This window comes from Sphingobium sp. 15-1 (assembly GCF_013375535.1).
In the GTDB taxonomy this organism is placed as follows: domain Bacteria; phylum Pseudomonadota; class Alphaproteobacteria; order Sphingomonadales; family Sphingomonadaceae; genus Sphingobium; species Sphingobium aromaticivastans.
The window spans coordinates 1,415,001-1,472,671 of the sequence record NZ_JABXJG010000002.1; the positions used below are offsets into that span (position 1 = coordinate 1,415,001).

47 protein-coding genes and 2 rRNA genes (2 of these 49 cut by a window edge) are annotated in these 57,671 nt (G+C 63.9%); 27 read left to right on the plus strand and 22 right to left on the minus strand.

Annotated elements, in window-relative coordinates; translation table 11 throughout:
• From HUK72_RS22390 to HUK72_RS22400, 3 genes are all read left to right on the plus strand, one after another.
• Positions 1-864 (plus strand): 23S ribosomal RNA (locus HUK72_RS22390); it begins 1,947 nt to the left of the window's first position.
• A 165-nt stretch (positions 865-1,029) separates the two neighbouring features.
• Positions 1,030-1,144: ribosomal RNA gene (rrf, locus tag HUK72_RS22395) — 5S ribosomal RNA — on the plus strand.
• Between the two features lie 638 nt (positions 1,145-1,782).
• Complete coding sequence (locus HUK72_RS22400; RefSeq protein WP_218036208.1) at positions 1,783-3,678, plus strand: potassium transporter Kup; 1,896 nt, start codon at positions 1,783-1,785, stop codon at positions 3,676-3,678.
• A gap of 106 nt (positions 3,679-3,784) precedes the next feature.
• Here the strand turns inward: HUK72_RS22400 and HUK72_RS22405 are convergent, their stop codons facing one another.
• The 8 genes from HUK72_RS22405 to HUK72_RS22440 form a co-directional block, all read right to left on the minus strand.
• Entirely contained in the window at positions 3,785-4,483 is a 699-nt protein-coding gene (locus HUK72_RS22405; RefSeq protein WP_176598719.1) for a response regulator, read from the minus strand.
• Positions 4,480-7,146, minus strand: coding sequence for a sensor histidine kinase KdpD (locus HUK72_RS22410; RefSeq protein ID WP_176598720.1), 2,667 nt, complete (start codon positions 7,144-7,146; stop codon positions 4,480-4,482). Before HUK72_RS22410 ends, HUK72_RS22405 begins: the two co-directional genes overlap by 4 nt.
• Positions 7,143-7,727 (minus strand): potassium-transporting ATPase subunit KdpC, encoded by a 585-nt coding sequence (gene kdpC, locus HUK72_RS22415; RefSeq protein ID WP_176598721.1) that lies wholly within the window; start codon positions 7,725-7,727, stop codon positions 7,143-7,145. Before kdpC ends, HUK72_RS22410 begins: the two co-directional genes overlap by 4 nt.
• Positions 7,728-7,745: 18 nt before the next feature.
• Positions 7,746-9,776, minus strand: a complete 2,031-nt coding sequence (gene kdpB, locus HUK72_RS22420) for a potassium-transporting ATPase subunit KdpB (protein ID WP_176598722.1) — start codon at positions 9,774-9,776, stop codon at positions 7,746-7,748.
• Positions 9,777-9,789: 13 nt separating this feature from the next.
• A complete protein-coding gene (kdpA, locus tag HUK72_RS22425; protein ID WP_176598723.1) occupies positions 9,790-11,493 on the minus strand; it encodes a potassium-transporting ATPase subunit KdpA in 1,704 nt (567 codons plus the stop codon).
• A 12-nt stretch (positions 11,494-11,505) separates the two neighbouring features.
• Positions 11,506-11,595, minus strand: coding sequence for a potassium-transporting ATPase subunit F (locus tag HUK72_RS22430; protein WP_046765260.1), 90 nt, complete (start codon positions 11,593-11,595; stop codon positions 11,506-11,508).
• A gap of 13 nt (positions 11,596-11,608) precedes the next feature.
• Entirely contained in the window at positions 11,609-11,755 is a 147-nt protein-coding gene (locus tag HUK72_RS22435; RefSeq protein ID WP_176598724.1) for a hypothetical protein, read from the minus strand.
• A gap of 160 nt (positions 11,756-11,915) precedes the next feature.
• Positions 11,916-13,139: an IS256 family transposase gene (locus tag HUK72_RS22440; protein ID WP_176598725.1), complete on the minus strand. Its 1,224-nt coding sequence runs from the start codon at positions 13,137-13,139 to the stop codon at positions 11,916-11,918.
• A 392-nt stretch (positions 13,140-13,531) separates the two neighbouring features.
• Between HUK72_RS22440 and HUK72_RS22445 the strand changes: the two genes are divergently transcribed.
• Positions 13,532-14,596 (plus strand): type III polyketide synthase, encoded by a 1,065-nt coding sequence (locus HUK72_RS22445; RefSeq protein ID WP_176598726.1) that lies wholly within the window; start codon positions 13,532-13,534, stop codon positions 14,594-14,596.
• A complete protein-coding gene (locus HUK72_RS22450; RefSeq protein ID WP_176598727.1) occupies positions 14,596-15,738 on the plus strand; it encodes an NAD(P)/FAD-dependent oxidoreductase in 1,143 nt (380 codons plus the stop codon). Before HUK72_RS22445 ends, HUK72_RS22450 begins: the two co-directional genes overlap by 1 nt.
• Here HUK72_RS22450 and HUK72_RS22455 read toward each other — a convergent pair.
• From HUK72_RS22455 to HUK72_RS22475, 5 genes are all read right to left on the minus strand, one after another.
• Positions 15,668-16,366, minus strand: a complete 699-nt coding sequence (locus HUK72_RS22455) for a methyltransferase domain-containing protein (protein ID WP_176598728.1) — start codon at positions 16,364-16,366, stop codon at positions 15,668-15,670. The two genes, HUK72_RS22450 and HUK72_RS22455, sit on opposite strands and share 71 nt — an antisense overlap.
• Before the next feature lie 65 nt (positions 16,367-16,431).
• Positions 16,432-17,715, minus strand: a complete 1,284-nt coding sequence (locus HUK72_RS22460; RefSeq protein ID WP_176598729.1) for an HD-GYP domain-containing protein — start codon at positions 17,713-17,715, stop codon at positions 16,432-16,434.
• Positions 17,716-17,791: 76 nt separating this feature from the next.
• On the minus strand, positions 17,792-19,216 hold the full coding sequence (locus HUK72_RS22465) for an efflux transporter outer membrane subunit (RefSeq protein ID WP_176598730.1): 1,425 nt from the start codon (positions 19,214-19,216) through the stop codon (positions 17,792-17,794).
• 10 nt (positions 19,217-19,226) lie between these two features.
• A complete protein-coding gene (locus tag HUK72_RS22470; protein ID WP_176598731.1) occupies positions 19,227-20,783 on the minus strand; it encodes a DHA2 family efflux MFS transporter permease subunit in 1,557 nt (518 codons plus the stop codon).
• Entirely contained in the window at positions 20,780-21,946 is a 1,167-nt protein-coding gene (locus HUK72_RS22475; RefSeq protein WP_176598732.1) for an HlyD family secretion protein, read from the minus strand. Before HUK72_RS22475 ends, HUK72_RS22470 begins: the two co-directional genes overlap by 4 nt.
• Before the next feature lie 77 nt (positions 21,947-22,023).
• On the opposite strand from HUK72_RS22475, the gene HUK72_RS22480 reads away from it, so the two are divergent.
• The gene (locus tag HUK72_RS22480) at positions 22,024-22,455 is read left to right on the plus strand and encodes a MarR family winged helix-turn-helix transcriptional regulator (RefSeq protein ID WP_176598733.1); all 432 of its coding nucleotides are present in this window, start codon (positions 22,024-22,026) and stop codon (positions 22,453-22,455) included.
• Positions 22,456-22,707: 252 nt separating this feature from the next.
• On the opposite strand, the gene ilvD is transcribed toward HUK72_RS22480, so the two are convergent.
• Entirely contained in the window at positions 22,708-24,561 is a 1,854-nt protein-coding gene (gene ilvD / locus HUK72_RS22490) for a dihydroxy-acid dehydratase (RefSeq protein WP_176598735.1), read from the minus strand.
• Positions 24,562-24,814: 253 nt separating this feature from the next.
• Between ilvD and HUK72_RS22495 the strand changes: the two genes are divergently transcribed.
• Positions 24,815-25,717: a LysR family transcriptional regulator gene (locus HUK72_RS22495; protein WP_176598736.1), complete on the plus strand. Its 903-nt coding sequence runs from the start codon at positions 24,815-24,817 to the stop codon at positions 25,715-25,717.
• 98 nt (positions 25,718-25,815) lie between these two features.
• On the opposite strand, the gene HUK72_RS22500 is transcribed toward HUK72_RS22495, so the two are convergent.
• Positions 25,816-26,610 (minus strand): DUF2189 domain-containing protein, encoded by a 795-nt coding sequence (locus HUK72_RS22500; protein ID WP_176598737.1) that lies wholly within the window; start codon positions 26,608-26,610, stop codon positions 25,816-25,818.
• A gap of 572 nt (positions 26,611-27,182) precedes the next feature.
• On the opposite strand from HUK72_RS22500, the gene HUK72_RS22505 reads away from it, so the two are divergent.
• On the plus strand, positions 27,183-28,622 hold the full coding sequence (locus HUK72_RS22505; RefSeq protein WP_176598738.1) for an MFS transporter: 1,440 nt from the start codon (positions 27,183-27,185) through the stop codon (positions 28,620-28,622).
• Positions 28,623-28,643: 21 nt separating this feature from the next.
• Here HUK72_RS22505 and HUK72_RS22510 read toward each other — a convergent pair whose 3' ends face one another.
• Together HUK72_RS22510 and HUK72_RS22515 are read right to left on the minus strand one after the other, a co-directional pair.
• Positions 28,644-29,378, minus strand: a complete 735-nt coding sequence (locus tag HUK72_RS22510; RefSeq protein ID WP_176598739.1) for a cyclase family protein — start codon at positions 29,376-29,378, stop codon at positions 28,644-28,646.
• A gap of 21 nt (positions 29,379-29,399) precedes the next feature.
• Positions 29,400-30,890 carry an aldehyde dehydrogenase gene (locus HUK72_RS22515; RefSeq protein ID WP_176598740.1) on the minus strand — a complete coding sequence of 497 codons (1,491 nt, stop codon included), beginning with the start codon at positions 30,888-30,890 and terminating at the stop codon, positions 29,400-29,402.
• A gap of 248 nt (positions 30,891-31,138) precedes the next feature.
• On the opposite strand from HUK72_RS22515, the gene HUK72_RS27690 reads away from it, so the two are divergent.
• Together HUK72_RS27690 and HUK72_RS22525 are read left to right on the plus strand one after the other, a co-directional pair.
• Entirely contained in the window at positions 31,139-32,794 is a 1,656-nt protein-coding gene (locus tag HUK72_RS27690) for a GMC family oxidoreductase N-terminal domain-containing protein (protein ID WP_176598741.1), read from the plus strand.
• Positions 32,791-33,969, plus strand: a complete 1,179-nt coding sequence (locus HUK72_RS22525) for a mandelate racemase/muconate lactonizing enzyme family protein (RefSeq protein WP_176598742.1) — start codon at positions 32,791-32,793, stop codon at positions 33,967-33,969. Before HUK72_RS27690 ends, HUK72_RS22525 begins: the two co-directional genes overlap by 4 nt.
• A gap of 172 nt (positions 33,970-34,141) precedes the next feature.
• Here HUK72_RS22525 and HUK72_RS22530 read toward each other — a convergent pair whose 3' ends face one another.
• The gene (locus HUK72_RS22530; protein WP_176598743.1) at positions 34,142-35,080 is read right to left on the minus strand and encodes a LysR substrate-binding domain-containing protein; all 939 of its coding nucleotides are present in this window, start codon (positions 35,078-35,080) and stop codon (positions 34,142-34,144) included.
• A 207-nt stretch (positions 35,081-35,287) separates the two neighbouring features.
• Here HUK72_RS22530 and tcuA point away from each other — a divergent pair, with 207 nt between their 5' ends.
• From tcuA to HUK72_RS22555, 5 genes are all read left to right on the plus strand, one after another.
• Positions 35,288-36,817 carry an FAD-dependent tricarballylate dehydrogenase TcuA gene (gene tcuA / locus HUK72_RS22535; protein WP_176598744.1) on the plus strand — a complete coding sequence of 510 codons (1,530 nt, stop codon included), beginning with the start codon at positions 35,288-35,290 and terminating at the stop codon, positions 36,815-36,817.
• A gap of 24 nt (positions 36,818-36,841) precedes the next feature.
• The gene (locus HUK72_RS22540; RefSeq protein ID WP_176598745.1) at positions 36,842-38,248 is read left to right on the plus strand and encodes an MmgE/PrpD family protein; all 1,407 of its coding nucleotides are present in this window, start codon (positions 36,842-36,844) and stop codon (positions 38,246-38,248) included.
• A 1-nt stretch (position 38,249) separates the two neighbouring features.
• On the plus strand, positions 38,250-39,671 hold the full coding sequence (locus tag HUK72_RS22545) for an MmgE/PrpD family protein (RefSeq protein ID WP_176598746.1): 1,422 nt from the start codon (positions 38,250-38,252) through the stop codon (positions 39,669-39,671).
• Positions 39,668-41,140, plus strand: coding sequence for an aldehyde dehydrogenase family protein (locus HUK72_RS22550; protein WP_176598747.1), 1,473 nt, complete (start codon positions 39,668-39,670; stop codon positions 41,138-41,140). Before HUK72_RS22545 ends, HUK72_RS22550 begins: the two co-directional genes overlap by 4 nt.
• 187 nt (positions 41,141-41,327) lie before the next feature.
• A complete protein-coding gene (locus HUK72_RS22555) occupies positions 41,328-42,242 on the plus strand; it encodes an NAD(P)/FAD-dependent oxidoreductase (RefSeq protein ID WP_176598748.1) in 915 nt (304 codons plus the stop codon).
• A 51-nt stretch (positions 42,243-42,293) separates the two neighbouring features.
• On the opposite strand, the gene HUK72_RS22560 is transcribed toward HUK72_RS22555, so the two are convergent.
• The gene (locus tag HUK72_RS22560; protein ID WP_176598749.1) at positions 42,294-42,746 is read right to left on the minus strand and encodes a 3'-5' exoribonuclease; all 453 of its coding nucleotides are present in this window, start codon (positions 42,744-42,746) and stop codon (positions 42,294-42,296) included.
• Positions 42,747-42,826: 80 nt separating this feature from the next.
• Here HUK72_RS22560 and HUK72_RS22565 point away from each other — a divergent pair, with 80 nt between their 5' ends.
• Positions 42,827-43,501, plus strand: coding sequence for a spermidine synthase (locus HUK72_RS22565; RefSeq protein WP_176598750.1), 675 nt, complete (start codon positions 42,827-42,829; stop codon positions 43,499-43,501).
• A gap of 151 nt (positions 43,502-43,652) precedes the next feature.
• Here HUK72_RS22565 and HUK72_RS22570 read toward each other — a convergent pair whose 3' ends face one another.
• Positions 43,653-44,201: a pseudouridine synthase gene (locus HUK72_RS22570; protein WP_176598751.1), complete on the minus strand. Its 549-nt coding sequence runs from the start codon at positions 44,199-44,201 to the stop codon at positions 43,653-43,655.
• A 6-nt stretch (positions 44,202-44,207) separates the two neighbouring features.
• Entirely contained in the window at positions 44,208-45,359 is a 1,152-nt protein-coding gene (locus HUK72_RS22575; RefSeq protein ID WP_176598752.1) for a cupin domain-containing protein, read from the minus strand.
• A 133-nt stretch (positions 45,360-45,492) separates the two neighbouring features.
• On the opposite strand from HUK72_RS22575, the gene HUK72_RS22580 reads away from it, so the two are divergent.
• The 7 genes from HUK72_RS22580 to HUK72_RS22610 all read left to right on the plus strand — a co-directional run bounded on the left by HUK72_RS22580 (position 45,493) and on the right by HUK72_RS22610 (position 54,428).
• On the plus strand, positions 45,493-46,152 hold the full coding sequence (locus HUK72_RS22580) for a TetR/AcrR family transcriptional regulator (protein WP_176598753.1): 660 nt from the start codon (positions 45,493-45,495) through the stop codon (positions 46,150-46,152).
• 224 nt (positions 46,153-46,376) lie between these two features.
• Positions 46,377-47,378 carry an MBL fold metallo-hydrolase gene (locus tag HUK72_RS22585; protein WP_176598754.1) on the plus strand — a complete coding sequence of 334 codons (1,002 nt, stop codon included), beginning with the start codon at positions 46,377-46,379 and terminating at the stop codon, positions 47,376-47,378.
• Positions 47,379-47,647: 269 nt separating this feature from the next.
• A complete protein-coding gene (locus HUK72_RS22590; RefSeq protein WP_176598755.1) occupies positions 47,648-49,918 on the plus strand; it encodes a TonB-dependent receptor in 2,271 nt (756 codons plus the stop codon).
• Positions 49,919-49,955: 37 nt separating this feature from the next.
• On the plus strand, positions 49,956-50,846 hold the full coding sequence (locus HUK72_RS22595) for a fumarylacetoacetate hydrolase family protein (protein WP_176598756.1): 891 nt from the start codon (positions 49,956-49,958) through the stop codon (positions 50,844-50,846).
• 85 nt (positions 50,847-50,931) lie between these two features.
• The gene (locus HUK72_RS22600; RefSeq protein ID WP_176598757.1) at positions 50,932-51,858 is read left to right on the plus strand and encodes a 3-keto-5-aminohexanoate cleavage protein; all 927 of its coding nucleotides are present in this window, start codon (positions 50,932-50,934) and stop codon (positions 51,856-51,858) included.
• Between the two features lie 57 nt (positions 51,859-51,915).
• Positions 51,916-52,920 carry an NADP-dependent oxidoreductase gene (locus HUK72_RS22605; protein WP_176598758.1) on the plus strand — a complete coding sequence of 335 codons (1,005 nt, stop codon included), beginning with the start codon at positions 51,916-51,918 and terminating at the stop codon, positions 52,918-52,920.
• Positions 52,921-52,961: 41 nt separating this feature from the next.
• Positions 52,962-54,428: an amidohydrolase family protein gene (locus tag HUK72_RS22610; RefSeq protein WP_176598759.1), complete on the plus strand. Its 1,467-nt coding sequence runs from the start codon at positions 52,962-52,964 to the stop codon at positions 54,426-54,428.
• A gap of 70 nt (positions 54,429-54,498) precedes the next feature.
• On the opposite strand, the gene HUK72_RS27695 is transcribed toward HUK72_RS22610, so the two are convergent.
• Positions 54,499-55,056 carry a helix-turn-helix transcriptional regulator gene (locus HUK72_RS27695; RefSeq protein ID WP_176598760.1) on the minus strand — a complete coding sequence of 186 codons (558 nt, stop codon included), beginning with the start codon at positions 55,054-55,056 and terminating at the stop codon, positions 54,499-54,501.
• A gap of 447 nt (positions 55,057-55,503) precedes the next feature.
• Here HUK72_RS27695 and HUK72_RS22620 point away from each other — a divergent pair, with 447 nt between their 5' ends.
• From HUK72_RS22620 to HUK72_RS22635, 4 genes are all read left to right on the plus strand, one after another.
• Positions 55,504-56,049: a spore coat protein U domain-containing protein gene (locus HUK72_RS22620; RefSeq protein ID WP_176598761.1), complete on the plus strand. Its 546-nt coding sequence runs from the start codon at positions 55,504-55,506 to the stop codon at positions 56,047-56,049.
• Between the two features lie 85 nt (positions 56,050-56,134).
• On the plus strand, positions 56,135-56,707 hold the full coding sequence (locus HUK72_RS22625) for a spore coat protein U domain-containing protein (RefSeq protein ID WP_176598762.1): 573 nt from the start codon (positions 56,135-56,137) through the stop codon (positions 56,705-56,707).
• A gap of 83 nt (positions 56,708-56,790) precedes the next feature.
• Positions 56,791-57,582 carry a molecular chaperone gene (locus HUK72_RS22630; RefSeq protein WP_176598763.1) on the plus strand — a complete coding sequence of 264 codons (792 nt, stop codon included), beginning with the start codon at positions 56,791-56,793 and terminating at the stop codon, positions 57,580-57,582.
• Between the two features lie 28 nt (positions 57,583-57,610).
• Positions 57,611-57,671 carry the beginning of a hypothetical protein gene (locus HUK72_RS22635; protein WP_176598764.1) on the plus strand. The gene runs 2,417 nt beyond the window's last position, so 61 of the gene's 2,478 nt are visible here — the first part of the coding sequence; it begins with the start codon at positions 57,611-57,613; its stop codon lies beyond the right edge, outside the window.

The window sequence follows — 57,671 nt, forward strand, 5'->3', positions numbered from 1 at the left end:
ATTCTCCGTGAAGATGCGGAGTACCCGCGGTTAGACGGAAAGACCCCGTGCACCTTTACTGCAGCTTCAGAGTGGCATTAGGAAAGAACTGTGTAGCATAGGTGGGAGGCTTTGAAGCGATGACGCCAGTTGTCGTGGAGCCATAGGTGAAATACCACCCTGTTGTTTTCTGATGTCTAACCTCGCACCGTTATCCGGTGCAGGGACCCTCTGTGGCGGGTAGTTTGACTGGGGCGGTCGCCTCCTAAAGAGTAACGGAGGCGCGCGATGGTGGGCTCAGGACGGTTGGAAACCGTCTGTTAGAGTGCAATGGCATAAGCCCGCCTGACTGCGAGACTGACAAGTCGAGCAGAGACGAAAGTCGGTCATAGTGATCCGGTGGTCCCTCGTGGAAGGGCCATCGCTCAACGGATAAAAGGTACGCCGGGGATAACAGGCTGATGATTCCCAAGAGCTCATATCGACGGAATCGTTTGGCACCTCGATGTCGGCTCATCACATCCTGGGGCTGGAGCAGGTCCCAAGGGTTTGGCTGTTCGCCAATTAAAGTGGTACGTGAGCTGGGTTCAGAACGTCGCGAGACAGTTTGGTCCCTATCTGCCGTGGGCGTCGAAATTTGAGAGGAGTTGACCCTAGTACGAGAGGACCGGGTTGAACATACCTCTGGTGTACCTGTCGTCCTGCCAAGGGCGCAGCAGGGTAGCTATGTATGGACGGGATAACCGCTGAAAGCATCTAAGCGGGAAGCCTCCCTCAAGATAAGATTTCTTCGAGCGGTCGTAGACCACGACCTTGATAGGCCGGATGTAGAAGTGTGGTAACATATGGAGCTAACCGGTCCTAATTGCTCTGATCGCGCCTGAGAGTCCCACCATCAATGACAACACTGGATAAACCCAGCGTCAGCCATTGAACGTGGTGATCAACCTCATGCCAGATAACAAACCAACTCATTTGTTGACGCGTTTCTCAAGTGAAACGCTCATATGTGCACGGCACCGATTAAAAAACAAAGCGCAAGCTCTATTGCTTGGTGACCATAGCGTCTGTGACCCACCCGATCCCATCCCGAACTCGGCCGTGAAACCAGTCTGCGCCGATGGTACTGTGGCTCAAGCCCCGGAAGAGTAGGGCGTCGCCAGGCATTATAGCTTACGCTTTGTTCAATACACACAAAACCCATTCGCAGTTCTGCGCATGCACGCCATGCGCCAAGCCCGCCTCCCCGGCGGGCTTTTTTGTGTCCTCACCACACACGCAAAACCAAGCAGCGCAAAACGGATCAAGAGCCTCTGCAACCGCGACGGGGCTCATCCCCACCATGACCCCGCCAGCGCGCCGAAACCTCCACAGGCTCCCACAAGCGCGAACCCATCGCCACAAGCCCAGCCCCAAAACTCGCGCTCAAAAACAACAGCAACCCAAGCAAAAAATCACATGCGCTTATCTCCGGCCTCGCCAACACCAACCGCCGCAAAAGCAGGCTCTCAGGCCATGCGGAAATAAGCAGAAAAATGCCCGCGATCCTCAGCCCGATCTTGGCCGCCAGATGGTCATACCAGCATATCATATCGCCCTCCTCCATTGGGAGGAGTTCCAATTACGCATTCCGGCATAGCTTCTCGAGAGGGAGAAGCGCTTGTTCCCGTTGAAAATGCATAGGATTTGGCGGAATTTTCCGGCATTCCTATGCGAATCCTATGCCGATCGCATAAAGCTCCACTGGAAATACTATGTGGCTCTGTGCAATGGGCGGCCCGGTAACAGCGAGTAACGGCACGGATGACGGATCGAGCGGTCGACGGGGTGGATCATGGCCATCCGCAGGGAAAGACGCCGCTGCTGGCGCTGGGTGCGCTGGGCGTGGTGTTCGGGGATATTGGCACCTCACCGCTCTACGCTCTTAAGGAAAGCTTTGTCGGCCATCATCCGCTGGCGGTCGATCCCGCGCATATCTATGGGGTGCTGTCGCTGGTCTTCTGGACGATGACGCTGATCGTCACGGTCAAATATGTGTTCATCATCATGCGGGCCGACAACCATGGCGAGGGCGGCAGCATGGCGCTTCTGGCGCTGATTTCCCGCAAATTGGGGGAGAGCCGCTGGACGCCGACCATCGCCATATTGGGCGTATTGGCCGCGGCTCTTTTCTACGGCGACGCCATCATCACTCCGGCCGTTTCCGTCCTTTCGGCGGTAGAGGGGCTGGAGACGGTGAATGACGGTTTGGCGCCCTTCGTCCTGCCCATCGCCATTATCATCCTGATCGGCCTGTTCCTGATCCAGAAACATGGCACGGCGCGCGTGGGCGCGCTGTTCGGGCCGATCATGGTGGTCTATTTCCTGGTGCTGGCGGCGCTGGGCATCCTCAACATCGTGCGGCATCCGGGGATCGTCGCCATCGTCAATCCGATGTGGGCGGTGCATTTCTTCGCGCTGGACGCCAAGCTCGCCTTCCTGGCCCTGGGGTCCGTCGTGCTGGCGGTGACGGGGGCGGAGGCGCTTTATGCCGATATGGGCCATTTCGGGCGCAAGGCGATCAGCATCGCCTGGCTCTATGCCGCCTTTCCCTGCCTGCTGCTCAATTATATGGGGCAGGGCGCGCTGCTGCTGGACCTTCCCGAAGCGGCGGAAAACCCCTTCTTCCTGCTGGCGCCGGACTGGGCGCGTCTGCCGCTGGTGATCCTGGCGACGGTGGCGACGGTCATCGCCAGTCAAGCGGTGATTTCCGGCGCCTTCTCGGTGACGCAGCAGGCGGTGCAGCTCGGCTTCCTGCCCCGGCTCAAGATCGCGCATACCAGCGCTTCGGCAGCCGGGCAGATCTATGTGCCGCTGGTCAATTGGGCGCTGCTTTTCCTGGTCGTGCTTCTGGTGCTGGGCTTCCAGTCTTCCAGCAATCTGGCGGCCGCCTATGGCATCGCCGTCACCGGCACGATGTTCATCACCACCTGCATGATGGCAGTGCTGACCTTCAGCGTATGGCGCTGGAACCGGTTGCTGGCCGCAATGGCAACGGGGTTGTTCCTGTTGGTCGACGGCACCTATTTCCTGTCCAACGCCACGAAGATTCCCGATGGCGGCTGGTTCCCGCTCTTGGTGGCGGCGGTGGTGTTCATCGTGCTGACCACCTGGTCGACGGGCCGGAAGATCATGAATTTCTATTTGATGGAAGGCGCGATGGAGGTGGAACTGTTCATCCAGTCCGTCTCCGGTTCCCTGAAGCGCGTGCCGGGAACGGCGATCTTCCTGAACTCCCGCGTCGAGGGGGTGCCGCCGGCGTTGCTCCATAATGTGAAGCATAACAAGGTGCTGCATGAACGCGTGATCATCCTGACCGTGCGGACGGAGGGCGTGCCGCATCTCCCGCTGCACGGGCGGTCCGAGGTGAGCGATCTGGGCGCGGGATTCTACCGCGTGGTGCTTCGCCACGGCTTCATGGAGGAGGTGGACATCCCGGCGGCGATGAAGGCGGTGGACGGCTGCGGTGGGCCGATCAACGTCAGCCAGACCAGCTATTTCCTCAGCCGCCAGACGCTGATCCCGTCCGAAAAGCCCGGCATGGCGATCTGGCGTGAGAAGCTGTTCGCCTGGATGATGCGCAATGCGGTGACGCCGATGGATTTCTTCAAGCTGCCGACGAACCGGGTGGTGGAGCTGGGATCGCAGGTGGAGATTTAATTCAGCTTCTTCATTCCCGTGGAGGCGGGAATATATCTCCTGAACGTGCCGCTTGGCGCTTCTGATGGGAGATAGATTCCCGCCTTCGCGGGAATGACGGTTGAGGTTAAGTTCCATCCCCCTCCTTCAGCCGATAGCCGATCCCCAATTCATTCGCGATGATCCGGGGCCTTTGCGGATCATCCTCCAGCTTCTGCCGCAGCGTCCGCACCAGCACGCGCAGATATTCGACATGATGCTCATGCTCCTTCGGCCAGACTTGCGCCATGATCTGCTGGTGCGTGATCACCCGCCCTGGATATTTCGCCAGTTGCGCCAGCACGCCATATTCCTTGGGAGTCAAGTGCACCTCTTGCCCGCCTTTCGTCACGATCCGCGCCATCAGGTCGATCGCCACGTCGCCCGCGCGCACCGCCGACATGCCGCCATCCTTGGTCATGCGATTGCGCAGCGCCACGCGCACCCGGGCGAGCAGTTCGTCGGTATCGAAGGGCTTGGTCAGATAATCGTCGGCGCCCAGGTCCAGCGCCGCCACCTTCTCCTCGGTCGCGTCGCGCGCCGATATGACGATCAGGCTGGTGTCCGAATGCTGCTTGATGATCGGCACCAGCTCCAGCCCGTCGCGATCGGGCAAGCCCAGGTCGAGCAGGCTGATGTCCGGCCGCTCCTCCCGCAATTTCTCCAGCGCCTCCCGCGCATCCGCCGCCTCCACCGTGGCGTAATCGGCGCGGGTCAGCGCCGCATGGATCAACCGGCGGATCTGCGGTTCGTCGTCTATAATCAGAACCTTGTGGCGGGTCGTCATGGCACATCCTCATGAGGAAGCGGAGGCAGGATCAGCGTCTGGGGAAAGCGCAGGGTGAAACAAGCGCCCAAGGGATCGGCCTGATTGGCGGCGGATACCGAAAGGCCCATCGCCTCGGCAAAGCCCTTGACGATGGCGAGGCCCAGGCCCGTTCCATGTTTGATCCGGTCCGATCCCTCCATGCGGGTGAACGTATCGAACAGGCGGCTTTCGCTGCCGGGCGGGATGCCGGGCCCCTGGTCGATCACCGACAAGGTGATGGCGTCGGGCTGGCGCTTACCCCTGATGGTGACGGGCGTGCCGGGGTCGGCGTAGCGCCCCGCATTGTCGAGCAGGTTGATGAGGATATGGTGCAGCAGCGTCGGATCGACGCGCACCAGTGGAATGTCGGGCAAAATGTCGACATGGACCGCATGGCGGGCCAGCGACTGCCGCGTGTCGTGCACCGCGCCCGCGACCGCGTCGAACAGGTCGAGCGGCTCGATCTTCAGGGGCAGCGCGCCTGCCTCCACCCGGGCCATGTCCAGCAGATTGGCAACGAAGCGCGTCAGCCGCTGCGCTTCCGCCTCAACCGTGTCGGCAAGCTCGGAGGGCTGCTGGCGCTTCAGTTCATGCACGGCGGAGATGATGGTGGTGAGCGGCGTGCGCAGATCATGGCCGACGGAGGAGAGCAAGGCGGACCGCAGCCGGTCGCGCTCGCGGATCTGGCGGGCATCCAGCATCTCCTCCTCCAGCGCCATGCGGTCGAAGGCGATGGAGGCCTGGTCGAGTAGGCTCATGAGCAACGGCACCTGATCGGAGCGCAACGGCTCCCCCGCATCCTCCCGCGCCAGGCCCAGCACGCCCAGTACCCCGCGTGTCGTCCGCAGCGGATGGAACAGCCAGTCCGACGCGGTGAGGGTGGAGGAGCCGCGCCCGGCGGGCTGCTCATTGTCCATCGCCCATTGCGCGGCGGCCTTTTCGATCTGCTCCAGCCGGTCCTCCGGCGGCACGGCGGCGCGCAGTTGCGGGCCGTCGGGCGAGGGGAGAAGCAGGACGGTGCGCACGTCGAACAGGCGGCCGACCTCCGCGCAGATGGCGTGCATCAGTTCATCCTGGCTGGCGGCGGCGGTGAGCTGGCGGGAGAAACCGGCGAGCGCCGCATTCTGGCGGGCGCTGCCATGGGCGAGGTCGGCCTGGGCGCGGACGCGGGCCGCGAACTGGCTGGTGACGATGGCGACGCCCAGCAGGACGAGGATGGAGATGACATTTTCCGGATTGGCGACGGTCAGCGTGCCGGTCGGCGGCAGGAAGAAGAAATTATAGGCAAGGCTGGAGAGCAGCCCCGCGAACAGCCCGGCGCGCAGGCCGAAGCTGGCGGCGGCGAACATCACCGGCACCAGATAGAGCAGGGCGATATTGCCGAGTGCGATGGTCTGGACCAGCAACCGCCCGATCGCGGTCATCAGCGCGATCATCAGCGCCGATCCAAGATAATCCGTCGCCTTGCCCCAAGGACCGATGCGTGCCGCGGCAATGCGGCGGTTGCGGGCGCTCTCGTCTCCCGGCAGGACGTGGATCGCGACGTCATCCATGTCGCGGACGAGCCGGTCCACCACCGACCCATGGCGCAGCTCGAACCACCAGCTTCGGGCGGCCTTGCCGATCACGATCTGGGTGGCGCGGGCGTCTGTCGCATATTGGCGCAATCCTTCGACCACGCCGGTCGCCGGAATGGTCGCGGTGGTCGCGCCCAGCCGCGACGCCAGCGCCATGGTGTCGGCCAGATGGGCGCGTTCCTCCGCCGTGAACGCAAGGCTGCGCCGGGTTTCGATGTGCACGGCGGTCCAGGGCGCCTTTAGCGCATCGGCCAGCCGCTTGGCGGCGCGGACCAGCCCCTGCGCGCTCGGCAGTTCGCTGATCGCCACGACGATCCGCTCGCCCGCCGCGAAGCTGCCGGCCAGGGCATGGGCGCGGACATAGTCCAGCATCTGCGCGTCGACCGCCTGCGCGGCCCGGCGCAGCGCCATTTCGCGCAGCGCCGTCAGGTTGGACTTGGAGAAGAAATGATTGAGCGCCCGGCTGGCTTCAGCGGGGATATAGACCTTGCCCTCCTTCAGCCGCTCGATCAGCTCGTCGGGCGGAATGTCGACGACCTGGATTTCCGCCATTTCGAGAATGGAGTCCGGCACCGTCTCGCGCACGCGGATGCGGGTGAAGGAGGCGACGATGTCGTTCAGGCTCTCGACATGCTGGATGTTGACCGTCGAATAAACGTCGATCCCGGCGTCCAGCAGCTCCTCTATATCCTGATAGCGTTTGGGATGACGGCTGCCGGGCGCGTTCGTATGGGCCAGTTCGTCGACCAGCACCAGCGCGGGGCGGCGGGCCAATATGGCGTCGATGTCCATCTCCGCCAGGCGATGGCCCTGATGCTCGACCTCCCGCCGAGGGATGACCTCATGGCCGGCGAGCAGCGCCTCGGTCTCGCGCCGGCCATGGGTTTCGACGACCCCCGCCACCACGTCGATGCCGGATTTGCGGCGCTGCATGCCATCGATCAGCATTTCATAGGTTTTGCCGACGCCCGGCGCCGCGCCGAGGAAGATTTTCAGGCGGCCACGGCCCTCCTGCGCCGCCTGACGCAGAAAGGCTTCGGGATCGCGGCGGTCCGGCTCGTTCATCGATCTTGATTAGCGCCGATCCGGTCCAGCCGTCGATTGATTTCGAGGACGTTGATGCGCGGCTCTCCCAGGAAACCGAGGAACGGTTGCTCAATGGCTTGTTCGACCAGAGCGCGGGCCCGGTCGCGGGCAAGGCCGCGTGTCCTGGCGATCCGGTCGACCTGATAAAAGGCCGCATCGGGGCTGATATGAGGGTCGAGCCCCGATGCGGAGGCTGTCACCAGATCGGACGGAACGGGGCGACCGGGTGAATGCAGGGCCTGAATGTCGTGGGCGACGCGATCGATCAGCGCCCTGCTGGTGGGGCCAAGGTTGGAACCGGAGGAGGCGAGTCCGTCATAACCCTTGCCCGCCGCCGATGGGCGGGAATGGAAATAGCGGTCGCTGGCGAAGCTCTGGCCGATCAGTGCGGAGCCGATGGGCTTGCCGTCCTGCTCGATCAGGCTGCCATTGGCTTGGAACGGGAAAAGCATCTGCCCCATGCCGGTCAGCGCCAGCGGATAGGCAATGCCCAACAACAGCGCGAAAAGCAGCGTCATGACGAGCGCCGGACGAAGGGATGTCTTGAGATCGTTGAACATTTTCATTCTCCGGTAAGATCAGGCCAGACCCAGTCCATTCACGGCAAGATCGATCAGCTTGATCCCGACGAACGGCGCCGCCAGCCCGCCCAGCCCATAAATGGCGAGGTTCCTTGCCAGCAGCGGCCCGGCGCCGATCGGCCGGTAGGTCACGCCCCTCAACGCCAGCGGCACGAGGCATGGAATGATCAGCGCATTGAAGATGATCGCGGAGAGGATTGCGCTTTCCGGGCTGGCGAGACCCATGACGTTGAGCACGCCCAGCCCCGGATAGAGCGCCACGAACATGGCCGGGATGATCGCGAAATATTTGGCGACGTCATTGGCGACGGAAAAGGTGGTGAGCGCGCCGCGGGTCATGAGGAGCTGCTTGCCGAGGCCGACCACCTCGATCAGCTTGGTGGGATCGCTGTCGAGGTCGACCATATTGCCCGCCTCCCGCGCCGCTTGCGTGCCGGTGTTCATCGCCACCCCGACATCGGCCTGTGCCAAGGCGGGCGCATCATTGGTGCCGTCTCCGCACATGGCGACCAGCCGGCCGCCTTGTTGTTCCTTGCGGATCAGGTCCAGCTTGTCCTCCGGCGTGGCTTGGGCCAGGAAATCGTCCACACCGGCTTCCGCAGCGATGGAGGCGGCGGTCAGCGGATTGTCGCCGGTGATCATCACCGTGCGAATCCCCATCTGCCGCAATTCCCCGAACCGCTCCCGGATGCCCGCTTTCACAATATCCTTCAGGAATATCGCCCCCAGCAGCCTGCCGTCCTTCGCCACGGCCAGCGGCGTGCCGCCAGCGCGGGCGATCTCATCGGTGATGCGGCGCAATTCCTGCGTCGGCGCTTCCCTGTCGAGGCCGGGATTGGCGCGCAATATGCTGTCCACCGCGCCTTTCTGGATGATGCTGCCATTCCATTGCACGCCGGAAATGCGCGTCTGGGCGGTGAAGGGAATGATCTCCGCGCCCTCCGGCAAAGCGGTCGCGGTCTGGCCGAATTGCTCGCGGGCGAGCAGGACGATGGACCGGCCCTCCGGCGTCTCGTCGGCCAGGCTGGCGAGCAGCGCGGCTTCGGCCAATTCCCCCTGCGACGCGCCGCCGACCGGGCGGAATTCCGTCGCCTGCCGGTCGCCCACGGTGATGGTGCCGGTCTTGTCGAGCAGCAGCGTGTCGATGTCGCCCGCCGCCTCCATCGCCCGTCCCGACTTGGCGAGGACGTTAAAGCGCACCAGCCGGTCCATGCCGGCTATGCCGATGGCCGACAGCAACGCCGCGATAGTGGTCGGGATCAGCGTGATCAGCAGCGCGGCCAGGATCGCCACCGGCACTGCGCCACCCGCATAGCTGGCGAAGCCCGGAATGGTCCCCACCGCGATCAGGAAGATGATGGTGAGGCCGACCAGCAGCAGGGTCAGCGCGATCTCATTGGGCGTCTTCTGCCGCTCGGCGCCTTCGACCAGCGCGATCATGCGGTCGAGGAAACCCTGACCCGGATTGACCGTCACCCGCACCCGGATCTGGTCGGAAATGACGCGGGTGCCTGCCGTCACCGCGCTCCGGTCGCCGCCCGCTTCCCGGATGACCGGCGCTGACTCCCCTGTGATCGCGGCTTCGTTGACCGAGGCGACTCCGGCGACGACCTCCCCATCCGAAGGGATCAAGTCGCCGGTTTCGACCAGCACCACGTCGCCCATTTTGAGCGCGCTGGCGGGAATGGTTTCGAAACCGTCGCCTTTCAGTCGCTTGGCGGTCAGCTCCGCCTTGGTGGCGCGCAGCGAGGCGGCCTGCGCCTTGCCGCGCCCTTCGGCCAGCGCTTCGGCAAAGGTGCCAAACAGCACCGTCAGCCAGAGCCAGACGACCAGTTGCAGCTTGAAGCCTGTGCCAAGCTGGTCCTGTCCGACCGCCAGCAGGACCGTCAGCAACAGCGCCACCACGGCGGTGGTGAACATCACCGGATTGCGGATCAGTTCCCCGGGGTTGAGTTTGCGGAAGGCGTCTCCAATCGCGGGAACGATCAGGTCGGCGGTGAAGAGCGATTTCTGGACGGATCGGGCCATGTGCATATGATCCTTAGAAAAGTTGGCCACGGATCATCGCGAGATGATCGGCTATGGGACCAAGGGCGAGGCTGGGCAGAAAGGTAAGGCCGCCGATTATGAGCACGATGCCGACCAGCAGTCCCGTCCAGAGCGGCCCAGTGGTGGGAAAGCTGCCCGCGCTCTCCGGCGTATATTTCTTCGCCGCCAGACTGCCCGCGATCGCCAGCATCGGAATGATGATGAAGAACCGCCCGATCCACATCGCGACGCCCAGCATGCCGTTGTAGAAGGGAGTGTTGGCGGTCAGGCCCGCAAAGGCCGAGCCGTTATTGCCCACGCCCGAGGTGAAGGCGTAGAGGATTTCGCTGAACCCATGCGGCCCCTTGTTGAGCGGCCCGGCAAGGCCCGCCGGCAGCACCGAGGCGATGGCGGTGAAGCCCAATATGATGAGCGGCAGCACGGCGATCGCCAGGACGGCGAGCTTGACCTCCCGGCTCTCGATCTTCTTGCCGACATATTCGGGCGTGCGGCCGACCATCAGCCCCGCGACGAACACGGCGAGGATGGCGAACAGCAGGAAGCCATATATGCCCGCGCCCACGCCACCGACCACGACTTCGCCCAACTGGATGTTGATGAGCGGGATCATGCCGCCCAGCGCGGTGAAGCTGTCATGCATGGCGTTGACCGCGCCGCAGCTCGCGGCCGTGGTGACGACCGAGAAGAGGGCGGAGGCGGCGATGCCGAAACGGACTTCCTTCCCCTCCATATTGCCGCCGGCAACGCCCAGATGGTGGAGGATGGGATTGCCCGCCGCTTCCTGCCAATAGGTCACGGTGACGCCGATCAGGAAGATGACGAGCATCGCCGCCAGGATCGCCCAGCCCTGCCGGACATTGCCGACCGCCTTGCCGAAGCAATATGTCAGGCCAAAGCCGATCAGGAAGATCGAGAGCATCTGCACGAAATTGCTGAGTGCGGTCGGATTTTCGAATGGATGGGCGCTGTTGGCGTTGAAGAAGCCGCCGCCGTTGGTGCCCAGCATCTTGATCGCTTCCTGCGAGGCGACTGGGCCGAGCGTCAGGGTCTGCTTCGCCCCCTCCAGCGTGGTCAGGTCGACCGATCCCGCCAGCGTCTGCGGCACGCCGCTGACGATCAGGAACAGCGCATAGACGATGCACAGTGGCAGCAGCAGATAGAGCGTCACCCGCGTCATGTCCGTCCAGAAATTGCCGATCGTGGCGGTGCTGCGCCGGGCAAAGCCCCGGAACAGCGCAAAGGCAAGCGCAATGCCGGTCGCGGCTGAGAGGAAATTATGGATCGTCAGCGCCAGCATCTGGCTGAGGTTCGACAGGGTCGATTCCCCTGCATAGCTTTGCCAATTGGTGTTGGTGGTGAAGCTGACCGCCGTGTTGAAGGCGAGATGTGCGTCGACCGCGCCCATGCCTCGCGGATTGAGCGGCAGCAGCCCCTGCATGCGCAGCAGCCCATAGGTGAGGAGCAGCAGCGCGGCGTTGAAGATCAGCATATGCACGGCATAGCGGCGCCAGCCTTGCTCCTCTTCGGGATCGATGCCGGAGAGGTGGTAGAAGCCCCGCTCGACCGGTCCCAGCACGGCATGAAGCGGGGTATGTTGCCCCTCGTAGAGCGCGAACAGCCAGAGGCCGACCGGCTTGGCAAGGGCCAGCAATATGCCGATAAAGGCCGCGATCAGCAGCCATCCCTGAAAGGTCATGGACCGCCCTTTCTAAAAGCGTTCGGGCCGCGCAAGGACGGCGACAAGATAGAGGAGAAGGCCAAGCGCGGTCAGCGCGGCGAGCCAGAGATCGATGGTCATGCCCGCTCCCCCTTCATGCCCGGCCGCAGAGCGCGGCATAGCCGAGGCTCGATGCCAACAGGATGAGGGTCAGGCCGATCCAGAAGATGTCCTGCATGTGAAAACTCCCGCAGCCGAGGATGTCGCGCGGGTGCGGGACGATTCGTCTGCCGTCGGTCAATTAAGACAGCGGCGCGTTTGAATTCGAGAGAGAGGGAATGGGCAAGACATAGAAATTGCGTATGAATATGGATTTTGCTGGCGTGGCGCGTTTGCTCTCGTCCCAGAAGAGAGCGGTTCGGGACTGTCAGGAATTTCGTGTGCGACGAGGCGGTTGACCATCAGGCCGTCATGGCCCTGATGAAACGTTCGCCGAAGAGCACGGCAAATTGCGCCTTCGCCATGTTCCACTCACGCGGCGGCATTTTCCACTCTTTTTCCGATCGGTTCAAGATCAGATAGAGCAGTTTGGTTGCAGCCTCATCGTTGGGGAAATGCCCCCGCGCACGAACAGCGCGGCGAAGCTTGGAGTTCAAGGCCTCTATCGAATTTGTCGTATAGACGATCCGCCTGACCTCGTCGGGAAAGGCGAAAAACGGGATGACTTCGGGCCATGCCCGGCGCCAGCTCTGGCCGATGGCGGGATAACGCTGACCCCAGAAGCTGGCTTCGAAGGCCGTCAGCGCTTCCTCGGCAGCTGCGGCATCGACGGCGCGGTAGATGGCCTTCAGGGCCGTTCCGAGCACCTTGCGGTCTTTCCACGCCACGAAATCCATCGAGTTGCGCAGCAGATGAACTATGCAGGTCTGGACCATCGCTTCGGGGAAAACGGCGGTGATGGCATCGGGGAAGCCCTTGAGGCCATCGACAACAGCCAGCATGATATCTTCGACGCCGCGGTTGCGCAGTTCGTTCATGACGCGCAGCCAGAATTTGGCACCTTCATTCTGTTCCAGCCACAGCCCGAGGACCACCTTGGTGCCGTCGGCCATGACGCCCAGGGCAATATGGATCGCCTTGTTGCGGACCATGCCCTCGTCGCGGATCTTGACCCGGATCGCGTCAAAGAAAACCAGCGGACAGGCAGGATCCAGGGGACGTTGCTGCCAGGCTGCGACTTCCTCAAGCACGGCGTCGGTGATCGTGCTGATCAGGTCGGGCGAGGCCTCAATGCCGTATAGTTCGCGCAGATGCCCGGTGATCTCCCGGGTGCTCATGCCGCGCGCATACATAGAGATGATCTTGTCGTCGAAGCCGGGGAAGCGTCGCTGATACTTGGCGATCAGCTGCGGATCGAAACTGCCGGCCCGATCGCGCGGCACCTCGATCTCGATCCGTCCCCCGTCGGTCGTCACCGTCTTGCGGCCATAGCCGTTCCGGCTGTTGTTCCCTTGCTCCTCCTGACCAAGATGGTGATCCATCTCCGCATTGAGCGCCCGTTCGGCAAAAGCCTTCTTCAATGTATCAAGCAGGCCGCCCTGGCTGAGCGCCGCCGCTGCGTCAGTGCCGGCAAGCAACTGATCGAGAATGTCGTTCGGTATCGAGGGGTCTTTGCGTCGTGACATACTGGGTCTCCTTGTTACCCATTATGCCTCGTCGCACACGAAATTCCTGACAGTCCCGAGCGGTTCCGGGTAGGAAGCGGACCGTCTGCTCGCCCTGCTTTCCATGCAGTGCACCGTGCTCCTGCGAAGGCAGGAGCCCAGTCCCGCCGTCCGTGTATCATCGCATCGCCCGAACAAGGCTCTCATGAACCCCTCGTCTCAGAATGCCTCCGCAGGAACACGCGCCACTCCTTGGCAACGGCCCGCCCAACAACCACGCATTAAAACCCCACGCCGCTTGAACCATTCGCACTTGCCAAGGCACTGAAACTCCACGAGCCACTGCATATGGAGGCTGAGGATCATTCCCCGGACCCGGAACGTTTCGTGAAAGACAGCAGACAAGGAACCCGATGACCAATACGCGCGCCCGCATCAACGCCATAGGCTGCGCCGTTCCCGTACAGGACATGCATGCTCCCTTCATCCAATGGGCGGCCCGGCAACTGGACGATCCGCGCGAAAGGCAGCTTTTCCTGCGCATGGCCGAGCGGTCCGGCATCGACCATCGCTGGTGCGTGCTGCCGCCGACCGCCGAGGGCGGGTCGCCGGTCGATCCGGGCGGCTTCTATGCCGGGGAGATGCCGCCGACGTCGCTCAGGATGCGGCGCTATGCCGACTATGCCCCGGCCCTGGCGCTGGAGGCGATCGCCCGCTTGCAGGAGCAGGCGGCGACCGACCGGATCAGCCATCTGGTGGTGGCGAGCTGCACCGGCTTCGTCGCGCCGGGGATCGACCAGATCATTGCCGAGCGGCTGGGGCTGGAGAATGTCGAGCGGACCCTGGTGGGCTTCATGGGCTGCTATGCGGCGGTCGCGGCCTTGCGCACGGCACGGCATATCGTGCGGTCGGAACCGGATGCGCGGGTGCTGGTGGTGACGGTGGAGCTGTCCTCCCTCCATTTCCAGCCCGAGCGGCGGATCGAACGCCTGCTGATGATGCTCCAGTTCGCGGATGGCGCGGCGGCGGCGCTGGTGACGGCGGAAGGGAGTGGGGTCGCGATCGACCGGCCCTTCTCCTTCAATCTGACGGATTCGGCGGAGCTGATCCGATGGGACATCGGTGACAGCGGCTTTGTGATGCACCTGTCGGGCGAAGTGCCGGCGCGCATCCAGGCGGCGCTGGTCGATCCGGAGATCAGGCGGCGCATGTGGGGCGGCGACGATCCGGGCCTGGTCGACGATTGGGCCGTGCATGCGGGCGGTCGGTCGATCCTGGATGCGGTCGAACATGGATTGGGACTGGACGAAGCGGCGCTGGCGCCGTCGCGGCGCGTGCTGGCGCGCTTCGGCAATATGTCCTCCTCCACGCTGATGTTCATCTTGGGCGATATGCTGCATCGGGCGCGGCGGGGCGTGGCGCTGGCCTTTGGGCCTGGGCTGGCGGCGGAAGGATTCCGGTTCGAAGGGATGGCCTGATGCGCAGTCTGCCTGCGCTGATCGTCGGCGGCGGGCCGGCCGGGGCGGCAGCGGCGATCACGCTTGCGCGGGCAGGCGTGAAGGCGCATCTGATCGATCGCCATGCAGGGGCGCATGACGCCGTCTGCGGCGGTTTTCTGGGCTGGGATGCGTTGGCGGAGCTGCGGGGTCTGGGCGTGGATGCCTTCGCCCTGGGTGCGCGGCCGATCGAGCGGCTGCGGTTGCTGGCGGGCGAGCATTGCGTCGAATTGCCTCTGCCCTATCCGGCTGCGGGGCTGTCGCGGCGAGCGCTGGACGAAGCGCTGATCGGGCTGGCGCAGGATGCCGGCGCGCTTCTCATGCGCGGGCGGGTGGTGCGCGCCGCCGATCCGGCGGGTCGGTCCGTTCGCTTCGACGATGGCGAGCTATGGTCGGGCGAGGCCCTGTTTCTCGCCACCGGCAAGCAGGAGCTGCGCGGGCTGGCCCGCGACCTTGGCGGGCGGAGGGAGGCGCCGTCAGCCGGACTTCGGGCGGTGTTGCCCGCTCATGCGGCCCGCGCCCGCGATCTGGCGGGCATGATCGAGCTTCATCTGTTCGACGGAGGCTATGCGGGGCTATTGCTGCAGGAGGACGGCACCGTCAATCTCTGCCTGTCGGTGGCCCGGCAGAGGCTGGCGCGGGGCGTGGCCGCGCTGATGGCGGAGATCAAGACCGAGGCGCCGCGTCTGGCCGAGCGGATATGGGACGAAATACCCGCCCATTTCGAGGCGGTCGCCGGAATACCCTATGGCTGGCGCGCCGGGAGGACATGGCCCGGCATCTTCCGCATCGGGGATCAGGGCGCGGTGATCGCCTCGCTCGCCGGGGACGGCATCGCCATTGCGCTCCACAGCGGGGCAAGCGCGGCGCAGGCCTGTCTCCGCGGCGGGCCGGAAGCGGCGATTGGCTGGCAGAGGCAGATGGATCGCCGGAGCCGCCGTCCACTCCATGTTGCAGAGGCGCTGCGGCGCGGCGCTGCGGGACCGTTGGGCCGGGGCCTGCTGATGCGGTTGCTGCACTGGATGCCGGGGCTTGGCGCGCAGGCGGCGCTGCTCACCCGCATATCCGCTCGACGCACAGGCGGAAGGAAAAGCGGCGCACGATCCGCACGTCCTTCAGGCTGATGCCCGCCTGCGGCAGCAGCGCCGCCCAATCGCCGGGGCGGAAGGCGCGGGCGATGGACAACTGGCCGTCTTCCCGCACGATGCGGTGAACGCGCAGCAGGCGGGCGAGCAGCGGAAAACCCCAATGGGCGAAGCCGTGGCGATGCAGGTCGCAGATCAGCCAGCCCATGTGCGCATTCGCCTCCATATGGCGCAGGAAAGTCATCAACTGCGCGTCCGTCATGTGGTGCGTCACCTGACTGGAGATGATGAAGTCGAAAGATTCCGGCTGATCGAGATAATCGCCCGCCCGATAGTCGATGCGCAGATCCGGCGGCGTGGCATGACGGGCGGCCGCAAGGCTTTTCTCGTTGAGGTCGACGCCGATCAGCTCGGCCTCGATCCCCCGCTTCCTGGCCCAGCGGGCGACCGCGCGCAAAATGTCGCCGTCCCCGAAACCGACGTCGAGCAGCCGGAAATGCCGGGCCGAACCGATGGCGCGGTTGAGGAAGGCGATGGTGGGCCAGGCGGTGAAGGTCCATCGATTGACGCGGGCGAGGTCATGCAGCACGCGCTCATAGACGGCCGGGTCCAGGTCCGGCGCGTCCATCTGTTCTTCCTGCCGCGATCGGATCGAAAGATCGGCCATGATGCGCTCTCTTCTTTTCCCGCCTCCTGGCATAGTCTCATGGTCGGGAGCCGGAGGGAAGGGCGCTATCCCGCCGCCGCCAGCAATTTGGCGCTGAGCGTGGGCCATTCCGCCATGTCCCAGCCTTCGGGGGTTTCGCGGGTCATGATCTGGTCCGCGCCGAAGCAGTTGGAAAGATCGATGTCCTCCGCCTTCACGAAGCTGCGGTCATTGAGGGAATAGAAGGGACGGACCACGGGCAGGGTCAGATCGTCCCTGTTCTGCTCGACCACGATCGCCAGCCGATGCGAACGCAGCCGCACCAGCGATCCGATCGGATAGATGCCGACCGCCCGCTGGAAGGCCTGGAAAATCTCCGGATCATAGAGCGTCTGCGCCTCGTCCAGCATCAGCAGGGCGCGGGACGGGTCTTCGCCATGGCGGTGGATGCGGTTGGAGGTCATCGCGTCATAGGTGTCGCAGATCGCCGCCATGCGCGCGAACAGGCCAATCTCCTCGCCCTTCAGCCCATGGGGATAGCCGCTGCCGTCCAGCCTTTCATGATGATGGAGGCACACGTCCAGCACCGCTTCGGGCATTTCGCCGCCCAGCGCCAGAAATTCATGCGCCAGCGTCGTGTGGCTCTTCACCACCTCCCATTCCTCGGGGGTGAGCGGGCTGTCCTTGTCCCAGGTTTCCTGCGGCACATGGCCCATGCCGACGTCCATCAGCAATCCGGCGAGCCCGGCCTGCTGCACCTCCTCCGGCGAGAGGCGGAGCTGCTGGGCCAGGCTGATCATCAGCGCGCAGACCGACAGGGCGTGGAGATAGAGATATTCATTCGTATTCTTGAGCCGCGTCACCGCCATGAAGGCATGGGGATTGCGCTGGATGGAGCTGGAAATCTCCTCGATCATCGGTTCCAGCTTCTTGAGCTTGATCGCGTTGCCCAAGCGGGAATCATCGAAGATCTTCTGCATCGCGCGCACGGATTTACGGGCCAGGCGGTTCGCATGCACCATCTCGGCCTTGGCCGGCAGCCTGTCCTTCGACAGCGGGTCGAACGGACGGCTGACGGGGGCGGGCGCCGCGCGCCGACCGATCGCGGCCCCGGCGCGGCCGAAGGGGCGGTCGCGCTGGTCCGGAGCCGGAGCGCGGGTCGGGGCAGGCGCATCCCTCGGTTTCAGATCGATGCCGCGCGACGTGTCGATCTGCACCCATTCGACCTTGCTGGCCTTCAGCGTCTCCAACTGATCGGCATCCTCCAGCAGCATCTTGCTTTTCCAGAAGGGATGGGAAAACCACGATCCTTCCATCTTGTGGAGGAACATGCCCAGCTCGACGTCCTGGGTACGGATTCTCTTCAACATAGCGCGGCCCCGAATTGAGGCTGCATCTCGCCTTTAAAGCCTTGCAAAACCGTTAAAAAGGGATTGCCGCTGCGCCTTATTGCCAGCCCAATCCCAAGGCCTTTTGCAAGGCGATATAGTCCGCCGTCATGGCCGCCGTCCCTTGCGTCAGCGCCAGCGCCGCCGACAGGCTCTGCCGTTCCGCGTCGAGGAGCTGGATGCGCGTGGCGGTGCCTGCGTCGAAGCGCTGGCGCATCAGCGCCGCGGTGCGGTCGGCCGAAGCCTTGGAGCGGGCCGCGCTGGCGACGCTCAGTCGCCGGGCGCCGAAACGGGATAGGGCGTCCTCGCTGTCGCGCAGGGCGTTGAGCACGGCCTGACGATAGTGCGCCGCCGCTTCGTCCCGCGCGCCTTCCGCCTGCCCGACGCGGGCGGCATTGCGGCCGAAGTCAAGGAAGCTCCAGCTCAGCCGGGGCATGGCGATAGCCGCCAGCTTGTCGAGGTCGACCAGATCGCCGGGGCTGGTGCCGCCGATGCCGATCAGGCCCATGAAGCTGAGGCTGGGGAAGCGCGCCGCCTCCGCCACGCCGATCTTCGCGGTGGCGGCGGCAAACTGCCGCTCCGCGGCGCGCACGTCGGGGCGGCGCTTGAGCAGTGCGGCGGGATCGCCCATAGCGACCTCGGCGGGCGGCAGCGGCACGGGCGTGGGCGCCGCCAGCATCGCGTCGAGCGCGCCCGGCGCTTCCCCGGCCAGCGTCGCCAGAGCGTTCAGATAGGCGTCGCGCTCGGCGCTGAGAGGCAAGAGGGCCGCGTCGCCCTGTTCCGCCAGATCGCGCTGCCGTTCCAGCTCCAGCGCGGAGGCGGTGCCCCGGGCGTGGCGCTGTTCGGTCAGGCGCAGCATTTCGCGCTGGCGAGCGAGCGCCTCCTGCGCCAGCGTGATGCGCTGCTGCCGGTCGCGCAGATTGACATAGGCCTGGGCGATTTCGGCGGTCAGGCTGACCTGTGCGTCCGCGACATTGGCCTGCGCCGCGCCTAATTGCGCTCGCGCCGCTTCGACCCCGCGTCGTTTGCCGCCCCACAGGTCGACCTCCCAACTGGCGTCGAAGCCCAGATTGTAGAAGTTGAGCGACTGACTGCCGCCGCCGGATTGGTCGCTCTCATCGGAATTGCCAAGGTCGACGCCGGGCACTGTCGCATGGAGGTAAATGGCAGAGGCATTGGCGCTGGGAAGGGCGCTGGCGCGCTCCGAACGCAGGGAGGCACGGGCCTGCCTGACTCTGGCCTCCGCCGCCGCCACGTCCGGATTGGCGGTGAGAGCGCGGGTTTCGAGCGCATCGAGCGTGGGATCGCCCAGCGCCGTCCACCATGCGGCTGCGGCAGGCGCTTCAGTGCGCGTGCCATCGGGTGCCCGCGCGAACTGCGTGCCGGGGCTGGCCGGCTTGGCGGCTTCCGGCCCATGATAATCCGGCCCGGCGGTGCAGGCGGCCAGACCAAGCAGGGGAAGGGCGATCAGGAGAAAACGCATAAAACCTGCCTCAATGCATCGCGACGGCTTGCCCATGGGGCAAGGGACGCAGGAACAGGACCAGCGGCAGCACGGCGAGGATGCCGACCGCCAGCATCGTGAAAATGTCGTTATAGGTCATCACCAGCGCCTCTTTCTGGATCGTGCCCGCCAGCGACCGAAGGGCGGCTTCATGACCGCCCAGCGAGTGACTGAGCCCCCCGATATAGTCCTGCACCTGGCCGCTATTGGCGCTCAGGCTTTCCTCCATGCGGCGGCTGTGAAGCCAGCTCCGCTGGTCCTGGATGGTGGCGATGCCCGCCAGCGCCAGCGATCCGCCCAGATTGCGGACGGCGTTGAACAGCCCGGCGGCGTCGCCTGCATCCTCTCGCGGGACCGACGCGATCGCGGCCTGGTTGAGAAAGAGGAAGCCGAACACGCTGCCGACGCCGCGCAGCAATTGCGATTCGATGAAATCATGGCCGACCGCCTGATTGGTCAGCACCGTGTCGATCCAGCAGCTCGTCGCCATCACGATCAACCCGGCGCCCACCGCGATGCGGATGTCGAGATGCCGGATCAGCAGCGGCGTCAGCGGCATCAGCATCAGGCTGGGAATGCCCGACAGCAACACGATCCGGCCGGATTGCAGCGCGTCATAACCGGCGATGGCGGCCAGGAACTGCGGGATGACGAAGGCGGTGCCATAGAGCATCATGCCGATCACCAGCCCCATCAGCGCGACCGCGCCGAACTGCCGGTCGAGCAGCAGCTTCAGCCGGATGACCGGCCTTTTCGCGAAATATTGCCCGGCGAACAGCAGGATGAAGCCGATGCCGGAAACGATCGACATCAGCACGATCTCGCGGCTCTGAAACCATTGTTCGCGCTGCCCTTCCTCCAGCACGATGGTAAGGCCGCCCAGTCCCAGCGCCATGCCGGCGATGCCCAGCCAGTCGGCCTGCCAGAACTCGCTCAGCAGCGGCTTCTGATGCGGCATCGTCACCAGCAACAGCGTGACCAGGACGATGCCGACCGGCAGGTTGAGGAAGAAGGCATAATGCCAACTGATATTCTCCGTCAGCCATCCGCCAACCAGCGGGCCCAGCACCGGCCCCAGGATCGCGGTGACGCCGAATAGCGCATTGCCGATCGGCTGCTGCGAGCGGGGCAGACGCGTGGCGATGATCGTCATCGCCGTGGGGATCAGCGCGCCGCCGGTAAAGCCCTGGCCGACCCGGCCGATGATCATGGTGGTCAGATTGTCGGCCACGCCGCACAGCATCGAAAAGCCGGTGAACAGGAAGGCGGCGGCGAGCAACAGGGTGCGCAGCCCCAGCAGCCGTTCCAGCCATGCCGCCAGTGGAATGATGATGATCTCCGCGACCAGATAGGATGTCGCGATCCAGGTGCCTTCCGTGCCGCTGGCGCCGATTTCGCCCTGGATGGTGGGCAAGGCGGAATTGACGATGGAAATGTCCAGCGTCGCCATCATCGCGCCCAGGCTGCCGGCCGCGACCGCCAGCCATGCGGCGGCGTCGGCGCGCTCGGGCACCGGCGCGGCCTGTGGAGCGACGGTAGCGGTCATTGATCGGTCCGCGCGTTATGCCGCTCCTGCTCCCGGCGGACCTGCGCGGCGGCGTCCTTGGCCGAGCGGGTGTCGACCGACACTTCGACCGACATGCCGGGAACCAGTAGCTTACGGGTTTCGGGACCGGCACTGACGGCGATGCGGACGGGGATGCGCTGGACGATCTTGGTGAAGTTGCCCGTGGCGTTTTGCGGCGGCAGGACGGAGAATTGGGCGCCGGTTCCGGGTGCGATGCTGGCCACCCGGCCGGGCAATTCGACGCCGGGCAGCGCGTCCACCTCGATCTTGACCGGCTGGCCGACGCGCATCAGGCCCAGTTGCGTTTCCTTGAAATTTGCCTCGACATAGAGGCTGGCCTTGGGAACCAGCGTCATCAGGCGGGTCGCCGCCTGCACGAACTGGCCCTGCCGCACGCTCCTGTCACCGATCCGGCCATCGGCGGCGGCGCGCAATATCGTCGCCTCCACATCGGTATTGGCGGCGGATAGTTGGGCGCGGGCGGCTTCGCCCTGCGCCTGCGCCTGCCTGACTTGCGCCTCCAGCGTGGCGACCCGTTTCTGCGCGCTGGTCAGCGTCGCTTGCGCGGCGGCGGCTCTGGCGCGGGCCTGAGTCGCCTGATTTTGCAGCTCCGACAGGCGTTCGCGCGTTTCCGCGCCGCTGGCGGCCAGCGGGCGATAACGTTCCACTTCGCTTGCTGCGAAGGCGGCATTGGCGGTGGCGGCGTCCCGTTCCGCCGCCGCCTGGGCGATGGCAGCGCGCTGTTCCGCGATCTGGGCGGCCACGCCGGCGGCGCTGGCCTTGGCGACGTCGATCTGCGCCAGCGACTGGGCCGCCTGCGCCCGGTAGTCGCGCGGGTCGATCTGAACCAGCGGCTGGCCCGCCTTCACATCCTGATTCTCATCGACGAAGACGCGGTCGACATAGCCGGACACTTTGGGCGCGACAGTGATCGAATCGGCCTGGATATAGGCGTCGTTGGTCGATTCCTGATATTTGCCGAAGCTTTCGAAGCGAATGAACCACAGCACGCCGACCACGATCAGCGCCAGCCCCACCAGCAGCAGGATCAGGCGGGCGCGGGGGCTTTTGAGCGGGGAGGAGCGGCGCTCGCCCGAGTCGTCGGCGGATGCGGAAGGGGATGCCGTTGTCGCTGAATTCATGAAGGAGTCCGTCAATTGATCCTGATCTCTATGCTCGCTCTTGCAGTATTGCGCAATACCATTTATTGAGGGCCCTCATGAATGTTTCCGACGAAGAGCTGCTGACGGACCTGTTCCGCACCATCACGCTGATGCGCAAATCCTTCGACCGGGCGATGACGGAGCAGGGCGCTTCGCTGGCCCAGACGAAGGTGCTGATGTGCATCAAGGCGCAGTCGGGACATGCGCGGGCCGTGGATATAGCTGAGGTTATGGGGATCGCGCCGCGTACCGCGACGGAATCGCTGGACGGGCTGGAGCGCGACGGGTTGATCCAGCGGATACCGGACAAGGAGGACAGGCGGGTCAAGCGGTTGACCCTCACCCCCGCCGGGGAAGCGGCGGTGGCCGTGAGCGAACCCCTGCGGCGCCAGCTCATGGCGAAGGTGCTGGCTATTCTAAGCCCGTCGGAACGGCAGCATTTCCATGCTGCGCTGCAAAAATTGATGGAGGGGCTGGCGGACGGCTGAACTTTTGATTCGCGCCCTTTTCTCTGTTATCATCCCCCGGTCGACCGGCATAAGCCTGGCGGCAGGGGAGAGTGTGATGGAGCGTATGCATTACAGCATGTGCCAATGCAGCGTCGGGCTGCTGAGCTTGTGCAGCGCGTCGGCGCTGGCGCTGACCGGCACGCTCTATATTCTGCTCCACTGACCGGACAGCGTGGCGGGCCACCGAACGGGCGCGCCGCATCACCGTGGATGAACCGCGCCCGCTGAAGATCAATCCTTTTCGATCTGGCTCACATCGCGCACCGCGCCGCGCGCGGCATTGGTGGTGAGCGCAGCATAGGCGCGCAGCGCGGGCGAGACATTGCGCTTGCGGCCGAAGGGCTTCCACGCCTTGACGCCGCGTGCCGCCATTTCCGCCTTGCGCTCCGCGATGACGGCGTCGTCCACGGCCAGCTTGATGATGCGGTTCGGAATGTCGATCAGGATCGGATCGCCGGTCGCGACCAGCGCGATCAGCCCGCCTTCCGCCGCTTCGGGCGAGACATGGCCGATCGACAGGCCCGAGGTGCCGCCGGAGAAACGCCCGTCGGTGATGAGCGCGCAGGCCTTGCCCAGCCCCTTCGACTTCAGATAGCTGGTCGGGTAGAGCATTTCCTGCATGCCCGGCCCGCCCTTCGGCCCTTCATAGCGGATGACGACCACGTCGCCCGCCTTCACTTCATTGCCCAATATGCCCGCGACCGCCGCGTCCTGACTCTCATAGACCCGCGCCGTGCCATGGAAGGTCAGGATCGATTCGTCCACGCCCGCCGTCTTCACGATGCAGCCTTCCGGCGCGATATTGCCGTAGAGGACGGCGAGGCCGCCATCCTTGGAGAAGGGATGCTCCGCGCTGCGGATGACGCCCGCCTCGCGGTCGGTGTCCAGCTCCTTCCAGCGGTTCGACTGGCTGAAGGCGACCGTCGTGCGCACGCCGCCGGGCGCCGCCTTGAAGAAATCCTGCACCGCCGCGCTGTTGGTGCGGCTGATGTCCCAGCGATCGAGGGCATCGCTCATGGTTGCGCTGTGGACGGTCGGCAGGCTCGCGTCGATCAGGCCCGCCCGGTCGAGCTGGCCCAGGATCGCCATGATGCCGCCGGCGCGGTGGACATCCTCCATATGCACGTCCTGCTTGGCGGGCGCGACTTTGCAGAGGCAGGGGACGCGGCGCGAGAGCCGGTCGATGTCGGCCATGGTGAAATCGACCCCGCCTTCATAGGCGGCGGCGAGCAGGTGCAGCACCGTGTTGGTGGACCCGCCCATGGCGATGTCGAGGCTCATGGCGTTCTCGAACGCGGCGAAGCTGGCAATGGAGCGGGGCAGGACGGCGGCGTCCTCCTGCTCATACCAGCGCTTGGCGAGGTCGACGATGGTGCGGCCCGCCTCCAGGAACAGTTTTTCGCGGTCGGCATGGGTGGCGAGCGTCGAGCCGTTGCCGGGGAGCGAGAGGCCGAGCGCTTCGGTCAGGCAGTTCATCGAATTGGCGGTGAACATGCCGGAGCAACTGCCGCAGGTCGGGCAGGCCGACCGTTCGATGACCTTCACTTCCTCGTCCGTGTAGCTTTCGTCGGCGGCGGCGACCATCGCGTCCACCAGGTCGAGCGCGATCGTCTGGCCATGAATGTCCGCCTTGCCCGCTTCCATCGGTCCGCCGGAGACGAAGATGGCGGGAATGTTGAGGCGCATCGCGGCCATCAGCATGCCGGGCGTGATCTTGTCGCAGTTGGAGATGCAGACCAGCGCGTCGGCGGTATGGGCGTTGACCATATATTCGACGCTGTCCGCGATCAGGTCGCGGCTGGGCAGCGAATAGAGCATGCCGTCATGGCCCATGGCGATGCCGTCATCGACCGCGATGGTGTTGAATTCCTTGGCGACGCCGCCCGCCGCCTCGATTTCGCGGGCGACGAGCTGGCCGAGATCCTTCAGATGGACATGGCCCGGCACGAACTGGGTGAAGCTGTTGGCGATGGCGATGATCGGCTTGCCGAAATCCTCGTCCTTCATGCCGGTGGCGCGCCACAGGCCGCGCGCGCCCGCCATGTTGCGGCCATGGGTGCTGGTGCGTGAACGATAATGGGGCATGGGCTTTTCCTCGGGTCCTTGTGGAGCGGCGCATTGGAATGGCCCGCCCTTATTTCCATCCGTCATGCTGAACTTGTTTAACTGCGTTGGTCTTCGGCTCAGCATCCATTGTGCCTCCATGCTCCTTGGTCGCCTGGGGAGAAATGGATGCTGAAACAAGTTCAGCATGACGGTTCCGGGATGGTTTAGCCTATCTCGCTAAGGTTGTGAAATATATTGAAGGTGCGTTATAAGGTCGCATGGTGAATGAGTGATGGATCTGCGGCAGCTCAATCATTTCCTGGCGGTGGCTGGGGAATTGCATTTCGGTCGCGCGGCGGAGCGGCTGGGCATGACCCAGCCCCCGCTCAGCCAGTCGATCATGGCGCTGGAGCGGGAATTGGGCGCGCCGCTCTTCACGCGGACCAAGCGTCATGTCGCGCTCACCCCCTTCGGCGCGCAATGGCTGGAGCATGTTCGCCCGGCGGTGGAGGCGGTCGCGGAACTGGGCCCGATGGCGCGGCGCCTGCGGGAAGGGACGGCGGGGCGCTTGGCCCTGTCCTTCGTCAGTCCCGCCGACTACAGCATCCTGCCGTCGCTGGTGCGGCGCTATTCCACCGCCTTTCCCGATGTCGAGATGACATTGGCCGAGGCCACCAGCGACGTCCAGATCGAGGCGCTGGCCGAAGGGCGGATCGATGCGGGCATATTGATCCCGCCCGCTTCTGGTCTGCCGTCGCAGATCGACTATCGGCCGCTGCTGCGGGAGCCTCTGGTCGCGGCGGTGCCAGAGGGGTGGGTCGGGAACGGGGCGCTCCATCTGGAACGGGGCAGGCTGGCGGGCGAGTACTGGCTGGACCAGCCGCTGCTGCTGTTCCCGCGCCATGTGTCGCCCACCTTCCACGACCTGATCATCGACCATTATCGGGCCAAGGGGCGGACGCCGCAAATTCGCCAGCGCGCGATCCAGATGCAGACCATCATCAGCCTGGTTTCGGCGGAGATGGGCATGGCGCTGGTGCCGGCCTCGCTCCAGAATCTGGCGCGGACCGGGGTGCGTTACCTGCCGCTGGCCGATGCCGCGCCGGTGCTGGAAACCGGATTGGCGTGGCGTCGGGCGGATGAGGCGCCGACGTTGCTTGCGCTGGTGGGGATTGCCTTGGGGATGGCTGGATAGTCGTTCCTGCGGAGGCGGGAACCCATCTCCCTTGCGTCGCTCTTGGCGGAACGCGCGGGAGATGGATTCCCGCTTTCGCGGGGATGACGGTCAGCTTGTCAGCGGACCACCGCCCGGGTGTAGAGATGCCAGGTCGCATAGCCCAGCACTGGCAGCACCACCGCAAGGCCGACCAGCGCGGGCAGCGCGCCCAGCACCAGCAACGCGATGACGATCAGGCCCCAGACCGCGACCGTCACCGGATTATGCCATGCCACGCGGCAGGATGTGCGCAGCGCCACGCCCCAGCTTACCGGCTTGTCCACCGCCATCGGGAAGGAGACGACGCTGACCGCCAGCGTCAGCAGGGCGAAGCAGAAGCCGACCAGATTGCCGAGCACGATCATCTGCCAACCCTGCGACGTGCCGAACACCGCCGAAAGGAAGGCGCCGACGGAGGAGGTCGACCCCGGCACATTTTCCAGCGTCACATGATAGATGAGCCAGGCCGTCGCCATCCATGCCATGAACAGCAGCGCCAGCACGCAGGTGAGGTCGAACAGGGCCGATCCGCCGGGCTTGCGGATCACGTCCAGGAAATGGCGCCAGCGCCCGTCCAATCCCGCTTCGCGTCGCCGCGCCAGCTCGTAGAAGCCGCTGGCGAATGCCGGTCCCAGCAGGATCGCGCCCGCCACCAGCGGGAAGATCAGCGGCAGGATCGACATCCGGCTGGCCGACATGATCGCCAGCGCGACGATGACCGGATAGATGAAGCCGAGGAACACCAGATCGCCCCGCTTGGCGAGGAAATCGTCCCAGCCCTGACGCAAGGCGATGCGCAGATCGTCGAAACCGATAGTGCGGATGGAAATCTCTTGCCCCGTGGACGCCTGGGACGAATGAGCAATTGCCATGGTTCGCTCTCCTGACCGAACGCCACAATGCGCCTTGCTCTGCTTTGGTCCTCTGTCGGGACATGCGCGCCTGTTCGGGGCGAGCATCTCTCGGCATGAGGGAGCGCCTCATGGCCAATAGCGGCATCCTACACTGGGAATGCGGGGGCCGCCAGCCCTTTGATGCGCGGTTCCCTAGGCCGCGTGGACGAATTCGGAACGTCGGGAAATGGACAATAGCGGACGTAAGCTGGCCTATCCCTCATTCGTCATGCTGAACTTGTTTCAGCATCCATTTCTCCCCACGAACCAAGGCTCAATCCGGAGGAATGGACCCTGAAACAAGTTCAGGGTGACGATTATGGAAACGGCAGGAAACCACCCAAATCGCTCAGTCCGGCGCGTCCTGAATTTGGCCACGCCGCCTAGCATGCGTCCTGGTTGTCAAGAATGTCATTTCGTTCAGCGATTCCGGCGCTATCTCATTCTAGGAGGATCGGAACAGACGTTCATCGCGCGGGCGACCGGAAGGATCATATGCGGATTTCATCGGCCAGGATTGCTTTGCTTGCTATTATGGCGTTTCAGGACGCATGAGCGGCGGCTGCGCGGTCGTCCCCCCAGCAGATCGGTCCCAGCCGGACAATTACCGCATCGTCGCGCTGATCGTAGCGAGCACCATGATCATGGAGCAGATCGACGCGACCGTGCTTACCACCGCGCTTCCCACCATAGCGCGGGATTTCCGGGAGCCGGTCAATGCGCTCGGTCTGTTGCTGACCGCCTATCTGCTGGCGGTGGCGGCGTTCATTCCCTTGAGCGGGCGTCTGGCCGACCGGTTCGGCGCGCGATCCGTCCTGCGCGCCGCGATCCTGGTCTTCATGGCGGGATCGCTGCTCTGCGCGCTGTCGACATCGGTCGCGGAAATGAGCGTGGCGCGTTTCGTGCAGGGGGCGGGCGGGGCGATGATGACCCCGGTTGGGCGGATCGCTCTGCTGCGGGTGGCGCGCAAGCATGAGCTGGTCTCGGCCACCGCCTGGCTGGTGACGCCGGCCCTGCTTGGGCCGATGCTGGGGCCGCCCATCGGGGGGCTGATCGTCACCCATCTGGACTGGCGCTGGATATTCTACATCAACCTGCCCATCGGGCTGGCGGGGATTGCCGCCATTTCCGCTTTCATCGACAATGGCCGCGCCGCCGCGCCGGGGAAGGCCGACATAGGCGGCTTCCTGATCTGCGCCATGGGCCTGGGCTGCCTGTTGCTCGGCTGCGAACGCGCCAGCCAGCCGGGGCGGTTGGGGGAGGCCTTCCTGCTGCTTGCCGTCGCGGCGGTCATGGCGGGCGTCTATGTCCGCCATGCGGCTCGCTGTCCCGATCCGCTGTTGGACCTTACCGTCCTGCGCGACCGGTCCTTCCGCCTGTCGCTGATCGGCGGATCGTTGACCCGCATCACCCAGGGCGCGCAGCCTTTCCTGCTGCCGTTGCTGTTCCAGGTGGGGTTCGGCTTCAGCGCCGCGGCCAGCGGGGCCATCATGCTCGCCACGGCGGTGGGATCGCTGGTGGCCAAGGCGATCGTCTCCCCGGTCCTGCGCCGTCTGGGTTTCCGGCGCAGCCTGATCCTGAATGGCCTGCTGTCCTCACTATTCTACGGGCTGGCGGCGGCGTTCCGGGCGGACTGGCCGGTTCCGCTGATGATGGCGGTGCTGGTGCTGGCGGGCTTTTTCATGTCCTTCCAGTTCTCGGTCTACAATACGGTGGCTTATGACAGCGTGGAGGCGGCGCGGATCAGCCGCGCGTCCAGCCTCTATTCGACATTCCAGCAATTGCTGCTGTCGCTGGGCATCTGCACGGCCTCCGTCGCGATTCAGGCCAGCATGGCGGTCCGGCATGCGGCCTTGCCCCGGACCGGGGATTTTTCCGCCGCGCTGATCGTGGTGGCGCTGATCTCGCTTCTGGCCTTTTTCGCGAACCGGCGCTTCGCCCCGGATGCCGGATCGGCCATGAGCGGCCATGTGCCGCGGGAGGATCGGTAGAAGCGCGCCGCTACAGGGCGCTCAGGCGATCCGCCGGGCGATGACCCGCGCCGGCGATCCGTCGCCGTCCGCGATCGGCAGGGCGCCGAACAGGAATTCCACCCGTTCGCCGGCAAGTGCGGCGTGGCCCGTCAGATGCTCGCAGATCAATATGCCGTTGGCGAGCAATGTCCGGTGGACCGGCCAGTCGAAGCCGGGCTGCCGCAGATGATAGACGAGGTCGGGTGTGGCGAAGTCGCAGGCCAGCATCTTGATGCGTTTTTCCAGCAGCCATGTGGCGGCTTCGGGGCTGAAGCTGGGATGCCGTTCATAGTCAGGCGTGCCGAACCGCGCCGCCCAGCCGGTATCCACAGCCAGAATATCGCCGGGCCGCAGCAGCGGACGGCATTGTTCGAGCTCCGCGACGGAGATGATCTCGTCCGAGCCCTGTTCCACGCGCCAGACGACGCCTTCGCCGCTCAGCCGTTCCGGCGGGATCGATGCCATGTCGGGCGCGTCCTGAAAATAATGCAGCGGCGCGTCCACATGCGTCCCGGCATGGGCGACCATGTGGATGTCGGTGACGTTGAACGGGTCTTTGGGCAGCGAACGCAGCTTGCCGAAGCTGGGCCTGGGGAAGATCGACGCGCAGGGCATGTCCGGCCCGACAGGGTGGGTCAGGTCGATCCAGGGACCGGCGGGCTGCACCGGCCTGCTGTCGGGCAGGTCAAGCCAGCCGATCCAGCCATCCGGCGCCTTGGGGCATTGCTCGCACATCGGGTCGTCCTCTTCCGCCGCTCAGGTCTGGACCTGGAACGGGTCCCGGTCGCTTTCCGACAGGTTGATCATCACATTCTTCGTTGTGAGGAATTCCTTCAACCCCTCTTCGCCGCGTTCACGGCCAAAGCCGCTGTCCTTCACGCCGCCGAAGGGCGTCTGCACGGCCACGGCGCGATAGGTGTTGACCCACACCATGCCGGCGCGCAGCGCGGCGGAAACGCGGTGCATGCGGTTGAGGCTCTGCGTCCAGATGCCCGAAGCCAGGCCGAAGCTCTGGTCGTTGGCGATGGCGATCGCCTCCTCCTCCGTGTCGAAGGGGATGATCGAGAGCACGGGACCGAAAATCTCTTCCCGCGCCACGCGCATCTGGTTGTGCACGTCCGCGAAGATGGTGGGCTTGACGAACAGCCCGTCGCGCAAAATGCCGTCGCGCGCCGCTTCCCCGCCGGTGATCAGCCGCGCGCCGTCCTGCTTGGCCGATTCGATGAAGGAAAGGATGCGGTCGAACTGCGGCTGGTTGGCCGCCGTGCCCATTTCGGTCGCGGGGTCGAGCGGATCGCCCAGCCGGATATTCTGGGCGCGGCGGGCCAGTTCCTCGACCACGCCCGCATAGACCGATCGCTGGACCAGCAGGCGCGACCCGGCGATGCAGGTCTGGCCCGTCGCGGCGAAGATGCCCGCCAGCGCGCCGACCGTCGCCTTGGGCAAGTCCGCATCCTCGAAGATGATGTTGGGCGATTTCCCGCCCAGCTCCAGGATGACGGGCGTCAGGTTGCGCCCGGCCGCCGCCGCGATCTCCCGCCCGCCATGGCTGCTGCCGGTGAAGCTGATCTTGTCGAGCCCGCCGCCCTCCACCAAAGCCCTGCCGGTGCGCACGTCGCCGGTGACGACGTTGAACACGCCCTTCGGGAAGCCCGCTTCCTCGACCAGCCGGGCGAACTCCAACGTGGTGACGGAGGCATGTTCGGACGGCTTGACCACGACGGTGTTGCCCGCCGCCAGCGCCGCCGGCACCTTGTTGGCGAGCAGCGCGATCGGGGAATTCCAGGCGGTGATGACGCCGATCACGCCCAGCGGTTCCATCGTCGCATAATCGAAGATTTCGGGCCGGTCGACCGGGATGACCTTGCCGAAAATCTTGTCGGCATAGCCCGCGAAGAAACGGAACACGCGCGCGCAGAAGCGCATTTGCGACCGGGTTTCCCGTATCACCTTGCCATTGTCGGTGGATTCCAGCGTGCCCAGCCGGTCGGCGTCGCGCTCGATCAGGTCGGCCAGACGATGCATCAGCCGGGCGCGCTCAATCCCCGGCACGCCGCGCCAGCGCCGTTCGAAGGCTTCGCGGGCGGCGGCGACGGCGGCGGCGACATCGTTCGGGCCGGCCTGCGCGATGGTTGCCCAGTCTTTCTGGTTGAACGGGTTGAAGGTGGGAAAGCGTTCGTTCGATTCCGGCGGCACCCATTCGCCGCCGATATAAAGGTCGTAATCCTGCCGCACAGCCAAAGTCATCCTCCCGCCTTTTGCCCAGTCCTAGCCTGCGGATGCCATGCCCTCCAATATGTTTCCGGTGGGCGAGAATAACGGAAGCTTATGGTGCCTTTTCCCTTTTCATCCGGATTGGCCGGAAAGCCGGACAAGGAAAGTCTCCGACGATGCCGGCATGCGATAACGATATGCTGCTCATCCGCGATTATATTGTAATGCATGCTAGGCGGCCATAATGTCGTTCCAACCAAAATATCGATAAGGGATGCAGCGTGAACGCAAGGGCTGGCCGGAACGAAGGGCCTTATGATTTCATCGTCGTGGGTGCGGGGTCGGCCGGATGCGCGGTTGCCAATCGTCTGTCGGAGGATGGCCGGGAACGGGTGCTGCTGATCGAGGCGGGCGGGCGCGACAGCAGCATCAACATCCACATACCGCTGATGGTCGTGAATCTGCTGAAGGACCCCAATCACACCTGGCCCTTCATCACCGAGCCGCAGACCGCGCTCAAGAACCGCACTCAATTATGGACGCGGGGGCGGGTGCTGGGCGGCTCCAGCTCGATCAACGGCAATGTCTATGTCCGGGGCGATCCGGCGGAGTTCGACAGTTGGGCGGAGATGGGCCTGCCCGGCTGGGGCTGGTCGGACATGCTGCCTTATTTCAAGCGGATGGAAAGCTATCGTCAGGGCGATCCGGCGGTGCGCGGGCATGACGGGCCGATCGGCGTCACCAGCCTCAAGCATTTTGACGCGTTGGCCGACGCCTTTGTCGAGGCGGGATGCCAGGCCGGGTTCGATTATGTCGAGGATTATAATGACGGCCATTATGAGGGCGCGTCCTATCTGCAATATTCGACCAAGCGCGGTTTCCGCTCCTCTTCGGCGGTTGGCTATCTGAAACCGGCGCGGGGCAGGGCGAATCTGGACGTGATGGTCGACGCGCTGGTGACTCGGGTGATCATCGAAAATGGTATCGCCACTGGTGTCGAGGTCCGGCGGGGCAATGAACTGACGCGGATCAGCGCCCGCAAGGAAGTGATCCTGTCGGCGGGGCCAGTGCAGTCGCCCAAGCTGCTTGAATTGTCAGGCATCGGCAACGCATCGCTGCTGCGCGAATATGGGATAGAGGTGGTGCGCGACATGCCTGCCGTGGGCGAGAATTTGCTCGACCATCCCAATACGCGGCTGACATTCGAATGCACCAAGCCGATCACCATCAACGACGCCTTGCAACGTCCCACGGTCAAGGTGAAGGAAGGCTTGAAATTCGCGCTGTTCGGCAAGGGGCTGCTGTCGATCTGCTCGGCGGTGGCGCATATCGTGATGCGCAGCTCCCCGGACGAGCCGCGGGCCGATCTCAAGCTTCAGCTTCAGCCCTTTTCGGGCAAGGATCGCTATGCGCGCAGGCCGCAGGACGGGTTGGATGCGCATTCGGGCTTCACCGTGGGCGTCATGGGGCTGCGGCCCCGGTCGCGCGGCTGGACGCATATCCAGTCGGCCGATCCGGTCGTCTATCCGAAGATCGACCCCAAATATTGCGACGATCCGCATGATGTCGGCGTGTTGCTGGCGGGCATCAAGGCAGTGCGGGACGTCGCCTCCCACCCCGCGATGCAGGCGATGATCGTGCGGGAGACGCGGCCCGGCGACGCCACCGTCACCGATGAGGAGATCATCGATTATATCCGGGAAACGACGCAGACCACCTGGCATATCGTCGGGAGCTGCAAGGCGGGGACCGATGCGGAAGCCGTGGTCGATCCGCAACTGCGTGTGCGCGGTGTCGGCAATTTGCGGGTGATCGATTCGTCGATCTTCCCGACCATCCCCTCCTCCAACACCAATGCGCCGACCATCGCATTGGGGGAACGCGGCGCCGACATCGTGTTGGCGCAATGGCGCAACGACAGCCGGGTGGCCGCATGATGCGTATCGAGAGAATAGAGCTTCACGTCACCGAGCTGCCCGTGCGGCTGAAGCGCACTTTTTCGAGCGGCAGTTACGATACCGGGCCTTCGGACCAGTTGCTGGGCAAGCCGGTGCTGCTCAAGATCCATGCGGAGGGCGTGACCGGCATCGCGCAGATACGCCCGATCAGTCCGGGGCATTTCGTGGCCGATACGGTGCATAGCGTGATCGGCGCGATCAAGGATATTTACGGGCCGTTGCTGATCGGCAAGCGGGTTTGCGATCTGGAGTCCATCGATGGTCTGCTGACGTCCCGGCTGGCGGGGAACCCGGCGGCGCGGGCGTTGATCGACATTGCGCTGCACGATGCGTTCGGCAAGGCGGTGGGCCTGCCCGTCCATGCGCTGATCGGTGGGCGGGCGAATGCCGTCATTCCGCTGGAATGGTCGGTCAGCCTCTATGACGATCCCGCGCAGATGGTCGCGGACGCCCGCCGCGCCGTCGAGGAATTCGGCATCAGGGTGTTGTGCCTGAAGGCGGCGGGCAAGGGCGGCTGGCGCACGGACGTCGCCAATTTCGAACGGGTGCGGGCAGCGATCGGGCCGGACATCATGATCGGCGTCGATCCCAATACCGGCTGGACGGCGGCGGATACGGTGTCGGCGCTTCATGCGCTGCGCGATCTGGATGTGGGCTATTGCGAGCAGCCGGTGGAGCGGGCCGATTTGCGGGCCATGGCCGCGATCCGGGCCAAGGCGGGCGGGGTTCCGATCATGGCGGACGAGAGCCTGTTCACGCTTCAGGATGCGGCGCGCATCGCGGATGCGGGGGCGGCGGACGTGTTCTGCATCAAGCTCTACAAGGTTGGCGGCTTGACGCCTGCGCGCAAGATCGCCGCATTGGGCGAGGCGCATGGGATTGGGATCAATTGCGGTGGGCTGGCTGTCGCGTCGCAGCTTGAGGCGGCGGCGGCGGCGCATTTCTGCGCTTCGGTTCCGGCGGCGCGGACGTTTGGCGCGGCGGAGTTCGTCTTTGGCGTGGGGGTGTTGGGCGACGATCCGCTGATCGCGGAGGGGGCCATGGAGATAGTGGACGGCGCTGTGACTGTGCCGACGGGGCCGGGGCTGGGGCTTGCCGTTGATGAAGCGGTGCTGGAGCGAATGACGCTTCAGAGGCTGGAGGTGACAGGGTAGATTGGCGTTGGTCTCCGCCGAGTTGGGTGGAGAGCGGACAGGCTGAGTGCTGCGCTCTCCTTAGGGGGCGTCGTGCTCCTGCGCAGGCAGGAGTCCAGTCCCGTCCTCAGTGTCACCGCACCGTCTGAACTGGGCTCCTGCCTGCGCAGGAGCACGGTGTGCGGAAGCAACTTTAATCCGACACCGTCTGGAACTCATGCACCGCGCGCCGCACCCGCAAAGGCGTCAGATTCGGCGCGACGGAGTGCACGAAGTCCAGCAGGAACGACCGCAAATAGGTGTTCCGCCGCAGCACAATCTTGATCGTACTCGAAGGCAGAAGATGGGACGCATCCCGCGCTCGAATACCGACGTCGCGATCCGGATCGTAAGTCATCGCGGCCAATATGCCAATTCCCAGCCCCATACCAACATAGGTCTTGCAGACATCTGCGTCGATGCCGCTCATCACGATCTTCGGTTCCAGCCCGGCGTCTGTGAAAGCCTTCATCACTTTCCAGCGCCCACTATAGCGGGTATCGTAGGTGATGATCGGATAGCGGGCGATCTCCTCGAGCGTCAGTTCCGGCACGTCCAGGATCGGGTGCCCGACCGGCGCGACGATGCAGCGGTGGAGGTCGAAACAGTCGAGCTTCACCAGATTGGGGAAGTCCCGGGTCGTTTCCGTGCCGATCGACAGGTCGGCGTCGCCCGCCTCCACCAGCGCGCAGATTTCCTCCGGGTCGCCCTGCTTCAGCACCAGCTTGACGTCGGGGTAGCGGGCCACGAATTTCTCCACCACCTTGGGCAGCACATAGCGGGCCTGGGTATGCGTCGTCGCGATGGTGAAGACGCCGCGATTGCCCGAATGCATATCCTCCTTCAGCGATTTGAGCGCGGCGATGTCCGTCGCGATCCGCTGCGCGATGGAGAAGACGACGCGGCCCGGCTCGGTCAGGTCGATGATGCGGTTGCGGGTGCGCATGAAGATTTCGAAGCCCAGTTCCTGCTCCAGCAACTGGATCTGGCGGCTCACCCCCGGCTGCGAGGTGTTGAGGGCATCCGCCGCCGCCGAGAGATGATTGTTATGCCGCACGATTTCAACGACATAGCGGAGCTGTTGCAGCTTCATCCGACCTTCCTCACCATGCATTTTTGATATGGCAGAATGCTATAATATTACGTGCGCGCATAAAGCAATCCCCTAAAAGTGGCTGGCATGACAGCGGCGGGGCAGCCTTGTGACCGGTCTCACCGGCGCATCCGCCCGCTTGCCTTGGAGGGGAGGGCGACAAGCGCTTTCCTGAGTCAGAATTGGCCCGAATCAAGAGGGACGGGAATGCCGGAACAGCAACAATCCGATTTCGACATTGTGGTCGTGGGCGGCGGCAATGCCGCGCTCTGCGCCGCGATCAGCGCCGCCAATGAAGGGAGCCGCGTGCTCCTGCTGGAACGCTCGCCCGTAGAGGAGCGGGGCGGGAACTCCGCCTATACCGACGGGCTGATGCGCACCGTTTATGACAGCGCCGACGACATCCGCGCCTATTGCCCCGACCTGACGGACGAAGAAGTGGCGGTCAGCGACTTCGGCACCTATACCGAGGAACAGTTTTTCGACGATATGGGCGAGATCACCCAATATCGCACCGATCCCGACCTGTGCGAGCTGCTGGTGAAGCGAAGCCGCGAGACGATCCTGTGGATGCGCGACCAGGGCGTGCGTTTCTTCCCCAATTTCGGGCGCCAGGCCTATCGCGTGAACGGCCGCTTCAAATTCTGGGGCGGCGCCACCATCGCCGTCGCGAGCGGCGGCCCCGGACTGGTCGACGCGCTGTACAATGCGGCGGAAAAGCGGGGCGTGGAGATACGCTACAATGCCTGGGTCCGCGATCTGCTGCGCGATGAAAGCGGGATTTCCGGCGTCACGCTGATCAACGATCAAGGCGAGATAGAGACCATCCATGCGGGAGCCGTCGTGCTGGCCTGCGGCGGGTTCGAGGCCAATGCGGAATGGCGCGCCCGCTATCTGGGGCCGGGCTGGGACTTGGCGAAGGTGCGCGGATCGCGCTTCAACACCGGCGACGGCCTGTCCATGGCGCTGGCCGCCGGGGCGCAGCCCTATGGCCACTGGTCGGGGTGTCATGCCGTGTCCTGGGAACGCAATGCGCAGGATTTCGGTGATCTCGCGCTGACGCCGCAATATCAGCGCCATTCCTATCCGCTCTGCATCATGGTCAATCGCGACGGCAAGCGCTTCGTCGACGAAGGCGCTGATTTCCGCAACTATACTTATGCCAAATATGGCCAGGCCGTATTGCAGCAGCCGGGGCAGTTGGCGTGGCAGGTCTATGACTCCAAGGTCAACCATTTGCTGCGCGACGAATATCGCACGCGGCAAGTCACCAAGGTCGTCGCCCAGACCATCGAGGAACTGGCCGACAAGATCGGGGAGATCGACAAGGAGCAGTTCCTGGCGACGGTCGCGGAGTTCAACGCGTCGGTGAAGACGGATGTGCCGTTCGACCCGAACATCAAGGACGGGCGCGGCGCATCCAGCAACGGCGTCGTCCGCAGCAACTGGGCCAACAGCATCGATACCGGGCCGTTCGAAGCCTATGCGGTGACTTGCGGCGTCACCTTCACCTTCGGCGGCATCAAGATTTCGACGGAAGGCGAGGTCATCGACACCAACGGCCATGCCATCCCCGGCCTGTTCGCGGCCGGAGAGATGGTCGGCGGCATATTCTACTTCAACTATCCGGGGGCAAGCGGCCTGACGAGCGGAGCCGTGTTCGGCCGCCTCGCAGGCGGCAGCGCCGCCGCCTACGCCAAGACAGCCTCGCGGAAGCCCGCTCTGTCCGTCGCCTGATCTCTTATCGAGGAAAGATCCTTCATGAACGCACCCAGCAAATTCGTCGTCCCCGGCGCGACCCGCGACATCGCGGATTTCGCCGCGACTCTGCAATATCGCGACATTCCCGACGACCTGATCCTGAATGCCAAGCAGTGCATCCGCGACAGCCTGGGCTGCGCCGTGTTCGGCGCGCCGACCCCCTGGGTGCAGGCGGTGGTCCGCACCGTCGGCCTTCTCGGCCAGAAATCCAGCGCCAGCGCCTGGGGCATGAAGGTCAAGGCCGATCCGCTCGGCGCCGCCTTCATCAACGGCACGGCGGCGCAGGGTTATGAGCTGGACGACTGCCACGACCAGTCCATGTCGCATTATGGCGCGGGCGTCGTCCCCGCCGTGATCGCCTGTTCGGAGGGCGCATTCGGCGCCTTCACCGGCAAGGACATGATCCGCGCCACCGTCGCGGGCTATGAACTGGGCACGCGCATCGGCAACACGGTCAGCCCGTCGGCCTTCCATCGCGGGTTCCATCCCTGCGGTCTTACCAGCACCTTCGGTTCGGCGGCCGCCATCGCCAAGCTGCTGGACCTCGACACCGACCAATATGTGAGCGCGCTGGGTCTGGCGGGCAGCCAGGCGGCGGGGCTGATGGCGGCGCAATTCGGGGCGATGGCCAAGCGCTTCCATTCCGGCAAGGCGTCGCAGAACGGCATCATCGCCGCGCTCTGCGCCCGCGAGGGGCTGACCGGCGTGCGCGACGTGCTGGAGGCGCCCTATGGCGGCTTCTGCTCCACTTACTCCGCCGAATATGATCTGAGCTTCGCCACCGACGGCCTGGGCACCGATTGGGAGATGCGCCGCAACGGCTTCAAGCGCTATTCCTCGCTTGCCAGCAGCCAGACCTCCGTCGACGCCCTGCGCGCCATCCGCGAGAAAGCGGGCATCCGGGGCGAGGATGTGGAGAAGGTCCGCGTCGGCACGACGGACATGGTGTTCGTCCATTGCGGCTGGCCCTATGTCCCCAATGGCGAGACGATCAGCGCGCAGATGAACCTGCCCTATACCGGCGCGGTGACGCTGTTGGAGGGCAATGCCTTCATCGATCAATATACGGACGAAAAGCTGACCGATCCGAAGATCATCGACCTCGCCAACCGGATCGAAGTCTATGTCGATCCCGAACTCGACGCGCGCGAGAAGCACCAGATGCGCGCCGTCCGCGTCACCGTCACAATGAAGGACGGCACGGAGCATTTCCACGAGCAGACCTATCGCAGCGGCCATTGGCGCAATCCGATGTCGGACGAGGTGCTGAAGGAGAAGTTCCGCGATCTCGCCAGCCGTCAACTGACCGCGGAAGCCGTGGCCGAGATCGAACGCATCATCGACAATCTGGAAAATGAGGAAGCGCCCGCCATCGCCCTTGGCGCCGCGCTGCAACAGGTGCGCTGACATGACATTATCGCAGACATTCGGTGAATTCGCCGCGCATTTCCCTTCGGCCGACATGCCGCCCGCAGTGCGGGAGGCCGCGCGCTGGCACATGATCGACTCGATCGGCGTTTCCATCGCCGGGGCCAATCCCAAGGAAGAGAGCGGGGCAGCCTTCGGGCTTCTCGCGGCGCAATGGGCCAAGGGAAAGGGCGATGTGAAGGGCGCCTCCCTCTTCGGCTTCGACGGGCAGGCCCGCGCCGAACTGGCGGCGCTGGTCAACGGGTCGCTGGCCCAGGCGCTGGAGATGGACGACAAGCATGGCTCCTCGCTGGCCCGTCCCGGATCGACCGTCGTGCCCGCCGTGCTGGCGGCGGCGGAGGCGGAGGGCCTGTCCCTCGCGGCGGCCATCGACGCGGCCGTGGTCGGCTATGAGGTGATGATCCGGCTGGGCTTCGTGGCGGGCGACCGCTTCCTGGAGCGCGGCTATCATACCAGTTCGCTGATCGGCTCTTTTGGCGTGGCGGCGGCCATCGGGCGGCTGCGCGGCGCGACGCCGGCGCAGATCGCGGACGCCATGGGCATTGCGGGCACCTTCGCCTCCGGCATTCAGGAATCGACCCGCACCGGCTCGACCTCCAAGATATTGCACGGCGGCTGGGGCGCGCATGCGGGCATGTTGGCCATTGACCTCGCCATGGCGGGGATCACTGGTCCCGACACGGTGTTCGAGGGCAAGTTCGGTTTCTTCGAGACTCATTTGACCCCGATCACCGGTCAGCTCGACTTCGCCCGCGCAGCCGAGGGGCTGGGGACACGCTGGTACCTGCCGGAAACCGCCTACAAGCCCTATCCCTGCTGCCAGTTGCTGCATGCCTTCATCGAGGCGTCGAAGCAGGTGCTGACCGACTTCGCCCGAGACGGGGTGTCGGTGGAAGAGATCGAGAGCGTGCATTGCCAGCTTGCGGAGCCGGGCCTGACGCTCGTCACCGAACCCCGCGACCGCAAGAAAGCGCCGAAGACGCCGCATGAGGGCCGGTTCAGCCTGTTCTTCGGGGTCGCGGCGGCTTTGGTCGATGGCGATGTCGGGCTGGAGACCTTCCTGTCCGAGCGGCTGGACGATGATCGCATTCTGACGCTCGCGCAGAAGATCGAGGCGTCGGTCGATCCGGAGTCCGACTATCCGGCCCATTGCCCGGCGCGGCTGACCGTGCAGGCGGCGGGGCGCCGCTATTTCAAACATGTGCCCTATCATCCCGGATCGCCGGAAGCGGCCCTGTCCCGCGCCGACGTTCTGGCGAAGTTCGAGCGCAACACGCGCTGGCATTTCGGGGATGGCGCCGTGTCGGTGGCCGAAGCCATGGGGGAAACGCCCGAGGCGGAGTCCCTGTCGGACATGCTGCGTCCTATCCGGGCGGTCGAAACGCTGCGTCAGGCGTCATGAGCGTCGCGCAGTTCGACCGGCTGTTCATCGGTGGGGAATGGGTCGCGCCGCATGCGGCGGGCCGGATCGCGAGCATCGATCCCTCCACCGAGGATGTCTGGGCGGAAGTCGCGTCCGCCGATGCGACCGATGTCGAGGATGCGGTCGCCGCCGCCAGGGCCGCCATGGCGGGTTCCTGGGGCCGCACCGCGCCGACCGAACGCGGCGCGCTGATCGCCAGATTCGCTGACCTGGTCCGCCGGGACGCCGCCCGGCTGGCCGAGATTGAGAGCCGCGACAATGGCAAGCCGCTGCGCGACACGCTGGGTGAGGTGCAGCGGGCGGCGGACTGGCTGACCTTCTTCGCCGGGGCAGCGGACAAGGTGAATGGGGAGCAGATACCCTATCGGCCCGACGCGCTGGCTTACACTAGGCTGGAGCCGGTTGGCGTGGTGGCGGCGATCCTGCCGTGGAATTCCCCCATCTCCCTCGCCTCATGGAAGCTGGGGCCAGGCCTTGCCGCCGGCAACGCCATGATCCTGAAGCCCGCCGAACAGACCCCGGCCAGCATGCTCGCTTTGGCGGCGCTGGTCGAGGAGGCGGGCTTCCCGGCGGGCGTCGTCAATGTGCTGCCAGGCGATGGCGCGGTGGGTGCGGCGCTTTCCGCCCATCCCGGCGTGGCGAAGGTCAGCTTCACCGGCTCGCATGCGACTGCGATCCGCATCATGCAGAGCGCCAGCGCGGACCTGAAGCGCTGCTCCTTTGAATGCGGCGGCAAATCGCCGTTCATCGTCTTTGCCGATGCCGATTTCGACAAGGCGCTATCGGTCGCGACGCACAGCGCCTTCCGCTCCACCGGCCAATCCTGCTCCATGGCCTCCCGCATCTTCGTGGAGCGGCCGCTTTACGAACGGTTCGCGGCCGGACTGGCGGAGCGGGCGCAGAGGATACGCGCTGGCCTGCCCTTCGATCCCCGGACGCATATCGGCCCGCAAACCTCCGCCGAACAGCGGGACAAGACCGAAAGCTACATCGCTTTGGGCGTTGACGGCGGCGCGCGCTTGCTGGCGGGGGGAGGGCGGCCCGAGGGTCTCTCCAGGGGCTATTTCGTCCAGCCCACCGTCTTTGCCGATGCCGACAACCAGTCGCGGCTGGCGCAGGAGGAGATATTCGGCCCGGTGACGGCGGTTATGCCGTTCGATGGCGAGGAAGAGGCGATCGCCCTGGCCAACGACACGCGCTACGGGCTGGTCGGCGGCTTGTGGACCAGGGACGTGTCCCGCGCCCACCGCGTCGCCGCCCGGATCGAGAGCGGTCTCGTGTCGGTGAACACCTTCCGCCCCGTGCATTTCATGCTGCCCTATGGCGGTTACAAGATGAGCGGGATCGGGCGGGAGAATGGCTTCGACGCCATCAGGGCGTTCACTGAGACCAAGACGGTGGTCGTCGACCTTGCCGAAGCCATGCCGCCCGATCCGTTCGCGGATTGACGCCGCCGATCGCCCGGCATGGGTGGCGGTCTTCAAGTCTTTCCCGTTCGGCGGCACCAGCACCGGGAACCGGATTCCCGTCACGGCGCTTATCGCTTGGCTGATGGGAAGGAGCGTTCATGACGGAAGGCGGCAACGGCAAGCGATCACTCTGCGTCAATCCCGATCAACGCCGGGGCGCGCCGGCATGACGAAGCCGCTGGACTGTCTCGTCATCGGCGCTGGTCCGGCGGGCCTGACCGCCGCCATCTATCTGGCGCGGTTTCACCTCCATATCCGGATCGCGGATGCCGGCAACAGCCGCGCCGCGCTGATCCCCCGGACGCGCAATCATGCGGGCTATCCGGGGGGCATATCCGGGCGCGAACTGCTCGCCCGCATGCGCGAGCAGGCGGCGGAATATGGCGGCGAGGTCACCGAAGCGCTGGTGACGAAGCTGGAAAAACAGGGCGACCTCTTCCTCGCCCATGTGGGTGACGAGCAATGGCAGGCGCGCAGCGTGCTGCTGGCGACGGGCGTGGTCAACAATCCTCCCCCCATTTCGCCGGACATTCACGACGCCGCGCTCCGCCAGGGTCTGTTGCGCTATTGCCCGATCTGCGACGGCTATGAGGTCACGGACCGGCGCGTCGCCGTCATCGGAACGGGCGCGCGTGGGACGAATGAGGCCATGTTCCTGCGCACATATTCGGCCGACATCACCCTTGTCTCGCCGCAGGGCGCGCATGACCTGTCCGATGCGCAAAGGCGGCGGCTGAGCGAGGCCGGCATAGCATTGGCGGATGGTCCCTGCGATCCCCTGCGCATCGATGGCGACCATATACTCGTGCCGACGCCGGGGGGCGTGGCCGCCTATGACGCGGTCTATCCGGCGCTGGGTTCGATCATCCGGTCAGAGCTGGCGACGATGCTGGGGGCGGAGATGACCGAGGATGGCTGCCTGATCGTCGACGACCATCAGCGCACCACCGTTCCCGCCCTCTATGCCGCCGGAGACGTGGCCAAGGGGCTGGACCAGATCAGCCATGCGATGGGAGAGGGCGGGGTTGCCGCCACCACGATCCGCAACGATCTGGCGGAAAGAATATCGCTGCTGCGATGAGGGGCGATGGCCGCCTGCCTCAAAGGCGGGTGCTAGGCCGCTGACCGTTGTTCAGGCCACCGAGCCCAGATAGAAATCCTTGAGCGCATGAGCGTCGTGGAGGGCGTTGTGCGGCTTCTTGCTGTTGGCGGCCGCGCTGAACCCCGCCGCGTTGATCAGTTCCAGGTGAAGACCGTCCAGGTCGATCATCTCGCCCGGACCGGTGACGAGAAGGCTGCAGAAATGGGCGAGGTCGTCCGGCCAGTCCGCCACCACCATCGGATCGCGGTCGTTCGCCAGATAGGCCTCCAGATGCAGCGCCGCCTCGACACGGCTCAATTGATGGTCGACGCCCTGCGGCACGAATCGGAGATAGGGGATGACATTCTGCGCCACCCAGGGGTGGATTTCGGCCGGTAAGGGCAGCGAGACGTAGAAATCCTGGTCGCCATATTCCGGAACGAGCGCGAGGCTGATGAGTTCGCCGCCAAAGCCATTATATTCAGTGTCGAGGAAGTACCGCATGTTTCCTCCTTTGACGTGGCGCTCCCTTGCCGTAAACCCCCCGCCGGTTACGAATGGGCCTCTGGCCGAGGGAAGGTGATATGCAGCCGCGCGAATTTATCGGATCGGCCCAGGTGCCCGGTGGAGCGGAGCTCACCCTCTACCGCCGGGGCGGGGATTTCATGATCGTGCTCGACCGCAACGAGCTGATGAGCAGCCGGATGAGCGGGTCGGAGGAGGCGTTGGCCAATCTCACCTGCGACCGGCTGCGCGGGCGGGCGCGGCCGCATCTGCTGATCGGCGGCTATGGCATGGGCTTCACGCTGCGCGCTGCGCTGGCCGCGCTTGACGGCGACGGGCAGGTCACCGTCGCGGAGCTGGTGCCGGAGATTATCGACTGGGCGCGGGGGCCGATGGCGGAGCTGGCGGCCGGGTGCCTGGACGATCCGCGTGTGCGGTTGGTTCAGGCGGACGTGGCGGACGTGATCGCCGCGGGCAGGGGGACTTACGACGCGATCCTCCTTGATGTGGACAATGGGCCGGATGGGCTGGTGCGTCAGGCGAACGACCGCCTTTATTCGGCGCAGGGCATTGCAGCGGCCATCGCCGCGCTCAAGCTCGGCGGCATCGTGGCGATATGGTCGGCGGCGCTGGACGCGGCCTTCACGCGTCGCCTGGTGCGCGCCGGCCTGATCGTCGACGAGGTGGCTGTGCGGGCCCGCAGCAATGGCAAGGGGCCGCGGCACGTCATCTGGTTCGGCACGAAGCGGGCTTGATGATGGCCTAGGGTGTGTGGGGATTCAGTTCAGGGTGGAGCGAAAATGGTGGATTTCGAGAACCGGCGCGCAGCGTACTCAAAGTATGTGAGCACTGGAAGCGCAGAAAGCCGCCATTTGCAGCCCGCCATGGGCTGAATCCCCACACACCCTAGCCTGTTTCCGCTTCGCGCCATTGCCCCTGCGCGATGCCGTCCAGCGACCAGTCACCGATGCGCCATCGCACCAGCCGCAGCGTCGGATGGCCCACCGACGCCGTCATCCGCCGGACCTGGCGGTTGCGTCCTTCGCGGATCGTCAGCCGCAGCCAGCAATCCGGTACGCTTTTGCGGAACCGTACCGGCGGATCGCGTGGCCATAGCACCGGTTCGTCGATGCGCTCGACCTGTGCGGGCAGGGTCGGGCCGTCCTTGAGCTTCACGCCGCGCCGCAGCGCCTCCAGCGCCGCTTCGTCGGGTTCGCCCTCCACCTGCACGAGATAGGTTTTCGGCATCTTGAAGCGCGGATCGGCTATCCGCGCCTGCAACCGGCCGTCATCGGTCAGCAGCAACAGCCCTTCGCTGTCGAGGTCGAGCCGCCCGGCGGGGTAGACGCCAAGCCGGTCGATGAAAGCGGCCAGGGTCGGACGGGCAGGGCCGGTGCTTTCATCGGTGAACTGGCACAATACCCCAAAGGGCTTGTTGAACAGGATCAGCGTCATCGCGGCTCAATCCTCGTCTTCGAACGCCAGGCTGCCCTGGTCGATCAGCGTCTCGATCAGCGCGACGACAGGGGCGGATTCGGCAAGGCGCGGGTCTGCGACCATGGTCCGCTCCGCGCAGAGCCGTTCAGCCAGCAGCGCCGCATCGCCCATATTTTCGAAGCAATGACCGTCCACGAACAGCAGGACCGTGCCCTCCTGTCGCCGGATGAAGGAAAAGCGGCTTGCCGGGTTGCGGCTGAGCGGCACGCCTTGCGCCAGCAATGCGCAGACTTGCCGCGTCCCGATCGGTTCCTCCGGCCGCCAGTCCGCTTCGGCATATTTGGGCGCACTGGTGAAGAGGCCGAACCAGCGCGCAAAGGCGTCGCGGTCGGACAAGGCCTCCATCACCATCGCATGCAGCCGGTCGATCGCAGGCGCGGCGATTTCGCCGGGATTGGCCTGGATGGTCAGGTCAGGGTCTGCATAGCGATCCTCCTCCATCATTCCGTCGGCCTGATGCTCGCACCAATTTTGGATCAGCTCGGCGCGGGAGGGGGCGCGAAAACCGATCGAATAGGTCATGCAGCCATCCCCGACCGCCACCCCGTCATGCGCGAAGCAGGGCGGGACATAGAGGATGTCGCCCGGTTCCAGGAGCCAGTCGCCCGTCGCCTCGAAATCCGCGATCAGGCGCAGATCCTCATGGGGCAGCAGCGGCGTGGCAGAGTCGCATCGCGGCCCCACGCGCCAGCGCCGCTTGCCCAGGCCCTGCACCAGAAATACGTCATATTGGTCGAAATGCGGCCCGACTCCGCCTCCATCCGTGGCGTAGCTGACCATCACATCGTCGATGCGCCAGTCGGGCACGAACCGAAAGGGTTCTATGAGCGCTGCGACATCGGGCGCATGATGGTCGACCGCCTGTACCAGCAGCGTCCAGGGGCCGCTCCCCAATTCACCGAAGCGCTCCTCCGCCAGCGGGCCGTTTTCCATCGCCAGACGGTCACCGTCACGGGTGATGAGCCGCGATTCCACGCCTTCCTCGCAGGCCAGGCCCGCCAGTTCGTCGGGCTCCAGCGGGTTGCGCCATTCGTTCCACGGACTGCGGATCAGCAGGGGGCGTTTCTGCCAATAGTCGCGCAGGAACAGGGCGGGATCGAAGTCGGCAAATTTCATGTGTCGCCCATGCGCCCATGGAAGGCCGCTGTCAAAAGCGCAGCCAAGCTAGCGAACCGGCGAAATATACTCGCGTCGAACACTTGACCGACCGGCGTCCGGGCGTAATGGATAGAGACCATAAGGAGACGGCATGGCGGCGACAAAGGGAGGAAGCTGGGACCGGCTTTTGGATTCTGCGGAACAGATATTCGCGGACAAGGGATATGACGCGGCCACGACGCGTGAGATCGCGGCGCTCTCGGGCGATACGCTCGGAACGCTGAGCTATCATTTCAAGACGAAGGAAACGCTTCTTTTTGAAGTGTTGACGCGTCGTTTTGACGAGATGAACGAACAGCGCCGCGCGATGTACCGGGGCTTCATGGCGAAACGGGGCGGCGCCACGCCCGATCTTGACGAAGCGATCACGGCGATCGTTCTGCCGATGTTGAAATTGGCGCTGACGAGCGAACCGGGGTGGCGGCGCTATATCACCATTCTCTGCCGACTGATGTACGTCGCGACCGAGGATCACGGAAACCTTATCCCCAAATTGCTGGACCCGATCGGGATCGAGCTGATGGGCTGGCTTCAGGCGACATGCCCGCCGTCCACCCATGTCAATCTGGCCTATGCCTATCAGTTCATCATCGGCTGCATGCTCGACAGCGTGGTGCAAGCGCGGAATGACCGGCTGAAACGCATCTCGGGTGGCATTGGGAGCGCCACCGACTTCGCGGCGGTGAGCGAACGACTCATCCCGTTCGTCATTGCCGGCACAAAGGCGATTGTCGACTTTCCCGTCCGCTGACGCCGATTGACAATAAGCTTCGGCGGCCAAAGCGGCCGCCTTTTTTGAGCGTGCGAATGTCCGTCATCCGGCGGGCTGATTCCCAAAACGCCTCATTTCCCGGTCCTTAACCGTTGATCCTTGGGTGCTTTGGAGGCGCGCCTCGCCCTTATCCGCCTTTGGCCTTGACAGTCAGTCAGTCGTACGACTAACAAGGGAGCATAACGGTTGGGAGAGTCGATGCCATGGCGAAATGGGCGTATGAGCGCGGGTTGCAGCAGGTCGGGCCAGGGGCCTATGCCTATCTCCAGCCGGATGGTTCCTGGGGTTGGAGCAATGCCGGTTTGATTGCCGATGGCGATCAGAGCCTGCTGGTCGACACGCTTTTCCAACTGAGCCTGACCGAGCAAATGCTTGCGACGATGGCGGATGCGGTTCCGGCTGCGCGCAGCATCGACACGCTGGTCAACACCCATGCCGATGCCGACCACATCTTCGGCAACCAATTGGTGAAGAGCGCACACATTGTCGCATCTCAGGCGGCGGCGGGCGAATTCCTTAAGGTCACGCCCGAGGATTATGGCAGGATATTCGAAAACTGGCAGGAATTAGGCGCAGGCGCTCGTTACATCCATGATTGCCTTGGCAATGAGGGGTTCCAGTTCAACGACATCGTCTTGACCCAGCCGCATGAAACCTTCGTCAAGGAAAAGCGGCTCAAGGTTGGGGACAAAAATGTCGTCCTGACCGCCGTCGGACCGGCGCATACCAGCGGCGACGTCCTTGTCCACGCCGTGGAGGACCGGGTGGTCTATACCGGCGATCTGTTGTTCAGCGGCGCGCATCCGGTCCTGTGGGAAGGGTCGCTTGAAGGCTGGGTTGCGGCCTGCGATCATATTCTGTCTCTGGACATCGATGTCGTCGTTCCGGGCCATGGCCCGTTGACGGACAAGACGCGCGTTGCCGAATTCCGCGCCTATCTGCTCTGGTTCCGCGACGAGGTTCGCAAGCGCTTCGAGGCGGGCCTGGCGATCGAGGAAACGGCGCTGGAAATTGTCGAGCTTCCCGATCTGCCGGAATGGAACACGCCTGAGCGGATCATCGGCGCGGTGAACTTCCTCTACCGGAAATATGGCAGTCCTCAGGCGACCAGCAATTTCCTGGAGATTTTCGGGCTGTTCGACCGGTTTCTGGCCAAGCGGGCGGCGCGGACCGTGAAGCATGACGCCTGCAACCATGGCCATTGAACCGCGTGATTCCAGTGCATTTAGCTTGACAGTCAGTCGTTCGTACGACTAACATAGCACAGGAGGTGCCGGGGAATAATGGCATGATCGATGGCATATGGGTCGCTCGAAAATATCCGGATTGACCTGCCATCGATGAGATCCGTTCGGGTTGATCGGCCATGGATGCTGTAACGATGACATCTTCGGGCTCGATGCGGCACCAAACTCGGTCATACGACCGACTGAGAAATAAAAATGGATAGCATAGGCAGAGGATAGGGGAGGATATGAATAAATCTTTGCTGTTTCGCACGGCTGCTTGCATCGCCACTGCGGTCATGATCGGCGCGCCGGGCCTGTTGCACGCGCGCGACGTCGCACCTGTCGCGACGCCTCCCGCCGGAGGCGACGTTCCTGAGATGGGAGAAATCATTGTGACCGCGCAGAAGCGCGCCGAATCCGCCCAGAACGTTCCCATCGCAATATCCGCGGTCAGCGGCGAGGCCCTGGCGAAGAGTGGCATCAGCGGGCTGGAGGGACTGCAGACCAGCGTTCCCAATCTGTCGATCGGCCAGACGACCGGCACCGCCCGCATCGCCCTGCGCGGCGTCGGCAGCGAAAATCTCGGCACCGGGGCGGAGGGCAGCATCGCCTTCCATGTCAACGGCGTCTTCATTGCGCGCACCGCAGCGGCGCTCAGCAGCTTTTATGACATCGACCGGATCGAAGTGCTGCGCGGGCCGCAAGGAACGCTCTATGGCCGCAATGCGACCAGTGGCGCGATCAATGTCATCACGAGGAGGCCGACGCGGGCGCCCGAAGGTTATGTCAACTTCACTTACGGAAATTACGACAGTCTGAAAGTCGAGGGCGCGGTCAGCGGCCCGATCGTGGAAGACAGGATCCTCGCTCGATTTGCTTTCCTGAGCGACAATCATGATGGCTATGGCAGGAACATCGTCACGGGCAAGGATATCGACAATGCCCGGCGCATCTCCGCGCGCGGAGCGGTCGAGTTTCTGCCTACCGATCGGCTCAGCCTGCTTGTCACCGCCGATTATCATCATGAGAATGACCGCAACTATGCCTATCATTTTTTCGATTCCGTCGGGCAGGATGCGGCCGGCAATCCGATCACGCCGACAGGCATATTGGCAGGCGGCATAACCGCCCCGGACAGGAGGGACATCGCAAGTGAGCGCAATCCCAAGAATGTCCGGAATTTCTGGGGCGTGTCGGCAGAGTTGAGCTGGGATCTCGACTTCGGGCAAGTCCGGTCGCTGACGGCCTATCGGCGGACCAAATATCTGACCGAGACCGATCTGGACCAGACGAGCGTGGCGATCGCCTCGCCCCTCATCCAATCGGAGGATTCGCGGCAGTTCAGCCAGGAATTGCAGGTCAGCGGCAATACCGACCGGCTGAACTGGCTGCTTGGCGTCTATTATTTCCATGAAAAGGATGTGGCGTCGGTGGGCGGGCCGTTCAGCACCGTGACCGTCGGCGGCCCTCTTCCCGGCTATCTTGCCCAGGGCATTGAGGCGACCGGCCCGCTATTCACCGATGCGGCGGCGGCGTTCGGGCAGCTTACCTATGAAGTCCTGCCCGACCTGCGCGTCACTCTCGGCGCGCGCTATAGCTGGGAACAGAAGAAGGTCGACAATGTCATCCAGCTCGACTTCGTCAGGCCCTATGATCCGTCCAACCCGATCATCCCGGCGCTGATCCAGCAGGATTCCCAGACGTTCAAGGCGTTCACGCCCCGCGTCAGCGTGGATTACAAGCTGGACCCGAATACCTTGCTCTACGCCTCCTTCTCGAAGGGGTTCAAGAGCGGCAATTTCAACCTGGGCCTCGTCCAGCCAGCGCTCAAGCCGGAAAAGATCACCGCTTATGAAGCGGGGGTGAAGACGACCCTTGGCAACGGCCTGCTTCGGTTCAATCTGGCCGGTTTCTATTATGATTATACCGATCTTCAGGTCGGCAAGGTCATCGGCACGTTCCTGGGTCTCGAAAATGCGGCCACCGCATCCATTTACGGCATCGAAATCGAATCCCGGCTGCGGCCGGCCCGCAATCTTGAATTCGACGCCAACTTCTCCTGGCTGCACGCGCGGTTCGATGACTATATCAGCATAGACCCGGCCCGGCCCGGCGGCGACGGCGTGACGACGGATGGCGGCGTTCCCGCCTTCAACCTGAAGGGGAACAGGCTGTCCCAAGCCCCGGATTTCACGGCTTCCGGCGGGGCGCAATATCGCCTCGATATCGGGGATTACGCTCTGACGTTGCGCGGCGAGCTGAGTTGGACCGATCGCATCTATTTCTCGCCCTTCAACCAATTGGAAGTGTCGCAGGGTCCGAAGACGAAGGGCAATGCCTTCATCACCTTCGCGGCGGCGGACGACCGTTGGTCGCTGACGGCCTTCGCCAAGAATATCGGCGGCCGCCGCTATATCCAGAATGCCTACGTCAATAGCGGCCTGGTCGGATTCACCGTTACTGGCGGGCTGGAAGAGCCGCGGCTCTACGGCATGACCGCCCGGTTCAAATTCTGATCCGCCATTCCCATGAAGTTCAATAATCGGAGATGATATGAAGCTGGTTTCTTTTCGGTCCTCCGATCGCGATGGCATCGGCGCAATCCATCCCGATGGCTTCGTCGTCGATTTCTCAGGCCTTGGGTCGCGTTTTCCCGGATCGATGCAAGGCCTGATCGAAGCAGGCGACGAGGCCTTGGCCCAGGCCCGGCAGTGGACCGAGCGCGCATCTGCCGATGCGCGCCGGTCTCTGGACGAAGTTCAACTGCTGGCACCCTTGCCACAGCCTGTCCGGCTTCGCGACGCCTTCCTGTTCCTGGAGCATCTGGAGGTCGCGTTCAGGAAGATGGGACGGGAATTGCATCCCGAAATCCGGCGCCAGGTGATCTATGTGAACTCGGACAATGTCCATGTCTACGGGCCGGATGCCGACATAGCCTGGCCCCGCAACTCCGACTGGATCGATTATGAGCTGGAATGGGCCTGCGTGATCGGCAAGCCCGGCCTTGCCATCGAACGGGAAAAGGCGCGGGATCACATTTTCGGCTTCACGATCTTCAACGACTGGTCGGCCCGCGATCTGCAAATGCTGTTCATGGAAACGGGCGCGGGGCCGGGTACCGGCAAGGATTTCGCCAACAGCATCGGCCCCTGCATCGTGACCGCCGATGAGATCGAAGACCCCTATGATCTGCAAATGGCGGCCTATGTGAACGGCGAACAGTGGAGCAAGGGCACGACCGCCAGCATGGAGCACAAGTTCGAGGACGCCATTTATCATTTGAGCAAGGGCGCCTCGCTCGTGTCGGGCGAGATCATCGGTTCCGGCACGGTTCTTGGCGGCTGCGGCTTCGAACTCGACCGGCGGCTGAATATGGGCGACATCGTCACGCTTGAGGTCGAGGGGATCGGCTCGCTGACCAACAAAGTCGTCAGCCAGTCATAGAAGAAGTTGAAGGCGCCCACGGCGGCCTGCTCGAAATAAACGCCATGGTCTTGAAATCTGGCAGTTCCTTCGAAGGACACTCAAAATGTCGAAAGTCATCATAAGCTGCGCCGTGACAGGGTCGGTTCACACGCCGACCATGTCGCCCTATCTGCCCTGCACGCCCAATGAGATTGCCGAACAGGCGATCGAAGCGGCCGAAGCAGGCGCATCGATCCTGCATCTGCATGCCCGCGATCCGGATACCGGGAAACCGACCGCCGATCCGAACGTGTTCATGCAGTTCCTTCCACGCATCAAGCAAAGCACCGACGCGGTCGTCAACATCACCACCGGCGGCAGCCAGACCATGTCGATCGAGGAACGGCTCGCAGCGCCGCTCCGCGCTTCGCCGGAACTATGCTCGCTCAATATGGGATCGATGAATTTCGGCCTTTATCCGATGCTCGGAAAATACAAGTCGTTCAAACATGACTGGGAAGGAGCCTATCTCGAAGCCTCCCGCGACGGCATTTTCCGCAACACCTTTCGCGACATAGAGAATATAGTCGACAGGCTTGGAAACGGACATGGCACGAAATTCGAGTTCGAATGCTATGACACGGGACATCTCTACACGCTCGCGCATTTCCTGGACCGCAAGCTGGTGACGCCGCCTCTGTTCGTCCAGACCATTTTCGGAATTCTGGGCGGCACCGGGGCCGATACCGAAAATCTCCTTCATATGAAGCGTCTGGCCGACAAATTGTTCGGTGACCAATATCGCTGGTCGGTGATGGCGGCGGGCAGGCATCAGATGCCGTTCATCACCATGGGCGCGATCAACGGAGCGAGCGTCCGGGTGGGGCTGGAGGACTCGCTGTTTGCCGGGAAAGGACGTCTCGCCCAATCCAATGCCGAGCAGGTCCGGCTGATCCGGTCGATCCTCGAACCGCTCTCTCTGGAGATCGCCACCCCAGCGGAAGCCCGAGACTTGCTGGCGCTCAAGGGTGCGGACAACGTCGCTTTCTGATTTCCAACGGCCTTTGCCGGCCTGCATCCGGGCCAGCGATCATGAAAGGGTTCTAATATGGAGGGGACTATCAACCGCCAGTGGATCGTGAAAAAGCGACCGGAAGGGTTGCTTCGCCCCGGCGATCTCGCTCTTGTCGAAACTGCGATTCCCGAGCCGGACGACGGTGAGTTCGTCGTCCGCATTACGCACCTGGCCTTCGACCCGGCGCAACTCTACTGGCTGTCCTTCGACAGTTACAGACCGGCCATTCCCATCGGCGGCGTGGTCGAATCCTTCGCGGCGGGCAAGGTCGTCAGTTCCAGAACCGATCGCTTTCCTGTCGGGACGAAGGTTCAGGGCGTCTTCGGCTGGCAGGATTATGCCCTCGTCACCGACGATGCGGAGGTTTCGGTTCTGCGGACGGAATCGGAGGTCAAGGCGCTCAATGTCTGCGGCCTGACCGGCCTCACCGCCTATTTCGGCATGACGGAGATAGCGCGGCCGCAGAAGGACGACATCGTCGTCGTTTCGGCGGCGGCGGGTGCGACAGGGTCGATCGCGGGTCAGATCGCCAGGATCAGAGGCGCTCGCGTCATCGGCATCGCAGGCGGCCCGGAAAAATGCCGGTGGGTGACGGAATCGGCAGGCTTCGACGCCTGCATAGACTATAAATCCCAGAATATCAGCGAGCAGCTTGGGAAACTTGCGCCCGATGGCGTCAATATCGTCTTTGAAAATGTCGGTGGCCCCGTCCTCGACGCGGCGCTGGAAAATCTCGCCATCGGCGCAAGGGTGGCGCTTTGCGGCGGCATATCCTCCTATGTCCCGGTCGACGGCGCTCCCGTCGCCAGCATCAATAACTATATGATGTTGGGACTCAGGCGGTCGAGCATGACTGGATTTCTGGTGTTCGATTATCAGGACCGGTTCGATGAGGCGATCGGGCAGCTTGGGCAATGGCTGGATGACGGCAGCATCGTGTCGATCGAAGATGTGCAGGAGGGCCTCGAAAATGCGCCCGAGACGTTGAACAGAATATTTCGCGGCCTCAATTTCGGGAAGCAGCTTCTCGCGCTTTGAACGGGCCTCCATCGCGCCAAGGTCCAGAATGGAGAGGGTATATGGCAAGAACTTTGATCAAGAATGCGACGCTGGTGACGGTCGATCCCGCGACGAGCGATCTGCGGACCGGCGACATCCTCATTGTCGATGACCGGATTGCAGAGGTCGCCGCGCATATCGAGGCCGACGACGCGGAGGTGATCGACGCGACCGGCATGATCGCAAGCCCCGGCTTCGTCGACACCCATCGCCATGTCTGGCAGACCCAGTTACGCGGCGTCGCGACCGACTGGAGCCTGTTTCAATATCTGTCCGAAATCCGGACCATGTATTCGGTCTGCTATGAAGCGGAGGACGCCTATCTCGGCAATTATGTCGGCGCTCTGGAAGCGATCAACGCGGGCGTCACCACCATCGTCGATCACTCTCATCTCCAGATTTCGGAAGACCACTCCGACGCCTTGGTGAAGGGGCTGGTCGATGCGGGCATTCGCGGCGTCTTTTGCTACGGCGTGTATCGCAATCCGAAATATAAACCCGGACAGCAGATCGACGCCGCATCGATCATCGTCGACACTGCCGGAACGATCGAAGATTTCCAGAAGAAAAATGCGGAGCGCGTGCGGGAGAAATTCTTCCCATCGAACGATTCCGTACTTCGTTTCGGGATCGCGTCGAGCGAGTTCTTCACCTTCCCCAGCATCGAACCCGTGCTGGAGGAACTGGCATGGAGCCGCTCCCTTGAACCTGCGCGCATCACATTCCATGCCACGGCCGTCTATACTGATGCCGCCAGCCTTGTCGTGCAGCTTTCAAAGGCGGGGGCATTGGGCGACGACCTGCTGTTGTCGCACGGCAACCATCTGACCGACGACGATCTGGGCCTGTTGGCCCGCGAGGGGGGATGGTTGTCGGTGACGCCGGAAACCGAATTGCAGATGGGCCCCGGCTTTCCGATGCTGGAGCGGGTGATCGAATCCGGCAGGGCACCTTCGCTGGGGGTCGACATCGTTTCCGGCTTTTCCGGCGACATGTTCGGGCAAATGCGACTGATGCTGCAATCGATGCGCTTCCGCCGCGATGAACATGCCGCCCGCGGCAAACTGCCTTCCAGCCTCGGCTACACCCTGCCGAGCGATTTGCGCTATCCCGCCTCCAAGATGGTCGAGCATGCGACGCTTGGCGGAGCGGCCTGCGTCGGTCTGGAAAATCAGATCGGCAGCCTGACGCCCGGCAAGAAGGCCGATGTGGTGCTGACCCGGATGAATTCGATCAACATGGCTCCGGTGCGCGATCCCCATGCAGCGCTCGTGATCTATGCCAATGCGAGCGACGTCGATTCCGTGTGGGTCAACGGCGTTGCGCGCAAGCGTGGCGGCAGGCTGGTCGGTGAGGAGTGGCAGGGGATCGAACGCCGCATCCAGGCGTCGCGGGACGCCATTGACGAACGCTTCGCTAGGATCGACGCCGACGCGATGCGGAAGGCTTGGGCGCCCTTATGGGGCATGGAAGGAACCGCCGCATAGGTCGCAAAGCGGCGCGATCCGGGCAGGGGAGATGGCGGAGCTCATCCCCTTCCCGGCCGTCCCGGATAATTCACGCAAGGATCTTGAAGGGTTGTAGCTGCGCGAACAAGGCTTCGCGGCTTCTTACGCCTGTCTTCGAATAGATGCGGCGGATATGCGTTCTGACCGTCTCAAGGGAAATTTCCAGACTTCCGGAAATCTGTTCGGCATTCATGCCGCTCATCATGGCGCTCAATATTTTATGCTCGCCATTGGTCAGTCTATATATGTCCTTGACATCATCGGTTATGATCGACCGATCGATGAAATGCCGCGCGGAAAAGAACATGAGGCCGATCTGTTCGCCGCGCAGGCCGGTTTCGATCAGTCTTCCGCGAATGATGAGATAATCGTCCTTGACGGGCAGGATAACCATGGAGGATGCCGCGTCGGACCCCGCATGGTCCGCGAACAGCTTTAGGCGCGCTTGGTTGTCCGGCTGAAGGGCGACGAGGCGGTCTTCCTGCTCCTGCAATTCCAAGGAGCCTTCCAAAAGGGCGATGGCGGCCCTGTTGCGCCAATGCAGCCGCAAGCAGCGATCGATTATCGCATGTGGAATCGGATCGGCATCGACCCAGCTCGCAAACACCGACTCTCCATTCCCCATGGAGCCTTCAGCCACACATACCCCCCGGCAGCAGCCCTATCCTTGATCTATATCTATCGAATCAACATGTATAACTTGCGATATAGATCAATTTAACAAATGTCGTTAACAAATTAATCGGCTTCTGTCCCGATTTCGCACAGGCTGAGGCCGATTTAGTTGATAGGGCCGGAAATAGCCCGGGATCGCACCGAAATCGGCGATTTTCAACAATTCCAATTGGCTGTTGGCGCACCGCATTAACCATTAAAGCGGAGCCATACCCAATATTGAGTATTAACTTTCGTTAGATATATATTAATACTTTCGATCAGCTCCAGGGGTGGGGAAAGAGAGTCGCGCGCCCTCCCTGAAGTTACGGCCGGAAACAACCCCATTGGAGACGGGGGTGCTTCAGGCCGCTTTTTGTAACAGATGGGGAAGTATTCCATGAAGAAGATGATCCTTGCCTCCGCGGCAGCAATGCTTGTCGCGAGTCCGGCCTTTGCCGCCAACTCGGCCACCGACCAGTTCCAGATCAATGCTCAGATCCCCGAAACCTGCACGATGCAGAACGTCAACGACGTGAACCTCGGCGCGCTGAACATTTCCACGACGGCGGGCAACGGCGCCCTGCTGCTCAGCAGCGACGCGACGCAGAACACCAACCAGTTCTGGGTTAGCTGCAACAAGCAGAACCAGATGACCCTTTCCGGTCCCGCGACCCTTCAGGGCTCGCGCGCTTTCCAGGCGGGCGTCGACGACGCTGGCTTCACCGACAAGCTGAACTACCGCGTCGAGGCTCTGAACTATTTCACGAGCGGCTCGCAGCCCAGCTACTCCAGCGCGAACGGCGCGCAGAACCAGACCAGCCGTGGTCCCGTCCACCGCCAAGTGCGCCTGGCCGCCAAGGTGCTGTCGTCCGAAAACACGCTGCGCCCGCTGGCCGGCAACTATACGGGCACCATCACCGTCACCGTCCAGACCGCGCTCTGAGGCTCGGCCGGGATCAGGATGCGCAGGCTTCCTGACCATGACGCCGCTCTGATGCGCAACCCTTAGAAGATTTGAGGAAATCCTTATGAAGAAGCTCCTTATGGCCGCCACGGCCGCAGCAGTCCTGATGGCCGGCACGCCCGCTTTCGCGGCCAGCACCGACAGCGACACGTTCGACATCAACGCATCGGTCGCCAAGACCTGCACGATGGAGAATATCGGTGACATCCAGCTCGGCACGGTCAACGTCAACACCAATGCCGGCAGCAGCGCGCTGTTCATCAACGATGTCGCCAGCAACTCGACCAACTCCTTCTACGTGTCGTGCAACGACACGAACAGCATGACCATCTCGTCGGCCAATGCCGGTCGCCTGACCACCAGCACCCCGCTGACCGGCGCGGATGCGGGCTTCAAGAACACGATCAACTACTCGCTCGCCGCCGACAATTACCGCAATGGCGGCCTGCTGCAGCAGCCCGGTTTCCGCCGTTCGGCGCTTCTCGGCCTGATCCAGCTCAACAACGGCGCCTCGCGTGGCGCGCTGCATCGCCAGGTCAAGTTCGACGCGCTGGTCGACCCGCTGAACAACCTGGATGCCCGCCCCGTGGCCGGCACCTACAGCGACACCGTGACCGTGACGGTCACCGCCAGCTAATCGCGGCATCTGCACAGGAATTTGGGGGAGCATTCCATGGCTTCCCCGATTTCCGCCGTTCATGATCGAGGGGGAAGAGGACGATGTTCCTCAAATGGGTGAAATTCGTTCTGCCGCTGCTTTTGCTGACAGGCATGGCGACCGGCGCGCAGGCTGCGCGGGTCACGCCGATGTCGGTGGATCTGGAGCCTCAGGGTACACGTTCCACGGCGCGGATCGAGGTCGCCAACAATGAAGACCGCCAGTTGCCGATGGAAGTGCGCATGTATCGCGGGGTCATCGGGGAGCGCGGCGAACTGACGCTGGAGCCCGCGGACGACCGGTTCATGGTCTTCCCGCCCCAGACGCTGATCGCGCCCAATGGCAAGCAGGTATTCCGCATCCAATATCTGCCGGACGGTCCGCTGACGAAATCGGAAGTCTATTATGCGGCGGTCAGCCAGATTCCCGTCCAGCTTCCGGCCGAACAGTCGCGCATTCAGGTCGTGATGCGCTTCAACGTCCTCGTCAACGTCGTGCCCGACGGGACCGCGCCCGACCCGGTGGTGGCTCAGATCGCGCCGATTTCCCGCGAGGTCGAGCTCGGCCCGGATGAAAAGGCGCCGCAGGACAAGGATGTCCGCAAGACCAGGACCGAAAACGGTCTGGAAGTGCGCATCGAGAACAAAGGCAATCGCTATTTCCCGGCGGGTCGGTCCGGCTGGGCCGTCAGCGGAACGGACAGCACCGGCAAGCCCTATAGCGCGGAATATAATGCCGCTCAGATGAGCGAAATGATCGGGATGGGAATCGTCGCGCCTGGTCAGGCCCGCATCTTTTTCATCCCGACTCCGGAAAAAATGGCGGCCGGAGCGACTGTGACGCTGAAGCGCTGATCCTTTGAACATGCCCGAGGGGGGCAGGGTGAGACATTTACTCTTCAGCGTCGCCACAGGCGCACTGGCCGCGTCGTCGACGGTCGCGC

Coding starts and splice junctions, on each gene's coding strand:
- HUK72_RS22400 (WP_218036208.1), top strand. CDS start 1,783: ATGACGGATCGAGCGGTCGACGGGGTGGATCATGGCCATCCGCAGGGA.
- HUK72_RS22405 (WP_176598719.1), bottom strand. CDS start 4,483: ATGACGACCCGCCACAAGGTTCTGATTATAGACGACGAACCGCAGATC.
- HUK72_RS22410 (WP_176598720.1), bottom strand. CDS start 7,146: ATGAACGAGCCGGACCGCCGCGATCCCGAAGCCTTTCTGCGTCAGGCG.
- kdpC (WP_176598721.1), bottom strand. CDS start 7,727: ATGTTCAACGATCTCAAGACATCCCTTCGTCCGGCGCTCGTCATGACG.
- kdpB (WP_176598722.1), bottom strand. CDS start 9,776: ATGGCCCGATCCGTCCAGAAATCGCTCTTCACCGCCGACCTGATCGTT.
- kdpA (WP_176598723.1), bottom strand. CDS start 11,493: ATGACCTTTCAGGGATGGCTGCTGATCGCGGCCTTTATCGGCATATTG.
- HUK72_RS22430 (WP_046765260.1), bottom strand. CDS start 11,595: ATGACCATCGATCTCTGGCTCGCCGCGCTGACCGCGCTTGGCCTTCTC.
- HUK72_RS22440 (WP_176598725.1), bottom strand. CDS start 13,139: ATGTCACGACGCAAAGACCCCTCGATACCGAACGACATTCTCGATCAG.
- HUK72_RS22445 (WP_176598726.1), top strand. CDS start 13,532: ATGACCAATACGCGCGCCCGCATCAACGCCATAGGCTGCGCCGTTCCC.
- HUK72_RS22450 (WP_176598727.1), top strand. CDS start 14,596: ATGCGCAGTCTGCCTGCGCTGATCGTCGGCGGCGGGCCGGCCGGGGCG.
- HUK72_RS22455 (WP_176598728.1), bottom strand. CDS start 16,366: ATGGCCGATCTTTCGATCCGATCGCGGCAGGAAGAACAGATGGACGCG.
- HUK72_RS22460 (WP_176598729.1), bottom strand. CDS start 17,715: ATGTTGAAGAGAATCCGTACCCAGGACGTCGAGCTGGGCATGTTCCTC.
- HUK72_RS22465 (WP_176598730.1), bottom strand. CDS start 19,216: ATGCGTTTTCTCCTGATCGCCCTTCCCCTGCTTGGTCTGGCCGCCTGC.
- HUK72_RS22470 (WP_176598731.1), bottom strand. CDS start 20,783: ATGACCGCTACCGTCGCTCCACAGGCCGCGCCGGTGCCCGAGCGCGCC.
- HUK72_RS22475 (WP_176598732.1), bottom strand. CDS start 21,946: ATGAATTCAGCGACAACGGCATCCCCTTCCGCATCCGCCGACGACTCG.
- HUK72_RS22480 (WP_176598733.1), top strand. CDS start 22,024: ATGAATGTTTCCGACGAAGAGCTGCTGACGGACCTGTTCCGCACCATC.
- ilvD (WP_176598735.1), bottom strand. CDS start 24,561: ATGCCCCATTATCGTTCACGCACCAGCACCCATGGCCGCAACATGGCG.
- HUK72_RS22495 (WP_176598736.1), top strand. CDS start 24,815: ATGGATCTGCGGCAGCTCAATCATTTCCTGGCGGTGGCTGGGGAATTG.
- HUK72_RS22500 (WP_176598737.1), bottom strand. CDS start 26,610: ATGGCAATTGCTCATTCGTCCCAGGCGTCCACGGGGCAAGAGATTTCC.
- HUK72_RS22505 (WP_176598738.1), top strand. CDS start 27,183: ATGAGCGGCGGCTGCGCGGTCGTCCCCCCAGCAGATCGGTCCCAGCCG.
- HUK72_RS22510 (WP_176598739.1), bottom strand. CDS start 29,378: ATGTGCGAGCAATGCCCCAAGGCGCCGGATGGCTGGATCGGCTGGCTT.
- HUK72_RS22515 (WP_176598740.1), bottom strand. CDS start 30,890: ATGACTTTGGCTGTGCGGCAGGATTACGACCTTTATATCGGCGGCGAA.
- HUK72_RS22525 (WP_176598742.1), top strand. CDS start 32,791: ATGATGCGTATCGAGAGAATAGAGCTTCACGTCACCGAGCTGCCCGTG.
- HUK72_RS22530 (WP_176598743.1), bottom strand. CDS start 35,080: ATGAAGCTGCAACAGCTCCGCTATGTCGTTGAAATCGTGCGGCATAAC.
- tcuA (WP_176598744.1), top strand. CDS start 35,288: ATGCCGGAACAGCAACAATCCGATTTCGACATTGTGGTCGTGGGCGGC.
- HUK72_RS22540 (WP_176598745.1), top strand. CDS start 36,842: ATGAACGCACCCAGCAAATTCGTCGTCCCCGGCGCGACCCGCGACATC.
- HUK72_RS22545 (WP_176598746.1), top strand. CDS start 38,250: ATGACATTATCGCAGACATTCGGTGAATTCGCCGCGCATTTCCCTTCG.
- HUK72_RS22550 (WP_176598747.1), top strand. CDS start 39,668: ATGAGCGTCGCGCAGTTCGACCGGCTGTTCATCGGTGGGGAATGGGTC.
- HUK72_RS22555 (WP_176598748.1), top strand. CDS start 41,328: ATGACGAAGCCGCTGGACTGTCTCGTCATCGGCGCTGGTCCGGCGGGC.
- HUK72_RS22560 (WP_176598749.1), bottom strand. CDS start 42,746: ATGCGGTACTTCCTCGACACTGAATATAATGGCTTTGGCGGCGAACTC.
- HUK72_RS22565 (WP_176598750.1), top strand. CDS start 42,827: ATGCAGCCGCGCGAATTTATCGGATCGGCCCAGGTGCCCGGTGGAGCG.
- HUK72_RS22570 (WP_176598751.1), bottom strand. CDS start 44,201: ATGACGCTGATCCTGTTCAACAAGCCCTTTGGGGTATTGTGCCAGTTC.
- HUK72_RS22575 (WP_176598752.1), bottom strand. CDS start 45,359: ATGAAATTTGCCGACTTCGATCCCGCCCTGTTCCTGCGCGACTATTGG.
- HUK72_RS22580 (WP_176598753.1), top strand. CDS start 45,493: ATGGCGGCGACAAAGGGAGGAAGCTGGGACCGGCTTTTGGATTCTGCG.
- HUK72_RS22585 (WP_176598754.1), top strand. CDS start 46,377: ATGGCGAAATGGGCGTATGAGCGCGGGTTGCAGCAGGTCGGGCCAGGG.
- HUK72_RS22590 (WP_176598755.1), top strand. CDS start 47,648: ATGAATAAATCTTTGCTGTTTCGCACGGCTGCTTGCATCGCCACTGCG.
- HUK72_RS22595 (WP_176598756.1), top strand. CDS start 49,956: ATGAAGCTGGTTTCTTTTCGGTCCTCCGATCGCGATGGCATCGGCGCA.
- HUK72_RS22600 (WP_176598757.1), top strand. CDS start 50,932: ATGTCGAAAGTCATCATAAGCTGCGCCGTGACAGGGTCGGTTCACACG.
- HUK72_RS22605 (WP_176598758.1), top strand. CDS start 51,916: ATGGAGGGGACTATCAACCGCCAGTGGATCGTGAAAAAGCGACCGGAA.
- HUK72_RS22610 (WP_176598759.1), top strand. CDS start 52,962: ATGGCAAGAACTTTGATCAAGAATGCGACGCTGGTGACGGTCGATCCC.
- HUK72_RS22620 (WP_176598761.1), top strand. CDS start 55,504: ATGAAGAAGATGATCCTTGCCTCCGCGGCAGCAATGCTTGTCGCGAGT.
- HUK72_RS22625 (WP_176598762.1), top strand. CDS start 56,135: ATGAAGAAGCTCCTTATGGCCGCCACGGCCGCAGCAGTCCTGATGGCC.
- HUK72_RS22630 (WP_176598763.1), top strand. CDS start 56,791: ATGTTCCTCAAATGGGTGAAATTCGTTCTGCCGCTGCTTTTGCTGACA.